This is a genomic window from Synechococcus sp. OH30 (assembly GCF_047462175.1).
Classification (GTDB): Bacteria; Cyanobacteriota; Cyanobacteriia; order Thermostichales; family Thermostichaceae; genus Thermostichus.
Map to the genome: position 1 here is coordinate 109917 of NZ_JANSIP010000003.1, position 55921 is coordinate 165837.

The 55921-nt window shown below is 59.8% G+C and carries 50 protein-coding genes and 1 tRNA gene (1 of these 51 running past the window's edge); 23 read left to right on the forward strand and 28 right to left on the reverse strand.

Translation table 11 applies throughout. The features are described 5' to 3' along the window. The 4 genes from ispD to NW830_RS04825 all read right to left on the reverse strand — a co-directional run. Positions 1 to 631, reverse strand: the 5' portion of a protein-coding gene (gene ispD, locus NW830_RS04810; protein WP_414404573.1) for a 2-C-methyl-D-erythritol 4-phosphate cytidylyltransferase. Its footprint begins 77 nt before the window's first position; the window shows 631 of its 708 coding nt (coding positions 1-631); its start codon is at positions 629 to 631; its stop codon lies off the left edge, out of view. Between the two features lie 96 nt (positions 632 to 727). Continuing rightward, the gene (locus tag NW830_RS04815; protein WP_414403964.1) at positions 728 to 2134 is read right to left on the reverse strand and encodes an ammonium transporter; all 1407 of its coding nucleotides are present in this window, start codon (positions 2132 to 2134) and stop codon (positions 728 to 730) included. A gap of 129 nt (positions 2135 to 2263) precedes the next feature. Then, on the reverse strand, positions 2264 to 2602 hold the full coding sequence (locus NW830_RS04820) for a P-II family nitrogen regulator (protein WP_414360465.1): 339 nt from the start codon (positions 2600 to 2602) through the stop codon (positions 2264 to 2266). 107 nt (positions 2603 to 2709) lie between these two features. Then, positions 2710 to 4086, reverse strand: a complete 1377-nt coding sequence (locus NW830_RS04825) for an IctB family putative bicarbonate transporter (protein ID WP_414404574.1) — start codon at positions 4084 to 4086, stop codon at positions 2710 to 2712. Positions 4087 to 4729: 643 nt separating this feature from the next. Between NW830_RS04825 and holA the strand changes: the two genes are divergently transcribed. Further along, on the forward strand, positions 4730 to 5707 hold the full coding sequence (gene holA / locus NW830_RS04830) for a DNA polymerase III subunit delta (RefSeq protein WP_414360460.1): 978 nt from the start codon (positions 4730 to 4732) through the stop codon (positions 5705 to 5707). A 100-nt stretch (positions 5708 to 5807) separates the two neighbouring features. Here holA and NW830_RS04835 read toward each other — a convergent pair whose 3' ends face one another. The 3 genes from NW830_RS04835 to NW830_RS04845 all read right to left on the reverse strand — a co-directional run bounded on the left by NW830_RS04835 (position 5808) and on the right by NW830_RS04845 (position 9280). Continuing rightward, on the reverse strand, positions 5808 to 6419 hold the full coding sequence (locus NW830_RS04835) for a cytochrome c oxidase subunit 3 (protein ID WP_414360457.1): 612 nt from the start codon (positions 6417 to 6419) through the stop codon (positions 5808 to 5810). 96 nt (positions 6420 to 6515) lie between these two features. Beyond that, on the reverse strand, positions 6516 to 8222 hold the full coding sequence (gene ctaD / locus NW830_RS04840; protein WP_414360455.1) for a cytochrome c oxidase subunit I: 1707 nt from the start codon (positions 8220 to 8222) through the stop codon (positions 6516 to 6518). Between the two features lie 56 nt (positions 8223 to 8278). Beyond that, positions 8279 to 9280 carry a cytochrome c oxidase subunit II gene (locus NW830_RS04845; RefSeq protein ID WP_414360452.1) on the reverse strand — a complete coding sequence of 334 codons (1002 nt, stop codon included), beginning with the start codon at positions 9278 to 9280 and terminating at the stop codon, positions 8279 to 8281. Positions 9281 to 9669: 389 nt separating this feature from the next. Here NW830_RS04845 and NW830_RS04850 point away from each other — a divergent pair, with 389 nt between their 5' ends. The 3 genes from NW830_RS04850 (at position 9670) to NW830_RS04860 (ending at position 13304) form a co-directional block, all read left to right on the forward strand. Next, positions 9670 to 10662, forward strand: a complete 993-nt coding sequence (locus NW830_RS04850; protein WP_414360449.1) for a COX15/CtaA family protein — start codon at positions 9670 to 9672, stop codon at positions 10660 to 10662. Between the two features lie 52 nt (positions 10663 to 10714). Next, positions 10715 to 11707 (forward strand): heme o synthase, encoded by a 993-nt coding sequence (locus NW830_RS04855; RefSeq protein WP_414360806.1) that lies wholly within the window; start codon positions 10715 to 10717, stop codon positions 11705 to 11707. Positions 11708 to 11828: 121 nt separating this feature from the next. Beyond that, entirely contained in the window at positions 11829 to 13304 is a 1476-nt protein-coding gene (locus tag NW830_RS04860) for a TolC family protein (protein ID WP_414404575.1), read from the forward strand. Between the two features lie 39 nt (positions 13305 to 13343). On the opposite strand, the gene rpsD is transcribed toward NW830_RS04860, so the two are convergent. The 3 genes from rpsD to NW830_RS04875 all read right to left on the reverse strand — a co-directional run bounded on the left by rpsD (position 13344) and on the right by NW830_RS04875 (position 16673). Beyond that, entirely contained in the window at positions 13344 to 13955 is a 612-nt protein-coding gene (gene rpsD, locus NW830_RS04865) for a 30S ribosomal protein S4 (RefSeq protein WP_414360444.1), read from the reverse strand. A gap of 110 nt (positions 13956 to 14065) precedes the next feature. Further along, a complete protein-coding gene (gene gmd, locus NW830_RS04870) occupies positions 14066 to 15202 on the reverse strand; it encodes a GDP-mannose 4,6-dehydratase (protein WP_414360442.1) in 1137 nt (378 codons plus the stop codon). A 109-nt stretch (positions 15203 to 15311) separates the two neighbouring features. After that, entirely contained in the window at positions 15312 to 16673 is a 1362-nt protein-coding gene (locus tag NW830_RS04875; RefSeq protein ID WP_414360439.1) for a nicotinate phosphoribosyltransferase, read from the reverse strand. A gap of 146 nt (positions 16674 to 16819) precedes the next feature. On the opposite strand from NW830_RS04875, the gene NW830_RS04880 reads away from it, so the two are divergent. Next, the gene (locus NW830_RS04880) at positions 16820 to 17905 is read left to right on the forward strand and encodes an isochorismatase (protein ID WP_414404576.1); all 1086 of its coding nucleotides are present in this window, start codon (positions 16820 to 16822) and stop codon (positions 17903 to 17905) included. Positions 17906 to 17958: 53 nt separating this feature from the next. Beyond that, positions 17959 to 19188 carry an ATP phosphoribosyltransferase regulatory subunit gene (locus NW830_RS04885; RefSeq protein WP_414404577.1) on the forward strand — a complete coding sequence of 410 codons (1230 nt, stop codon included), beginning with the start codon at positions 17959 to 17961 and terminating at the stop codon, positions 19186 to 19188. 6 nt (positions 19189 to 19194) lie between these two features. Here the strand turns inward: NW830_RS04885 and gyrB are convergent, their stop codons facing one another. The 3 genes from gyrB to NW830_RS04900 all read right to left on the reverse strand — a co-directional run bounded on the left by gyrB (position 19195) and on the right by NW830_RS04900 (position 22830). After that, positions 19195 to 21123, reverse strand: a complete 1929-nt coding sequence (gyrB, locus tag NW830_RS04890; RefSeq protein ID WP_414403952.1) for a DNA topoisomerase (ATP-hydrolyzing) subunit B — start codon at positions 21121 to 21123, stop codon at positions 19195 to 19197. A 175-nt stretch (positions 21124 to 21298) separates the two neighbouring features. Then, the gene (gene rimM / locus NW830_RS04895; RefSeq protein ID WP_414360432.1) at positions 21299 to 21844 is read right to left on the reverse strand and encodes a ribosome maturation factor RimM; all 546 of its coding nucleotides are present in this window, start codon (positions 21842 to 21844) and stop codon (positions 21299 to 21301) included. A gap of 11 nt (positions 21845 to 21855) precedes the next feature. Next, the gene (locus tag NW830_RS04900; RefSeq protein WP_414404578.1) at positions 21856 to 22830 is read right to left on the reverse strand and encodes an SPFH domain-containing protein; all 975 of its coding nucleotides are present in this window, start codon (positions 22828 to 22830) and stop codon (positions 21856 to 21858) included. Positions 22831 to 23016: 186 nt separating this feature from the next. Here NW830_RS04900 and NW830_RS04905 point away from each other — a divergent pair, with 186 nt between their 5' ends. The 3 genes from NW830_RS04905 (at position 23017) to NW830_RS04915 (ending at position 25907) form a co-directional block, all read left to right on the forward strand. Next, entirely contained in the window at positions 23017 to 24009 is a 993-nt protein-coding gene (locus NW830_RS04905) for an NAD(P)/FAD-dependent oxidoreductase (RefSeq protein WP_414360428.1), read from the forward strand. 78 nt (positions 24010 to 24087) lie between these two features. Next, positions 24088 to 25176, forward strand: a complete 1089-nt coding sequence (locus NW830_RS04910; RefSeq protein ID WP_414404579.1) for a polysaccharide deacetylase family protein — start codon at positions 24088 to 24090, stop codon at positions 25174 to 25176. 113 nt (positions 25177 to 25289) lie between these two features. Further along, positions 25290 to 25907, forward strand: a complete 618-nt coding sequence (locus NW830_RS04915) for a hypothetical protein (protein ID WP_414360424.1) — start codon at positions 25290 to 25292, stop codon at positions 25905 to 25907. Positions 25908 to 26242: 335 nt separating this feature from the next. On the opposite strand, the gene NW830_RS04920 is transcribed toward NW830_RS04915, so the two are convergent. Next, on the reverse strand, positions 26243 to 27091 hold the full coding sequence (locus NW830_RS04920; RefSeq protein ID WP_414404580.1) for a M23 family metallopeptidase: 849 nt from the start codon (positions 27089 to 27091) through the stop codon (positions 26243 to 26245). 214 nt (positions 27092 to 27305) lie between these two features. Between NW830_RS04920 and NW830_RS04925 the strand changes: the two genes are divergently transcribed. Further along, positions 27306 to 28271, forward strand: coding sequence for a carotenoid biosynthesis protein (locus NW830_RS04925; RefSeq protein WP_414404581.1), 966 nt, complete (start codon positions 27306 to 27308; stop codon positions 28269 to 28271). Between the two features lie 9 nt (positions 28272 to 28280). On the opposite strand, the gene lspA is transcribed toward NW830_RS04925, so the two are convergent. The 3 genes from lspA to cysC form a co-directional block, all read right to left on the reverse strand. Next, on the reverse strand, positions 28281 to 28751 hold the full coding sequence (gene lspA / locus NW830_RS04930; RefSeq protein ID WP_414404582.1) for a signal peptidase II: 471 nt from the start codon (positions 28749 to 28751) through the stop codon (positions 28281 to 28283). A 136-nt stretch (positions 28752 to 28887) separates the two neighbouring features. Continuing rightward, positions 28888 to 29112, reverse strand: coding sequence for a hypothetical protein (locus NW830_RS04935; RefSeq protein ID WP_414404583.1), 225 nt, complete (start codon positions 29110 to 29112; stop codon positions 28888 to 28890). 97 nt (positions 29113 to 29209) lie between these two features. After that, a complete protein-coding gene (gene cysC, locus NW830_RS04940; RefSeq protein WP_414404584.1) occupies positions 29210 to 29740 on the reverse strand; it encodes an adenylyl-sulfate kinase in 531 nt (176 codons plus the stop codon). Positions 29741 to 29817: 77 nt separating this feature from the next. Between cysC and NW830_RS04945 the strand changes: the two genes are divergently transcribed. Continuing rightward, a complete protein-coding gene (locus NW830_RS04945; protein WP_414403947.1) occupies positions 29818 to 31080 on the forward strand; it encodes an aspartate aminotransferase family protein in 1263 nt (420 codons plus the stop codon). On the opposite strand, the gene NW830_RS04950 is transcribed toward NW830_RS04945, so the two are convergent. Continuing rightward, positions 31077 to 31487 carry a hypothetical protein gene (locus tag NW830_RS04950; RefSeq protein WP_414360408.1) on the reverse strand — a complete coding sequence of 137 codons (411 nt, stop codon included), beginning with the start codon at positions 31485 to 31487 and terminating at the stop codon, positions 31077 to 31079. The two genes, NW830_RS04945 and NW830_RS04950, sit on opposite strands and share 4 nt — an antisense overlap. A gap of 141 nt (positions 31488 to 31628) precedes the next feature. Between NW830_RS04950 and NW830_RS04955 the strand changes: the two genes are divergently transcribed. Both NW830_RS04955 and NW830_RS04960 read left to right on the forward strand, forming a co-directional pair. Further along, entirely contained in the window at positions 31629 to 32453 is an 825-nt protein-coding gene (locus tag NW830_RS04955) for a creatininase family protein (protein ID WP_414360801.1), read from the forward strand. Positions 32454 to 32584: 131 nt separating this feature from the next. Beyond that, complete coding sequence (locus NW830_RS04960) at positions 32585 to 33247, forward strand: Uma2 family endonuclease (protein ID WP_414404585.1); 663 nt, start codon at positions 32585 to 32587, stop codon at positions 33245 to 33247. 5 nt (positions 33248 to 33252) lie between these two features. On the opposite strand, the gene NW830_RS04965 is transcribed toward NW830_RS04960, so the two are convergent. Further along, a complete protein-coding gene (locus NW830_RS04965; RefSeq protein ID WP_414404586.1) occupies positions 33253 to 33882 on the reverse strand; it encodes a Crp/Fnr family transcriptional regulator in 630 nt (209 codons plus the stop codon). 243 nt (positions 33883 to 34125) lie between these two features. Between NW830_RS04965 and atpC the strand changes: the two genes are divergently transcribed. The 3 genes from atpC (at position 34126) to fni (ending at position 36826) form a co-directional block, all read left to right on the forward strand. Next, a complete protein-coding gene (gene atpC / locus NW830_RS04970) occupies positions 34126 to 34533 on the forward strand; it encodes an ATP synthase F1 subunit epsilon (protein ID WP_414360402.1) in 408 nt (135 codons plus the stop codon). A 101-nt stretch (positions 34534 to 34634) separates the two neighbouring features. Continuing rightward, positions 34635 to 35654 (forward strand): thiamine-phosphate kinase, encoded by a 1020-nt coding sequence (gene thiL / locus NW830_RS04975; protein ID WP_414404587.1) that lies wholly within the window; start codon positions 34635 to 34637, stop codon positions 35652 to 35654. Positions 35655 to 35746: 92 nt separating this feature from the next. Continuing rightward, entirely contained in the window at positions 35747 to 36826 is a 1080-nt protein-coding gene (fni, locus tag NW830_RS04980) for a type 2 isopentenyl-diphosphate Delta-isomerase (RefSeq protein WP_414404588.1), read from the forward strand. A gap of 204 nt (positions 36827 to 37030) precedes the next feature. On the opposite strand, the gene NW830_RS04985 is transcribed toward fni, so the two are convergent. The 3 genes from NW830_RS04985 to NW830_RS04995 all read right to left on the reverse strand — a co-directional run bounded on the left by NW830_RS04985 (position 37031) and on the right by NW830_RS04995 (position 39793). After that, a complete protein-coding gene (locus tag NW830_RS04985; protein WP_414360395.1) occupies positions 37031 to 38644 on the reverse strand; it encodes a DUF6930 domain-containing protein in 1614 nt (537 codons plus the stop codon). 168 nt (positions 38645 to 38812) lie between these two features. Then, positions 38813 to 38885, reverse strand: a tRNA-Thr gene (locus tag NW830_RS04990). A gap of 95 nt (positions 38886 to 38980) precedes the next feature. After that, complete coding sequence (locus NW830_RS04995) at positions 38981 to 39793, reverse strand: TPM domain-containing protein (protein ID WP_414360394.1); 813 nt, start codon at positions 39791 to 39793, stop codon at positions 38981 to 38983. A gap of 219 nt (positions 39794 to 40012) precedes the next feature. Between NW830_RS04995 and NW830_RS05000 the strand changes: the two genes are divergently transcribed. Together NW830_RS05000 and NW830_RS05005 are read left to right on the forward strand one after the other, a co-directional pair. Further along, positions 40013 to 41869 carry a S8 family serine peptidase gene (locus tag NW830_RS05000; RefSeq protein WP_414360392.1) on the forward strand — a complete coding sequence of 619 codons (1857 nt, stop codon included), beginning with the start codon at positions 40013 to 40015 and terminating at the stop codon, positions 41867 to 41869. After that, the gene (locus NW830_RS05005) at positions 41869 to 42090 is read left to right on the forward strand and encodes a hypothetical protein (protein WP_414360390.1); all 222 of its coding nucleotides are present in this window, start codon (positions 41869 to 41871) and stop codon (positions 42088 to 42090) included. Before NW830_RS05000 ends, NW830_RS05005 begins: the two co-directional genes overlap by 1 nt. Positions 42091 to 42325: 235 nt before the next feature. Here NW830_RS05005 and NW830_RS05010 read toward each other — a convergent pair whose 3' ends face one another. Next, positions 42326 to 43336 carry an FHA domain-containing protein gene (locus NW830_RS05010; RefSeq protein ID WP_414360387.1) on the reverse strand — a complete coding sequence of 337 codons (1011 nt, stop codon included), beginning with the start codon at positions 43334 to 43336 and terminating at the stop codon, positions 42326 to 42328. 132 nt (positions 43337 to 43468) lie between these two features. Here NW830_RS05010 and NW830_RS05015 point away from each other — a divergent pair, with 132 nt between their 5' ends. Both NW830_RS05015 and NW830_RS05020 read left to right on the forward strand, forming a co-directional pair. Continuing rightward, positions 43469 to 43954, forward strand: coding sequence for a CGLD27 family protein (locus tag NW830_RS05015; RefSeq protein WP_414360385.1), 486 nt, complete (start codon positions 43469 to 43471; stop codon positions 43952 to 43954). Between the two features lie 20 nt (positions 43955 to 43974). Next, positions 43975 to 44907: a bifunctional riboflavin kinase/FAD synthetase gene (locus tag NW830_RS05020; protein ID WP_414360383.1), complete on the forward strand. Its 933-nt coding sequence runs from the start codon at positions 43975 to 43977 to the stop codon at positions 44905 to 44907. 31 nt (positions 44908 to 44938) lie between these two features. Here the strand turns inward: NW830_RS05020 and cobS are convergent, their stop codons facing one another. Beyond that, on the reverse strand, positions 44939 to 45712 hold the full coding sequence (gene cobS / locus NW830_RS05025; RefSeq protein ID WP_414360381.1) for an adenosylcobinamide-GDP ribazoletransferase: 774 nt from the start codon (positions 45710 to 45712) through the stop codon (positions 44939 to 44941). Between the two features lie 64 nt (positions 45713 to 45776). Beyond that, positions 45777 to 46982 carry an RNA polymerase sigma factor RpoD gene (gene rpoD, locus NW830_RS05030; protein WP_414360378.1) on the reverse strand — a complete coding sequence of 402 codons (1206 nt, stop codon included), beginning with the start codon at positions 46980 to 46982 and terminating at the stop codon, positions 45777 to 45779. A 648-nt stretch (positions 46983 to 47630) separates the two neighbouring features. Between rpoD and metH the strand changes: the two genes are divergently transcribed. Then, positions 47631 to 51212 (forward strand): methionine synthase, encoded by a 3582-nt coding sequence (gene metH / locus NW830_RS05035; RefSeq protein WP_414404605.1) that lies wholly within the window; start codon positions 47631 to 47633, stop codon positions 51210 to 51212. A 3-nt stretch (positions 51213 to 51215) separates the two neighbouring features. On the opposite strand, the gene NW830_RS05040 is transcribed toward metH, so the two are convergent. The 3 genes from NW830_RS05040 to NW830_RS05050 all read right to left on the reverse strand — a co-directional run bounded on the left by NW830_RS05040 (position 51216) and on the right by NW830_RS05050 (position 53807). Then, positions 51216 to 53051, reverse strand: coding sequence for an NAD(P)H-quinone oxidoreductase subunit F (locus tag NW830_RS05040; protein WP_414360373.1), 1836 nt, complete (start codon positions 53049 to 53051; stop codon positions 51216 to 51218). 273 nt (positions 53052 to 53324) lie between these two features. After that, the gene (gene psbM, locus NW830_RS05045) at positions 53325 to 53432 is read right to left on the reverse strand and encodes a photosystem II reaction center protein PsbM (RefSeq protein ID WP_414360370.1); all 108 of its coding nucleotides are present in this window, start codon (positions 53430 to 53432) and stop codon (positions 53325 to 53327) included. Between the two features lie 78 nt (positions 53433 to 53510). Beyond that, positions 53511 to 53807 (reverse strand): 2Fe-2S iron-sulfur cluster-binding protein, encoded by a 297-nt coding sequence (locus tag NW830_RS05050; protein ID WP_414360368.1) that lies wholly within the window; start codon positions 53805 to 53807, stop codon positions 53511 to 53513. Between the two features lie 357 nt (positions 53808 to 54164). On the opposite strand from NW830_RS05050, the gene psbB reads away from it, so the two are divergent. Both psbB and NW830_RS05060 read left to right on the forward strand, forming a co-directional pair. Next, entirely contained in the window at positions 54165 to 55697 is a 1533-nt protein-coding gene (gene psbB / locus NW830_RS05055) for a photosystem II chlorophyll-binding protein CP47 (protein ID WP_414360366.1), read from the forward strand. A gap of 95 nt (positions 55698 to 55792) precedes the next feature. Beyond that, complete coding sequence (locus tag NW830_RS05060; protein ID WP_414360364.1) at positions 55793 to 55891, forward strand: photosystem II reaction center protein T; 99 nt, start codon at positions 55793 to 55795, stop codon at positions 55889 to 55891. Positions 55892 to 55921 lie beyond the last annotated feature (30 nt).

Below are 55921 nucleotides of genomic sequence, written 5' to 3' on the forward strand. Positions count from 1 at the left end.
TAGACTCCTCCCCTTCCACGATGTAAACCGGCCAACCTAGCTTCTCAAATAGAGCTGCATCGTCAGTAACCTGCCACCCCTTGGCCAGCGCCTCTCGATGGGCTTGCCACAGCAGCGATAGGCGAAACCCCTGCGGCGTTTGGGCTGCCCACAGCTGGCTGCGCTCCGGTGTCGTTTGGACTTGAATGCCGCTGGGGCCAGTCTCGGCCACTTTAATCGTGTCTTTGACAGGGATCGCCGCCACCAAGCCATCCACCTGCTGCAAGGCAGCGCTGCAGCGATCGAACAAGTTTGGCGTGGCCAGGCAGCGGGCTCCATCGTGGATCAGCACCCGTTCTACTGTCCCTAGGCTATAGAGATACTCAACTCCTCTGTAAACCGACTCCTGCCGCGTTGCCCCCCCCGGCAAAAGCTGAACCGGCTTGGCTGGAGCAGTTGTTGCCACAATTTCCTCAATGGCCGGCCAGTCATGGGGCTGGGCCAGAATCCCAATCCACTCGATGGAACAAGCCCGAGCTGCAGCTTCCAGCGTCCAAGCCAAAATTGGCCGGCCTAAGAGTGGCAACAGCAGCTTGTTGACCGCCGCCCCCATCCGCTTGCCGCTGCCCGCTGCTGGGATCAACAGGTGCATAGATTGACAAGAACCTCCAGCCGCATTCTAGTTGACAAGTAAGCTAGGGGGGCCGAGCCTGGCCCCCTTTAGGTTTGCCAGCGCAGTTCGACAGGCTCAAGGTTGCTCCAATTCGGCGGCAGCAGTTACAAAGTCAGGGTAAGCCACGTTACCGTGCTCGCCCACATCCAAGCCGGCCATCTCCTCTTCGGCACTGGTGCGCAGGCCAACGGTTACCTTGAGGAGCAAAAACAGGATCAAGCAGGTGAGGAAAGGCCAGAAGAAATAGGCTAGAGCGCCCACAACTTGTACCCCAAATTGCGCCCAGGTCACCCCTGAGTTGGCGTGGGCAAACCAAGGGATCCCTGCTGCCAACACCCCCCAGATACCGCAGGTGCCGTGTACCGAAATCGCCCCCACCGGATCGTCAATCTTCAGCACCGTATCCAAAATCACCGCCGAGATGACCACCAGGATCCCGGCCACCGAACCGATGATCAAAGCTCCCACAGGGTGGACAGTGTTGCAAGGAGCAGTGATCCCTACCAAGCCGGCCAGCACCCCGTTGGCGGCAAAGGTCATATCCGGCTTGCCAAAATGCACCCAGCAGGTAACCATTGCCCCAATGGCCCCTGCCGAAGCGGCTAGCAGCGTGTTCATGGCAATCCAGCCGATATCGGGGCTGGCGGCTGTGGTCGAGCCGGCGTTGAACCCAATCCAACCCAAGGTGAGGATGAACACCCCCAACATCCCTAGAGGCAGGTTGTGGCCGGGAATCGCCCGTGGCTCCCCATTGGGGCCGTACTTGCCGATGCGAGGGCCAAGCACCATGGCCCCGGCCAAGGCGGAAGCGCCCCCCACCAAGTGCACCACGCCCGAACCGGCAAAGTCGATGAAGCCCAGATCTTCCAGCCAGCCGCTGGTGCCACCGTTGTAGTCGCCAAACAGCCCATTCCAAGCCCAGCCCCCCGAGATGGGGTAGATCAGTCCAGAGATGACGACAGAGTAGATGAGGTAGGCCACGAACTTGGTGCGCTCCGCCATGGCCCCGGAAACAATAGTGGCAGCGGTGGCGGCAAACACCATCTGGAAGACGAAGAACGTAAAAGGCCAGTCCCCTGCTTCGTGGGCTTGCTGCCAACTGAAAGCAAACCAGCTCCTACCAAAGAAGCCAGCATTTTCTCCAAACATCAGACCAAACCCGATGAACCAAAAGGCGCAACAGCCCATGCAGAAGTCCATCAAGTTCTTCATCATGATGTTGGCGGCATTCTTGGCGCGGGTAAAGCCCGTCTCCACCATGGCAAACCCCGCCTGCATGAAGAACACCAAGGCTGCCCCCACCAGCGTCCAGACGGTGTCAGCATGTTTCTGCACGACTTCCGCGTCCTGGGCGCAGGCGCTCTCCTGACCCAATAGGAAAACTAGTGAAATCGTCAGAGCAGCAGTTAAGCCCCCCTGAGTGGGTCGGCAGAGCCACTGCAGTACTTGGCCTTTGAGTCTTTGGATCATGGTTGTCGACATGCTTTTCCGCTCAACTAGAGAGACGCTACTTTTGGCAATGCCAAAAAATGAAACAGAATCCAGCTTCCCCCTCAACAAGCCAGGATGAGGCTGAGGAGAGAGGCAACCTAGGCCCCAAAAACAACTTTTTTACAAAGCATCTCGGTTGACTTCACCAGTGCGGATGCGAATGGTTTTCTCGACAGGGCTGATGAAAATCTTGCCGTCCCCGATTTCGCCAGTGCGAGCGGCTGCAATCAGCTTCTCCACCACCGTATCCACCAGCTCATCTTCAACCACGATCTCCACCTTCAGCTTTTGCAGGAACTCGACTGTGTACTCGGATCCCCGATAGCGCTCAGTTTGCCCTTTCTGCCGGCCAAACCCCCGCACCTCCGTTACGGTCATGCCAACAATTCCGGCATTCACTAGGGCTACCTTCACCTCATCAAGCTTGAAGGGCCGAATGATAGCTTCAATCTTTTTCATTGGCTGTCTCTGCCCCAGAGAGCTCCGCTCACTTCTAGCATCGCTGCCACCTGCAAGTTGTAACTCCAGATACAGTTTTGAGCCGAGGGGCCAACCCCGAGAACATATTACAGGGAAAGCTGCTTCGAGGAAGCCAAGTTGGCTGTGATGAGAGCCACGGCCAGCCACCACAGCATTTGCACCTGGGGACGGTACCAGATGGTGTCCACCAGGCCGTGGGCCATCATGCCGGTGCAGGCTGCTAAACCTGCCGCCACCCACAGGCCCTGGGGATCCCGGCAGGCAAGTAAACGTTTCCAGCCTCTCCAGCCGTGATCCCAGAGCACCAGGAGGAACCAAGCAAAAGCCAGGGATCCGACTAAGCCCGTCTCCAAGGTAATCTGGAGCGGCACCGAGTAGGCCGCCAGAGCGCTGAAGTTGCCCCGCTGGTAGAGGGGATAGACGCGGCTGAAGGCGACATTGCCAGGGCCGATCCCCAAGATGGGAAAGTCGCGGATCATCTCCAGCACTGCCGCCCAGACGTTGAGGCGAAAATTGTTGCTGGTATCTAGCCGTCCCCAAAAAAGGCTCTGAGCCCGCAGCCGCAAGGGGCGTACCGTCAAGATGGCAAGCAGCAGCGCGGCTGCGCCCCCTCCCAAGAGAGCCGGCACCGTCCAACGCTGCCAACGGGCCGGCAGGCGGGGGGTGTACCATTGGGCCAGCAGCAGGGCCATCATCCCCAGCGCTGCCAGCCCCCCAATCCAGGCACCGCGGCTGTAGGTCAGCACCAGACAGACAAGGTTGACGGCGGTTGTAAACCCCACCAGAAGCTTGATCCCCCAACCCGGCCAGAGGCAAATGCCAGCCAGCCCCAAGGGGAGGAGAGGAACCAGGTAGCCCCCATACAGGTTAGGGTTGCGCAGATAGCTGTACACCCGCGTCAGGCCCGCCAAGCCCGATTCTGGATCCACCCAGGTGGCCAGTTCGGCCGCCCCGTAGAAGTACTGCCGCAGGCCGTAGATCCCTATCCCCAGGCTGACCAAGAGCAGGGATCCAACAATCCCATCTCGGAATCGGGGTTGGCGCAGCAGACGATGCAAAAGCAGATAGCCCGCCAGGTAAAGCGTCAGCTTCAGCCAGCCATCCCGCGCTGCGTAGGAAACCGGCGAGAGGAGCGTTGCCAGGGTGGCAATTCCCCAGAAAAGGCCCAGGGGCAGATGGACAGGTAGCCCAGTCGGGGTTTCCACCAGCCAGCCCAAGACCACAAGCGCCGCCATGGCCAGCAAAATCAGACCGAGGATGCCGGTGGAGCTTTGGGAGGAAAAGACCCAGTAGAGCAGCACCAGGCCCAGGCCAATCCCGTCCAAGGCTTGGACGAGTAAGCTACCTTGGCCCCAGTTTTTCAGGGATCCCGACAGGCGGCCCAAAAAGCTGCTCTGCCACCAGGAATCGATAGGAAAATCCTGCAGCAGCAGAGCTTGCCACAGTTGCCTTGCTTGTTCCATTGCCGCTTTCCAGCCCGCTTGCCTCCGCTCATCTTCCGAGTTTATCTCCCCAGCGGCCAAGGGCAGGGACGTCAGGGCAGGCGGGATCCCTCCCTCTGGAAGTGGAGGACTCTAGCTGCTTCGGGAGCACGTTAGGTCGAGAGTTGGCTCCTAGCCTTGCCACGACCAACCTCAAAGTGCCCTTTAGGCAACCGAGGCTAGCGGCTGGAGCTGGGAGCTCTTAACCTCTTCAGAGCTGGAAGGGGGAACTCCTGCTGCCGACTGATCTGCTTTGAAAAGCGGGGAATTGCAATAATGAATTTGCACACGAGTAGGCCGGCCCAAGCCCAAAGCGGATCCCAGGCAGCGCGCTAAAACCTGCACTTTGAACTCCAGTTCGCTAATGGTGTCCATCTACTTGCGGCCCTCCCTCCGACCCCATCTCTAAGCCCAGCTTAGGAGAAGATTGAGGATAGTTCTTCAGTGGGAATACAGAATTTGCCAAGCTAGATCATGCAAAGCTGGCACTCTTTTTAGAGAGAAAAAAAGCTGAAACTCGGCCAGGCTTTCTCCGGAAGATCCCGGACAAGTTGATTAACATAAGTAAATGCCTAGAGAAACTAGGGAAAAAAGCTGGAGACCAAGCTGAAGCGACGTGGGGAGTATGCCCGTCTACCTTTACTGGGGAGATGATAGCTATCGCCTCCTGCAGGCGGTGCAAGAGCTGCGCGATCAGGTGCTGGATCCTGAGTGGGCCGCCTTTAACTACGATCGCCTGCCACCGGAATCCACCCTGGCCGGACTGAACCTGGCCATGACGCCGCCTCTGGGATCCAATGCCCGCCTCGTTTGGCTGGAGGAAACAACGCTCACCCAGCAGTGTTCGGAAGAGTTAGTAAGAGAACTGGAGCGGACGTTAGCTTCTTTACCCCCCACAACCCATCTGGTCTTGACCGCCAGCAGCAAGCCGGATGAACGTCTCAAATCCACCAAACTCCTCAAGCAAAGGGCCATTGTCCGCGAGTTTTCCCAACTGCCCCCCTGGGACGAAGAGGGCATTCTTAAGCAGGTACACCGCGAGGCCCGACAGCGGGATCTCAAGCTCAGCCCAGAGGCAGCGCAGAAGTTGGCGGAAGCCGTGGGCAACGATTCCCGCCGTTTGGCCATGGAACTGGAAAAGCTGGCCCTCTTTACGGCAGGCCAGCGGGATCCCATCTCCCCTGAGCAAATCGAGGCTCTGGTTCCTGCCAGCGCCTACAACAGCTTGCAACTGGCCGCCTCTCTGCGCCAGGGCAACTTGGATCGCTCCCTGCAGATCCTGAACCATCTGCTGGATCACAACGAGCCGCCCCTTAAGATCCTGGCAGTGTTGGTGGGCCAATTCCGCACCTGGCTGTGGGTAAAGCTATTGCTGGAAGAGGGGGAACGGGATCCCAAGGTCATTGCCCAAAAAGCAGAGATTGCCAACCCCAACCGGGTTTATTTCTTACAAAAAGAGGTGGGATCCCTAAAAAGCTCAGCACTGCTGAAGGTGATGCAGCAACTTCTACAACTGGAATATCAGCTCAAGCAAGGTCAGCCGGAGCGAGAAGTGTTTCCAGAGGCTCTGATCCAGACCGTGGCCATTCTCCAACAGTCCTGAGCCTTTCTGTCCTTGTTACTCCGCCCAGAGCCCATTTAACGGACAGCGTGCTCGACCGGCATCCCCTTCAGCCTTGGGGAGAGGGATCCCTCTTCGCGACTCAGAGTAAGTAGAGCAGGATAAACAACACAATCCAAACCCCATCCACAAAGTGCCAGTAGATCTCAGCAGCCTCGACGCCAAAATGACGTTGGGCGCTGTAGTGGCCTGGCTTCAGGGATCGCCAGAGCACCGCCAAAATAAACAGCAACCCCGCCGCCACGTGCAGCCCGTGGAACCCCGTCAAGACATAGAAGGCACTGGCAAACAAGTTGGTGGTGAGGCCAAACTCCAGGTGGCTGTACTCGTAGAGCTGCCCGGCCAGGAAGATGGCCCCCATCAGGGCAGTGAGGGCAAACCACAGCCGCAATCCCTTGACATTATTGGCCTGGATGGCAGGCTTGGCCTGGTGGATAACCCAGCTGCTGGAGAGGAGGATTGCCGTGTTGATCCCAGGCAAGAGCAGTTCCCGCTCTGGCGTCCCTTCCGGCGGCCAAACTGGGGCCGTGAGGCGGTAGGCCAAATAGGCCATGAACAGGCCCAAGAACAGACAGCCTTCCGCTACCAGGAACATCAGCAGACCAAAAACGCGATGATCTGGATGCTCAGCATGAGCGGCATGGGCCTGGCTAGGGCCAACTCTAAGAGCATCGGAGGCGAGGGATCCTTGCATAGGTCTATGGCTCGAATTGCAAGACTTCTTGAGGTTGAGGACAAGACCGACATGGCTGGGGAGCAGAGGATGGATACCCAGCGGGCAAGTCCCCTGCTAAGAAGAAGTAGGCTCCGCCTCAGCCAGCGCCAGCTCCCGCAAGCTCTGCAACTGGGCGGCCAAGTAATCCAAGGTCTCCTTGCTGTGCAGGCCGTAGTCGTAGGGGCCAGTTAGCAGGATGGGATCCCCGTAGAAGTTGTGGGCAGGCGGTGGGGAAGAAGTTGTCCACTCCAGAGTTAGGGCCTGCCAGGGGTTGTCTCCGGCCTTGGGCCCAGCTACCCAGGAGTAGATGGCGTTCACCAAGAAGGGCAGCGTAGAAATGGCCAGAATGAAAGCCCCCACCGAGCTAATCCAGTTGAGGTCGGCAAATTGCGGGTCGTACTGAGCCACGCGGCGGGGCATGCCCATTAGACCCAGCTTGTGCATCGGCAAAAAGCACATGTTGAAGCCAACAAAGGTTAGCGCAAAATGCACCCGTCCCAAGAACTCGTTCAGCAGCCGGCCGGTCATCTTGGGGAACCAGTGGTAGAGGCCAGCATAGATGCCGAACACGCTGCCGCCAAACAACACGTAGTGCAGGTGGGCCACCACAAAGTAGGTGTCGTGGACGTGGATATCCAACGGCACCGAGGCAAGGATGATCCCGCTCAAGCCGCCGATGACAAACATGGAGATAAAGCCCATGGCAAACAACATGGCTGTCCGGTAGTGGATCTTGCCGCCCCAGAGAGTGGCCAGCCAGCTAAACACCTTGATTCCCGTGGGAACGGCAATGGCCATGGTGGCGATCATGAAGAACACCCGCATCCAGTCGGGGGTACCGCTGGTAAACATGTGGTGAACCCAGACGATCAAGCCCAAGAAGCAGATGGCCAAGCTGGAGTAGGCAATGGCTTTGTAGGCAAAGATGGGCTTGCGGGCATGCACCGGCAAAATCTCCGAGATCATGCCGAACACCGGCAGAACCATGATGTACACCGCCGGGTGGGAGTAAAACCAGAACATGTGCTGGTACACCACCGGATCCCCGCCGCCGCTGGGGTTGAAGAAAGCCGTGCCCGCCAACAGGTCAAAGCTAAGCAGGATCAGCGCCCCAGCCAGAACCGGCGTTGCAATGAGGGTAATGATGGAAGCAGCTAGCATCGCCCAGCAGAACAGAGGCATATCCTCCATCTTCATGCCGGGCATGCGCAGCTTGAGGATGGTGGTAATAAAGTTCACGGCCCCCAGAATGGAAGAGGTTCCGCCCAACAAAATGCTTAGGATCCAGAGTTCTTCTCCCACCTTCCCACTGATGAGGCTCAGCGGCGGATACGAGGTCCAGCCAGCTGAGGGGGCCTCGAGGAAGAGGCTGGCCAGCAGCAAAAGGCCGCTGGGTGGAATTAGCCAAAAGGCGACGGCGTTTAGCCTGGGAAAAGCCATGTCCCGCGCTCCAATCATCAGCGGCACCAGGTAGTTGCCAAAGCCCCCCATCAAAGCCGGCACAATCCACAAAAAGATCATGATTGTGGCGTGGAGGGTAAAGGCACCGTTGTAGCGCTCAAAGCCGAGAAAGTCGGCTTCGGGGGTGGCCAGCTCGGCCCGCACGGCTGTAGCCAGCGCTCCTCCCACCAAGTAGAAGAAAAAGCCAGTTACCAAATACTGGATCCCGATCACCTTGTGGTCGGTGGAGAAGGTAAAAAAGCGCCACCAGGGCTCGGCGGTAGGCTCCAGGCTGGCTTTGGGGGCAGCGGCAAAGGTGGGATTGTCCTGTAGCTGGGTCATGGCAAAAGGCTCCTCCTGGCGTCACCAGAACGTCCGTCAAGGGGAAAGGGATCTCTCTAGCCCGCTGAGGGAAGGGATCCCGTTCGCGTCAGCGGGACGGAGTCCTTGGGCAATTTGAGAGAGGTTAGATCAGCAGGCGAGAGGCCCAAACGCTGCTGGTGAACTTGGACAAAGGCAGATTCCGAGGGAGAGGGGTGAAGGTCTCCCGCCCAGGCCAGCGCGTTGTTCTCGCCCCGAGCAGCCACCAGTTGCTCCTGCTGCCAGCGCTCGAACTCTTCCGGCGTCTCCACTACCAGTTGTGCCACCATCACTCCATGGTAAGGGCCACATAGCTCGGCACAAATGATGGGATAGGTTCCTAGCTGCGTGGGCACAAACTCTAGGTGAGTCTCTCGGCCTGGGATGAGATCTTGCTTTAGGCGAAATTGCGGCACCCAGAAAGCGTGGTTGACATCCATAGCCGTCATGTTCAAGCGCACCCGCTTGTTAAGAGGCAGGTGCAGCTCGCCGGCCACCAAACCCGATTCCGGATAGGTAAACATCCAGGCATACTGCATGCCCTGAACTTGGACAATCAGATCCGGCTGACCCCTCTCCTTTCCCGGCAGCACCGCGGGAGTGTAAGCATAGCCCGGATCCCCTGCTTCCATCTCCTGGGAAGACCCCATCGCCATAGCCGCGTGGACGTGACCGCCCACATCGGCGCCTCCATACACCGCCTGATAGACATCGAGGCTGGCCAGGCCCAACCAGAGGATGATCACCGCCGGCACCGCCGTCCAGACGATCTCCAGCAGCACGTTGCCGTGGTTGGGATCCCCATCTCCTCGATCGCCTCGCCGCTTGCGGTAGCGAAAGGCACAGTAGAGGAGCACTCCCTCCACCACCAAAAAAATTCCAGTGGCGAGGGTGATTGTGCTGTTGAAGAGGCTATCGAACAAGGGAGCCGAGTTGGCAGCCGCTTCCGGAAGCAGATGGTGGTTCTGGCCGTACCAGAGACTGGCCAGGGTCAACAGCACCCCGATTCCCACCAAAAAGATATTCTTGAGCGCGCTCACAGCTGCTTTTCCCCGCTGCTACCACCACGACGTGCCTGCCCTAGCAGATTCTGGGAACAGAACCAGAGCAGGCTTAGACTCATCTCCATTCAAGTCCCAGGAGCCGGCGAGAATTGGCCATCTTAGGGATCTCTTCGGGATCTTCGGCCGGAGCGTTGGCGACGTCTACTGAGGAAGGGCAGCTTGGCCCAAAGAAATCCTTAAAAACCTTCGCCAGTTGCAAAGCTGCATTTAGGATTCGTTGCAAGCGAGTCTCCCCTCTGCCTCTAGAGAAGCACCACCCAGGATAGGAAGGGGTTAGAGGGATCGAGTTATTAACTGTTGCTTCCGCGCATTTTTGAGTGCCAATTGTGGACTGCTCTCCCTAGATTTCGATTCTTCAAACTGCAATGGACTCCTCAATTTCTCCATCTCACGTCCCCTCTTCGGCTTCGGATCCCGTGCCGCCTGGGGAGCTTTCCCTGCGCATGGGGCGAGCCCTGCTGGGCCTAGCGGCGGCTACTTGGCTGTTGATGGGGCTAGGCAGTGCCACTCGAGTCATGAATGCTGGACTTGCCTGTCCCGACTGGCCCCTCTGCTATGGAGAGCTGGTGCCGACGCAGCAGATGAACCTGCAGGTGTTTCTAGAGTGGTTTCACCGCCTGGTGGCTGCCGGGGTGGGCTTGGCCACCCTGGTGCTAGTGGGGTTTGCCTGGCGGAAGCGGCAGGCTTTGCCCGCTTGGCTGCCCTGGGGTCTGAGCTGGGCTTTTGTCTTGGTCGTGGCCCAAGGGATCCTGGGCGGGCTGACGGTAACGGAGTTGTTGCGCTTTGACATTGTGACGGCCCACCTGGGCACGGGCCTGCTGTTTTTTGCCACGCTACTCACCTTGGGATGGCTGGCCTTGCCAAGCGTCGCTCCCTTTGAGGAGGGGAGAGCTTCTGTTGGCTACTTGCCTTGGCTCGGCTTGGGGGCAGTGCTGCTGGTGTACGTCCAGAGCCTTCTCGGGGCTTTGGTGGCTTCCCAATGGGCGTTACACCAGTGCTTTGCTTCGGGTGAACTGTGCGGAGTGATGAACAGTCACTTGCTAGGGGTGGCTCCGGCCACGCTGGCGGTGTTGCTGGTGGCGGTGGCTACGAGTTGGCGGCGGCAGCAGATCCCAAGAATTCTCAAGCGGCTGGGCCATGGATCCGTAGTCCTTTTGCTGGCGCAAGTGGGGGTTGGCATTCTCACCTATCGCTACCGGCTGCAGGTGGAGCCCTTGACGGTAGCCCACCAGATGATCGGGGCAGCTTTGCTGGCGTGCTTGCTGGGCTTTACGGTGCTGGCCTGGCGGATGAGCAACAGCCTTGGGGGAAGGATCCCTCGGGGGGTAGCCGCAGCCACAGAAATGAACGGCGAGTAGTTCCATGGCAGATATCCTTCCAACCTACCGTCCAGATCCTTGTCAGAACACGGTGACAGGGATCCCTTTTGGCCATCGCCAAAGTCTGGCGCAGGTTTTGCGCAGCTATAGCCAGTTGGTGAAGCCGAAGATCATCGCCCTCTTGCTGATGACCACGGCTGGAGCGATGTGGATGGCGGGCAATACGGATCCCTTCAAGTTTGGTGTCACCCTCTCGGGGGGAGGGATGGCGGCGGCCGCAGCCAATGTCATCAACATGGTGTACGACGCCGATATTGATCGGATGATGGAGCGAACCCGCCACCGTCCTCTGCCTTCCGGTCGCATTCGGGCCCGACATGCCCTGATGTTTGCCGGGATCCTGGCTGTGATGTCCTTTGGTGTGCTGGCCTGCTTTACCAATTGGCTGGCTGCTGGCTTAGCCATGGCAGGGATCCTGGTGTATGTAGGGGTCTATACCCACTGGCTGAAGCGTTCCAGCCCCCAGAACATTGTTATCGGCGGAGCAGCAGGGGCAATCCCACCTTTGGTGGGCTGGGCAGCGGCTACGGGCAAGCTGAGCTGGGCTGCTTGGGTGATGTTTGCCATTATTTTTTTGTGGACCCCGCCCCACTTCTGGGCCTTGGCGATTTTAAAGCAAGAGGACTATGCCCGCGCCGGGGTGCCGATGCTGCCGGTGGTGGCAGGAGAAAGGCCAACTGCCGCCCAGATTCTCCTCTACGCCCTGCTAATGGTGCCAGTCAGTCTACTGCTGGTTTACCCTTTGCACGTGCTGGGCTCCTTTTACTTGAGTGTGGCAACCCTGCTGGGATCCCTTCTCATTTGGAAAGCGGTGCAGTTGCTCCAGGAACCGCACAACCGGCAGCGGGCAGCCTCCCTCTTCACCTTTGCTAACCTCTACTTGCTGCTGTTGTGCGGCGCCATGGGGTTGGACAGATGGTCGCTAACCCAAGCCCTTTGGGAGCAAGCTCTTGCCTCCCTGCAGGGGATCTATACCAGCCTAGTAGCGCTGGCCAGCCACCCGGCAGAGGTGGGATCCCTCTAGCCGGCAATCTTTGCTCCTCCCTTCTGCAATACTGCTATGGGTACGTTGAGAACAGCACGAGAGTATGCAGCATCTCGCCAAGGGCTGGCTTCAGTGCCAGGCCAGCGCGGCAGGATCCCGGTTGTCCCTTGCTTGGTTTGCCCCCTGCAGCCTCCTGTTTAGCCTGCTCTGGGCTGGGTCTACCTTTGCCCAAGCGGAGGCGCCTAACTCTGCCACCTCGCTCCTCCCGGATAGCCGGGTAATTCGTACCCCTGACCCGCCTCCCACCCTGTCCGCTCCTCCTGGAGCCCGCCCTGCCCCTCCCTCCTCGCTTCTGCAGGGAGCTTCTAGGGCTGAAGACCTGGTGGTGCCTCAATCTCCTTTGGAAGTGCGCATCGAGCGGACGGAGGGCTTGTCTTTACAAGAGGCCCTCGAGATTGCCGTTGCCCAAAACCCGACGGTGCAGCAGGCAAGGCTGGCTGTGGAAAGGGCTAAAGCGGGTGTAGCCCTGGCCCAAGCAGCTTTTGCTCCCACCCTTTCCAGCCGCGCCAACTACCAGTACAGCGAGCCCCCTGCTCCCGGCGGCACTCCCAGCCGCCAATCCCACACTCTCTCCGCTAGCGTGGTGCGGCTAGACTACACGGCCTTCGACAGCGGGGTTAGGGCGCAAAACCTGCAGCTGGCTGAGGAAGCTCTGCGCCTTGCCCAACTGCAGCTGGAGCAAACCCTGCAGACAGTGAAACAAGCGGTAGCCAATGCTTACTATGACCTCCAAAGCGCCGATGCCCGAGTGGCCATTAGCCAAGCTGCGGTTGCCAGTTCTGAGGCCACCCTGCGGGATGCCCAAGCCCGAGAGCGGGCTGGGGTAGGTACTCGCTTTGAGATTCTCCAGGCGGAGACGGAATTGGCCAACAACCGCCAAGCCTTGCTGGCAGCCCAAAACGCCCAGCAACTCAGCCGTCGTCGTCTGGCTGAGCTCCTGAACTTTCCCCGCCCCACCGATGTGCTAGCTGAAGAGCCTATTGAGCCGATGGGAGAGTGGGATCTCAGCTTGGAGGAGACCATTGTTGCTGCCTTGGCCAAGCGCCAAGAGCTGGAGCGCCAACGCCGAGAGCTGGAGCAAGCTCAAGCGCGCCTGCGCCTAGCCCAAGCTAGCAACGGTCCCCAAATTAGTTTGTTTGCTAGTCTCGACGCGGTAAATGACTTTAAGGCCAACCGCAACAGTTTTGATGTCGGCTACTCAGTTGGGGCCAATTTTAACTTGACCTGGTTTGACGGAGGAAAGGCGGAGGCCCAGGCTCGCCAAGCCGAGATCGATGGCCAGGTAGCTGTGAGTAGTTTCATTAGCACCCGGAATGAAATTCAACGCAGCGTAGAAGAGGCCTTCCTTACCCTCAGCTCTAGCCGGGAACAGATTGACGCGGCCAAAGTAGCAATTGCCTCAGCAGAAGAAAGCCTGCGGCTAGCACGGCTGCGCCTGCAGGCGGGTGTGGGCACCCAGACAGAGGTAATCAACGCCGAGGCTGCCCTCACTACTGCTCGGGGCAATCTTGCCAACGCAGTAATTGCCTATAACCGTGCTCTAACGCAACTGCGGCGAGCCATCGGCAGCCTCTAACTCACTCCCCCTCCCTCTGGGAGAAGGGGGCTGGGATCCCTAGATCTTGCGGGAGTAGTACTCAACTACCAGCAGCTCGTTGACTGGGGCACAGATTTGCTCGCGCGAAGGCAGATCCTTAATGCGGCCGCGCAGCTTCTCTTTGTCAAACTCTAGGTAATCCGGCAGAAACAGTCCTGGATACTCGGCGTAGGCAGCCACCAGCCGGCGAGAGGACTCCTTGTTCCTAACTGTAATCACATCGCCCACCTTGCACTCGTAGCTGGGAATGGTTACCTTGCGACCATTAACTTCAATGTGGCCATGGGTCACCAGCTGCCGTGCCGCTGGAATGGTTGGGGCCATGCCAAGGCGAAACACAATGCAGTCTAAACGCATCTCCAGAAGCTGGAGCAGAGCTAGCCCCGTGGATCCCTTGGAGCGCCGCGCCTTGCGCATGTAGCGGATCATCTGCCGCTCGCTCACCCCGTAGTTAAAGCGGACTTTTTGCTTTTCCTCTAGGCGAATGGCATATTCAGACTTTTTCTTGCGCTCCGCCCCATGCATACCAGGGGGGTTGGTGTTTTTGGGGCGCTTGCGAGTCAGGCCGGGCAGGTCAAGCCCCCCAAAACGGCGAATGATCCTCAAGCGGGGCCCTGTATAGCGAGACATGCAGGCGTTTCTCCAAAAGCAGCAGAAAAAATAAAGGGAAAAGAATTGGCGATCTCCTATATTAAGCTCTCAGCACCTTTTTTGGGCAAGGGGTAAAAGAGCCGCGGCCGTTAGTCACGGCGAAGCTGCAACTGGGTACGGATGAAGGCGCGATCCTCACTGAGTAGGCCGTTGAGGGTGCGCCGTTCCCCCAAGATAGGATCTGGATCCAAGCCAATGGCCTCCAGGTCGGCTAGTACCATCAGTTCCACCAGTTGGGCAAAGGTTACTTTGGGCTGCCACCCCAGCACCCGCTTGGCCTTGGAGGCGTCCCCCAACAGCAGATCCACCTCTGTGGGGCGGTAGTAGCGGGGATCGATCTCAATCAGCACGCGATCCTTGTAGACTCCCTGTTCTTCCAGTCCGGATCCCCGCCAGGTAATGGGCATGCCCACCAAAGCAAAAGCGCGTTCGGCAAACTCCCGCACGCTGTGGGTTTCGCCAGTAGCTAGTACGTAGTCGTCCGGCTGGGGCTGCTGCAGCATCATCCACATCCCCTCGACGTAGTCCTTGGCATAGCCCCAGTCCCGCTTGGCATCCAGGTTGCCTAGGTAAAGCTTGTCCTGCTTGCCGGCCACAATACGGCTGACGGCGCGAGTAATCTTGCGGGTAACGAAGGTCTCGCCCCGCCGTGGGCTTTCGTGGTTAAACAAAATGCCGTTGCAGGCAAAGAGGTTGTAGGCTTCGCGGTAGTTGACCGTCTGCCAGTAGGCGTACACCTTAGCGCAGGCGTAGGGGCTGCGGGGATAGAAGGGGGTGGTCTCCTTTTGCGGGATCTCCTGCACCAGCCCAAACATCTCCGAGGAGCCCGCCTGGTAAAACTTCACCCGGAGCCCCGTGCGTTGTTGGTAGTCGCGGATGGCCTCCAGGAGGCGTAGGGTGCCCATGGCTACTGCATCGACGGTGTATTCCGGGTTATCGAAACTTACCCGCACGTGGGATTGGGCCCCTAGGTTGTACACCTCCGTCGGCTGCACCTGCTCCAAAATCCTGCGCAGAGTGGTGCCATCGGTGAGATCCCCATAGTGGAGAAACAGCTTGGCGCTGGGGTCGTGGGCATCCACGTAGAGGTGGTCAATGCGGTCAGTATTGAAGGTGCTGGCGCGGCGGATGATGCCGTGGACTTCGTAGCCTTTTTGCAACAACAGCTCAGCCAGGTAGGAGCCATCCTGGCCGGTAATGCCGGTAATCAAGGCACGTTGGGTCATGGGGTTGCGCCCGTAGGAACTTTCACCTTCAGCCCCTTGCTCCCCTCAAGACCTGGGAGCTGTAACTCCAAAATTATAGGGCACGTCTTCTCTGCAGGAACTGACCGCATTAGACAGAGCCGAGGTAACGCTCCTTAACCTGCTGCAGGGCTGGGGTCAGGGCCATCGGCCAGGGATCTGGCTGACGCAGTTGCCGCACCTCCTTTGGTAAGCGCAGCACCGAGGCACGACTGCGGCGGGCGATGGTTTCCAGGTCGGGCAAGGGTTCCAGGAGCACGCCCCTGTGCATGACCTGGCGCAGCAGCGGCTCGTAGCCAGGGGGCGGGGTCTCGTCAGCCTGACCCAGCAAGTCCCCTGTGGGGCCGCGAAAGATTTGCTTGCGCCCTGGCAGGGTGGCTTTGGCAAAGGAGGCCTTGGCCACGGGGATCCCATTGATCTCCACCAATTTGTACACTCCGTTCACCCCCTCGCCGGTAACCAGGCGGGTGCCAACACCGTAGCCGCTGATGGGCGCTTGGGAGTGGTGCAACCGCTCAATCTCGTACTCGTCCAAATCACCGCTAACAAACACCGGCGCCCCCTGCGGCAGGATGGCCTTGACCTGGCGGGAGAGGGCCTCCAGATCCCCCGAGTCGATGCGCACGCCGCCAATTTCCCCCCGGGATCCCAGTTGATCTGGCGGGGTGGCAGCAAAGAGCTGGGCTGCGGTGCGCGCTCCCTGGAGGGGATCGTAGGTGTCGATGAGCAAAACCGCTTGGGGAAAGTAGCGCCGGAAAGCTTGAAAGGCCCGGGTCTCATCGCCAGAGAGGGTGGCAATGGCCATCACGAGGGAATGGGCCATGGTGCCCGCCGGCTTGCGCCCCAACTTGAGAGCTGCCAAGACATTGGAGGTGGCATTGAACCCCGCCGCCAGCGCTGCCCGCGCTGCCCAGAGGCCCGCCTGGGGACTAAAGGCTCGCCGCGTGCCGAACTCCAACAAAATGGCCTCGTCCCCTGCCGCATCACGCATGCGGGCTGCCTTAGTGGCAATCAGGGTTTGGTAGTTGAAGGTGGTCAGCAAGTAGGTTTCCACCAGCTGGGCTTGCCACAGAGGAGCCTCCACCCGCAGCAGCGGCTCGTTGGCAAAAACGGCCGTCCCCTCCGGTACTGCCCACACATCCCCCTCGAAACGGCAGCTAGCCAGCAGCTCCCAGAAGCGCGGCGGTGCCTCGGCAAAAATGCCCGTTTCCCGCAGTGCCTGCAAGGCTTCTGGCGGAAAGTGCAACTGCTGCAGGTATTCCACTGCTTGGGCCAGCCCCATGGCAATGAGGTAGCCATAGTCGCTAGGCAAGCGCCGCACAAACAGCTCAAAGGCCGCCGGCTGATTCTCCAGCCCCTCCCCCACATAGCAGGCAGCCATTGTGAACTGGTAGAGATCGGTTAGTAAGCCGTAGTCTTGGGGTTGCAGGGAGGAAAAGCTTGGGTCTACCATGGAACCCTCAAGTAAGCCAGAGAGGCAACGCCCGTGGGGAAAGGCAGAGAAGCCGTTGCCCCAGTTGGAGCTACCATGGTAGCAAGTCCAGCCTGCCAGGGATCCCTACCCTGCAAGGCAGCAAAAGCTTGGCTATGGGAAGTGCCATGGACACCCCCGCTCCACCCTTGACACCGCCAGTGCTGTCAACTCTGCCTGTGCCCTCCCACTTTGCTCCTGAGCGGGTGGGGGAGATTTGGCGGGTGCCCTACCAGCAGCGGGCCCCAGAGGCAGAGCGCTGGGCCCAGGAGCACCACATTCCCCCGGCGGAATTCGATCGGGTACGGGTGGGCCTGTTGCTGATTGATGTGCAAAACACCTTCTGCATTCCTGGCTTCGAGCTGTTTGTGGGCGGCCCCAGCGGCTTGGGGGCGGTGGAGGACAACTGCCGCCTGTGCCAATTCATCTACCGCAACCTTGCCCACATCACCCAGATCGTGGCTACTCTGGACACCCACACGGCGATGCAGATCTTCCACCCCATCTTCTGGGTAGACGCCCAGGGATCCCATCCCGAGCCGGCTACCGCCATCTCGGCAGCCGAGATTCGCTCAGGACGTTGGCGGGTCAACCCTGCCATGGCCGCCAACCTCACCCAGGGGGATCTGACGCGGCTGCAGGCCTATGCCCTCCACTATGCCGAGCAACTGGAGAAAGGGGGGAAATATCCCCTCATTGTCTGGCCCTACCATTCCATGCTAGGGGGGATTGGCCATGCCCTGGTACCGGCAGTGGAGGAGGCGATCTTCTTCCACGCCATTGCCCGCGGCAGCCAGCCTAGCTTCCAGCTCAAGGGGGCCAGCCCCCTGACGGAAAATTACTCTGCCCTCAGCCCGGAGGTCTTGACAGGGCCGGAGGGGGATCCCGTCGGCGAGAAAAATGAATCCCTTATCCGCCACCTCCTGGAATTTGATGCCCTCATTGTAGCTGGCCAAGCCAAAAGCCACTGCGTTGCCTGGACGGTGAGCGACCTACTGCAGGAGATTCAGGCCAGAGATCCCAGCCTAGCCAGGAGGGTCTACCTTCTGGAAGACTGCACCTCGCCGGTAGTGATCCCCGGCGTGGTTGACTTTAGCGAGCAGGCGGAGGCGGCCTTTGCCCGCTTTGCGGCAGCGGGGATGCACCGGGTGCGTTCCACCGATCCCCTCTGGACGTGGCCTGACTTTCCCCGGCCTCTTGCGGAGGAGACTTAATCTGCTCTACTCCAGTGGTAGGATGCGGCAGGACAGCCTGTCGGAGTTGGCCTGTGTACGACTGCCCCGGCGGTGCAGAGTGGCTGCGGGACCTTCGCCCTGAAGCCAGTTCCCTACGCCCCCCCAGTGGCGTCCGCGACTTCTTGCCGCGGGAAGTCCAGCGGCGAGAAAGGCTGGAGGCGCAACTAACCGAGGTTTTTCGCCGCTACGGCTACCAACGCATCATCACCCCCACCTTAGAGCGGTTAGAGACCCTGCTGGCGGGGGGATCCATCCGCGGCGAAGCCGTGCTGCAACTGCGGGATGGGGAAGGGACAATGCTGGGGCTGCGTCCCGAGTTTACTGCCTCCATTGTGCGGGCAGCGGCTACCCGGCTGGCGGGCGGGCCTCTGCCCCTGCGGCTTTATTACCACGGCAGTGTCTTCCGCAACAGCCAGCGGGAGGAGGGATCCTACAGCAGCCAGGAGTTTTTCCAGTCGGGGGTGGAGCTCATTGGCGCGGGAGGATGGTTGGCCGACGCTGAGATCTTGCTGCTTTTGGCCGATTGCGTGCGCGCTGTTGGCATCCGCAGCTGGACGCTGCTATTGGGAGATGTGGGCCTGACCGAGAGCCTGCTCAACGCCGTGGCTCCCAAGGCCCAGGCAGCAGTGCGCCGCGCCATTGCCCAGCTTGACTACGTTTACCTGGAATCGGCTCCTCTGCCAGAGGCGGCCCGCCAGATTGGCTTGCAGATTCTGGGATTGCGCGGCCAGCCTGAGCAGGTCCTACCTCAGCTTGCCCAGCTTCCTGTGCCCCCGGAGCGGTTGCGGGATCTGCGGCAGTTGTGCCAGATCCTGGAAGCCCAGCAGGTGCGGGTGGTGCTGGATCTAAGCTTGCTGCAAACTCTGGCCTACTACACCGGCGTTGTCTTCCAGGCAGTGGTGGGGGGAGAGGTCATTGCTCTAGGCGGGCGCTACGACCAGCTCTATGCCCTCTACAGTCCGCAGCAAGTTGAGCAGCCAGGGATCGGCTTTACCCTCCTGCCGGATACCCTGCTGCGGCTTTTGCCCCCTGATCCCCAGCCTGAGGCAACCGCCTGTAGGCGCTTAGTGGTGCCGCTGGTGCCGGCAGGGATCCCGGCAGCGCTGGCCTTGGCCGCCCGCTGGCGGGAGTCAGAGGCGGTGGAGCTGGAGCTGCTGGATCGCTCCCCCGAAGAAATCGAGGCCTATGCCCGCCAGTGCCGGATCCCGGAGATTGCCTGGGTGCAGGCCGATGGCAGCTACCACATCTCCTCCGTGGACTAATCCCAATCAAATATCCAGAGCCGCCAGCTCCAACTGGCCGCTGTGGGCCTCGATGAACTCCCGCCGGGGGCCAACGGCATCCCCCATGAGGATGGTGAAAATGCGATCCGCCTCTGCGGCGTCTTCGATGGTAATCTGCTTGAGGACGCGCGTTGCCGGGTTCATGGTGGTTTCCCAGAGCTGCTCTGGCATCATTTCCCCCAAGCCCTTGAAGCGCTGGATGGTGTACTTGGTGTTGGCCGGCAGGCTGCGCAGGACTTGCTCTTTCTCGGCCTCGTTGTAGCAGTAGCGCACGTTGTTGCGGCCCCACTCAATCTTATAGAGGGGCGGGCAGGCAATGTAGACGTAGCCCTGCTCCAAGAGCGCCTTCTGATAGCGGTAAAAGAAGGTAAGCAGCAGAGTGCGGATGTGACTGCCATCCACATCGGCGTCGGTCATGAGGATGATGCGGTGGTAGCGCAGTTGGCTGGGATCGAACTCCTCGCCCTTGACCCCCAGGCCCAGCGCTGTAATCAGGGCCTGAATCTCGGCGTTTTTGTAGATCTTGGCGGGATCCGCCTTCTCGATGTTGAGGATCTTGCCCCGCAAAGGCAGCACCGCCTGAAACTGGCGATCCCGTCCCTGCTTGGCGCTGCCCCCTGCCGAGTCGCCCTCCACCAAGTACACCTCTGACTCCGCCGGATCCCGGCAACTGCAGTCAGCCAGTTTCCCCGGCAGTGTGGAAGATTCCAGAGCCGACTTGCGGCGTACCAGCTCCCGGGCCCGGCGGGCAGCTTCGGCCGCGTTGAAGGACTGGATGGCCTTATCGACGATCCCCCTCGCCACGTTGGGGTTGAACTCCAGATATTCCGCGAGGGCCTCCGAGACAAGGGTTTGGACAATGCCCCGCACCTCGGTGTTGCCCAGCTTGGTTTTGGTTTGCCCCTCAAACTCAGGGTTGGGCACCTTGACCGAGAGGATGGCCGTCAGGCCCTCCCGCACGTTTTCTCCCGCCAGGTTGCTGTCGGACTCTTTGAGCTTGTTCAGCTTGCGGGCTTGGCTGTTGATGGTAAGGGTAAGGGCAGTCTTCAATCCCTCCAAGTGGGTGCCCCCTTCGGTGGTACGGATGTTGTTGGCAAAGCCAATTACCGTGTCGGTGTAGACATCCGCACACCACTGCAAGGCTGCTTCCACCTCAACGCCATCCCGCTCCCCGCGCACATAGATGATCTCGGGGTGGATGGGGGTCTTTTCTTGGTTGATAAAGGCCACATATTCCCGGATGCCGCCCGCAAATTGATAGACTTCCCGCTGAGGCGGATCCCGCCGCAGATCGCTAAAGATGATTTTCAAGCCGGCATTGAGATAGGCCAGCTCCCGCAGACGAGCAGCCAGCACGGCATAGTCAAACTCCCGCTCCGGGAAGATAAGCTCATCCGGCTTAAAGCGCACCTCGGTACCCCGCCGCTGGGCCCCTGCCGGCTGCGGCTCGGACTTGAGGGATCCCACCGCCGCCCCCCGCTCAAAGCGCTGGAAGTAAACCCTGCCCTCCCGCCAGACTCTGGCCTCCAACCACTCCGAGAGGGCATTCACCACCGACACCCCAACGCCGTGCAGTCCACCGGAGACCTTGTAGCCGCCTCCTCCAAACTTCCCGCCGGCGTGCAGTACGGTCATGACAGTTACCAACGCCGACTGACCGGTTTTGGGGTGGATATCTACTGGGATGCCGCGGCCATTGTCCAGCACCGACACCGAGCCATCGGGGTAGAGGGTAACCTGAATCTCGTCGCAGTAGCCGGCCAGGGCCTCATCGACGGAGTTGTCCACCACCTCGTACACCAGGTGGTGCAATCCCTTCGGCCCAGTAGAGCCAATGTACATACCAGGCCGCCTGCGCACAGCCTCCAAGCCTTCTAGAACTTGGATCTGCTCTGCACCGTAGTTTTCTGTCATTTTCAACCCCAGTGGAAAAGCAACCGCAGCCCCGCTAACACGAGTCCGGAAAAATTGACCTCTAAGGCCAGAGTGGGGCCAGTACCCCCAAAATACGCTGCCATGATAGCACAAAAGCCTAGAAGGGCAAAAGAGCGGCCTCTGAGGGCCGACTTGGCTAGGGGATGCAGGAGAGTTATCTGTTTTGGCCAAGGAAGCTCTCCAGCAAGCCCGGCGGCGGCTGCACCTGCAGCTCACCTTTTTCCAGGTCCACAACCGGCACCAGAGCTTTGACGAAGGGGATCAACACCTGCCGCTGGTCGGGGGTGGAGATCTCCAGCACATCTTGGCCGACAGCCCAGATTGCCGAGACATGCCCCAGCAGGTGCCCCTGATGGTAGACGGCCAGGCCGATGAGATCGCGGTAGTGGTACTCCTCCGGTCCCAGGGACGGGCGCTGGGAAGCTGGCACCAGCACCTTAGCTCCCACCCAAGCCTCTGCCGCCGTCCGATTGGAAATCCCTTCTAGCCGCACTAGGTAGAGGCCCTTGCCAGGAAAAAACTGCCCCTCAACTAGGGAATGCAGCAGCGGCTCAGGGTCTGTGGCTCGCTGCAGCCAGCGGGGCCCTGGCTGGGTGAGGCGCTCCGGAAAATCCGACCAACACTTGACCCGCAGCCAGCCCCGCAGGCCATGAGCGGCCACCACCTGTCCCACCAACAACCAAGCGGGATCTACAGACATGGCGTTGACTTTCAAGAATCAAGCGAAGGGATCTCAAGGTTAGACGAGGGCGCCGCCGAAGTACGCAATTGCGGGACCTCGGAAGTTGGGGAGCTGGATCCCTGGCTAACTTTGGAGATGTCCACCATCGAAAGCAACCCTTGCAGGGTGCCGGGGATGGAATTGGGATCGATAAAGATTACCTTGGCGCTGGGGCTGCTGCCCACCTTGAGGCCCATATCGATGTAGTTTTGGGCCATCAGGTATTGCAAGGCGTTGGCCGCCTGGGGGTGCTCTTGCAAGGCAGCGGCGATGGTTCTGATGGCCTCAGCAGTACCCTCGGCCAAGAGCAGTCGCTGCCGTTTTTCGGCTTCTGCCCGCAGGAGTTGGGCTTTGGCAGCCCCTGCCGCTTGGTTAATGCTGGCCTGCTGCTCCCCTTCCGACCTGAGGATGGCGGCCCGCTTCTCCCGCTCGGCAGCCATCTGCTTTTCCATTGAATCCTGCACCGTCTTGGAGGGTTGAATATCCCTAACTTCCACGCGGGTGATCTTGATCCCCCAGGGATCCGTGGCCTCATCCAGCTCTGCCAGAAGGCGGGCGTTGATCTCGGCGCGGGAGGAAAAGGTCTGATCCAAGTCCATGCGGCCAATCTCCGCCCGCAGCGCCGTTAGCACCAAGTTCACCAAAGCCCGCTGCACATCCTCTACGGCGTAGCGGGCCTTGATCATATCCGTGATACGCCAGTAAACCACCGCATCCGCCATCAGGGAAACGTTGTCGCTGGTGATGCACTGCTGCGGCGGCACGTCCAGCACCTTCTCGCGGATAGTTTCCTTGAACACAATCCTGTCGATGGGAGGAAAAATGATGTGCAACCCGGGTGTCAGCTTGCGGTGAAACCTCCCCAAACGCTCTACCAGTGCTTCATAGCCTTGGCTGATGATCTTGACCGAGTTGAACAGGTAGCCGATAAAGATGAGGGCAAGGGCGGCTAAGATGCCAGGCATAGGGCTCTTCTCCTAACAGAGGGTTCAGCCCCCATTCTAGGACGGCTGCTGGGACTGCTCCCTTCACCCTTCGACACGCCTCAGCCTCAATAGAGAGGGGAGGCGTGAACAGGATAGTTAGAGCTGCGGATTTCTTGTTGGGGCCGCAATCTTATCCGGTAGAAAGCTTGGGGGGGGATCCCGTCTATGAAACTGGACAGCAGGAACCTAGAAGTTGGCCTGAACAAAATCTACGACGTTATTGTTGCCGGTGGTGGCGCAGGGGGGCTGTCGGCAGCCATTTACCTGGCCCGCTACGGCTTAAGCTGCCTGGTGGTGGAAAAGGGCAGAGGCCGCTCTTTCTGGATGCAGGATTTGCGCAACTATCTGGGCCTGCCGCCAAACACGCCGGGACGAGAGCTGTTGCGACAGGGAAGGGAGCACGCCCTCAGCTTGGGGGTGGACTATCTAGGGGGCTTTGTGGAAGATGTCACAGATGAGGGAGACCTTTTTGCTGTCAAGGTCAAAGTGGGAAAAGTCAACAGTATCTACCCTGTTTTTCGCAGCAAATATTTGATTGCAGCAACGGGCATTATCGATTATTTGCCCCAATTGCCTGATATGCAAAATGTCTACGAATATGCAGGCTACTCGCTTCATGTCTGCATGATCTGCGATGGTTACGAAATGCGGGATCAGAAGGCAGTTTTGATTGTCAATTCAGAAGATCGAATTAATACGGCTTTTGTCCTCAACTGGTTTACGCCCTATATCTCGGTGTTGACCCACGGCCTGTGCTCGGTTGGCCCTGAGATGCGCAAAAAACTGGCGGAGCACGGCTATCCCCTTTACGAATCTCCCATTCGCCGCTTTCTGGGCGAGAACCACCAGCTGCGGGGTGTAGAGCTCGAGGATGGCACCTACATCGAGGCAACCACCGGCCTGGTGGCCATGGGAGCCAAATCCCACAACGACTATTTGAAAGGGATCCCCAATTTGCGCTGGCAGGGCGAAAACCTCGTGACCGACGAGTGGTGCCGCACCACCCATCCACGGCTCTTCGCGGTAGGGGATTTGAAGCAGGGCCTCAATCAGGTGGCGATTGCCGTTGCCGACGGGGCGCTGGCTGCAACCGCCATTTGGCGGGACATCCGCCGGGCCTCGCCCGCTCGTAAATGGGAAGAGCGCCTGCGCTCTTAGCTTGGGCTCATTCCACCCTCTTGAGGGTTTGGGATGGTCTTCTGCCCTATAATTGTTGCGAAGCCCCGAGCAATTCCCATGCATTCTCTGAAAGCGGCGATCTTTTTTTTGGTTTTCCTATTAGTAGGGCTGCATTACTACGCGGTAGAGGCCCAGTCTTTTTTTCATCTGAACCTGACTCTAACCTCAGAATACGATCCTATTCTCCCGATCGAGAGCGTTCGCGTTGTGCGCGGCAGCAATCCCCAAGACCTGCTGGTTTATCTATCGGCTCCTTCTGCTGCTTGGGTTCACCAAGAGCGGGTGAACGGGCATTATTTAATTGATATTCCCTATGCAGTCATCACCCGCTCGACAACGGTTGAAGTTGCTGCGGGGCTGCCCTATCGGCTGAGCTGGGGCAACCGAGACGAACAGACTGGGCGCCTGCTGATCACCCCTGCACCTGCCCAGGTAGAGGTCCTTTTGCAGCATGGCTGGACAGCGGATCCCACTTTGCTCGATCCGCTGGAAAATAGCCGGCCTTTGCAACTGCCTTTGGAAGAGGCGCTGGGGCCTTTGTTGGAAGTGCCACCTCGCTCTGCCTTTCTCACCATTGACGATGGACCTTGGCCTCAGTCCACACCTCGCCTTTTGCAAGTTTTGGATCAGCTACAAGTGCCGGCTACATTCTTTCTCATCGGCAATCACGTTTCTCGCTTTCCAGAGCTGGCCAAAGCTATTCAAACCCACCACCACACGATAGCCAACCACACGTTTACTCACGACTATCGACGCCTCTACAGCAGCGACGAGATATTCTATGCCGAAGTGGATCAGACAACCCAACTGCTCAAGAGGTTGGGCTTGGATCCCCAACTAGTGGTTCGCCCACCGGGCGGTTTTCGCCTAGACTCTGCTTTACGTCACGCTTTGGAACAGGCAGGGTATCGGGTTCTCTACTGGAACCTCAGTCCCGAGGATGCCTATGCTGGCCAAACAGCAGACCAGCTTTTGGAGCGGGTTCGATCCCAGTTGTCGGTGATGAAAGCCTCTGAACAACCCCTGGTTTTGCTGCTGCACGACCGCTGGCCCCATACTGCAGAAGCTTTGCCAGATATCGTTGCTGCGGTTGAAGAGGCAGGCTATCGCTTTTTGCCCTGGCCCAGTTCTAGAGATCCTGCTTGAGGAAACCGCCAACTGTCTCTTAGAAGAACCGGGCAATCTCTCTTAGGGTCGAGGAGTGGGGAAGTATGCGAAAGCCCTTGGATTGCTGGGCTCGGATAAGTTGGGGAGCGGCCTTGGCTCTGGCGCTACCACTTGCTGTTCACTCTGCCTACCCCCAGCCGCTGCTTCCGCTGTTGCCGGCTGTTTCTGAGGGGGGCAGCGCGCGCGAAGGAGTTGTTGCCCTCTTTCGTCAATCCATCTGGTGGGAGTTCATCCGCGGCAATCGCGGCGAAAACCTGCGCCTGTTTGCGGCCAGCCTCACCGCTTCCGATCGTCAGGATGTGGTGGCCGTGTTTGAAATCCAGCGGCAGCCGACAGTGGAGCCGGTGGTGCGCGTCCTCAGCTTCAGACATCAGGGAGGATACGATTTTCGCCTGCTCCACACGGCTGAGCCGATCCCAGGGCGGCTGATTGAGGCTCAGCTGCGCACCGATATTACCCCTAGCCCTCAGCCTAAGTTGGTGCTCCTCACCGAGCGAGGGGGTATTAGCCTGCTGCGGTCGGTCTTGATCCTGGAACACCGCCCTGAAGGGCTGGTGCCACTGCTGAGTGTAACGGATCTAGCCAACGCCAGCCTGCGGGTCACTCCCCAAGGGATCCTGATTCTCTCCAGTGTTGCGGGAGCTAGCCGCGACTTGCGGGCTACGCTCTACCAGTGGGAGAGAGATGGCTTCGTCCGCCGCGATCTTTAGCCTCCCTCCTTCTAAGACCCCCAGGCCAAATTGCCGCAAGGCTGTCCCCTGGCTCTTCTCCCTCAGGGAGAGAGATCAGGGTTGACACTCCCACCAACTAATCGCGAAGCGGGACGTAGTCCTTAGTTGGGGGATGCAGTCCGCAGATGAACTCGTAAAGGCTTATCAAGACGCCCCTAGACAGTTCCTTAAGACAGAGCCCAAGGTTCTGCTTACTTTTTGACTTCCAGCACTGTCCGGGTTTTTCACCAGGGTAGGTGCTGCTTTTCCGCCCCGCCCTCATCGCGCCAGCGGGACGGAGTCCTTTCGCGCCAGCGGGACGGATGGTTACCAAGCTACTCCGCTGGGTCTCCAGACGGGGGAGGATGACCAGGGAGCTGTTGAAGCGGCCAACAGGATCCCAGGCTGGGGGCTTGGCCCACCTGCCAAAGAAAGGGGCTCTCGGCTCCCAGGGGATGGATGCTCCAGGGATCGAGGTCAGACCCAAACCAGCCGTAGGGATCGACGGGGGCGGGCTCGCCGGAATTGGTTTGGTCAAGGCGGCGCACCTCAAAGTGGAGATGGGGCCCACTGGCACAGCCACTTTCCCCTGACAGGCCAATCTCCTCTCCAGCTGCCACCCTCTGCCCCTCGTGTACCCAGATTTGGCTAAGGTGAGCGTAGAGGGTTTCCAGGCGGATCCCGCCAGGGGATCCCCCTTCGTGCAGGATGCGCACCCGCAGCCCCCTGACGGGACGGCTTAGGCTGGGGCAGAAAAACTCTGGCTCTGGGCGCGCCACGGTAACCCGCCCGGCAGCAGCGGCCAGGATGGGAGTGCCTACCGGCATGGCCCAGTCGTAGCCGGCGTGGCCATCGCTTTTGCCGCAGGGGTGCTGGGGACTGGGGGTCCAAACCTGGCCCTGTCCGCTGACAAACCGCCCATTGCCGTCTCCCTCCCTCAGAGGCACATCGTGGTCGAAGAGGTTGGTAACCGGAAACTCCCCGACAAAGGGCTTGTGCAAAAGCGGCCACTGGAGTGGTGGCGGATCCCCCTGAGCACGATGATAGCTCTCCAACTGCCCCCGATAGCTCTCCAGATCCTGACGTAGAGCGGGATCCTGCAACTGCTTCAGCAAAAGATCCACTAATCGCAAGGCTTGCGCCCAGTCCCGGCGCTCCACAGCCCGGCTCAACTGGGCGTACACTCCCCCTAGGGGTTCCCCTGCCCAGGAGGAAGGGAAGGGAAAACCAGGCAGGATGTTTACAAATTGATACAACAGGCAGCAAAATATCAACAGGAATACCCTGGGCAGGCCAGGCGGTTTGCTTTGGGTACTGCGTTCTGCTTTTCTCCTCAGCCGCTGCCCAAGCTTAGGGGAGGCGAGGCAGCTCTGACCAACCACCCTGCGGGAGCTTCTCATGCGTTGGCTGTTATCCTCTTCCTCTAGTGTCCTTGTTAGCCTGCCTTTCCAGTTTTCTCACCGGCGAGGTGTTCTCCTTGGGTCGGGAGCAATCTGGCGGTGGTTGGAAGCCCTAGCGCTAGGCTTGCACCTTCTCTCCTTGCTCTTCGGGCTGGTGGGCCTACTGTGGGTAGTACCGCATCCTGAGTGGGTGGCCAGTTTGCCCCCTATTGGTCTACAGGCCTTCTCCTGGAGCATGGGCAATGGCGGCGTTGCCTACATGGTGTGCGGGGCGCTGGCAGCAGCTCTGATGGGATCCCGCCTCCTTGGGGTGCGACGCTTGCTGATGTTTTTGCTCCCGGCGGTGGGCATCTCCCTCGCTAGCGAGCTGCTGGGCACCAGCACGGGGATCCCCTTTGGCAACTACGGCTACCTCAGCGGCCTGGGCTACAAGATTGCCGGCTTGGTTCCTTTTACGATCCCCTTGTCCTGGTTCTATGTGGGGTTATCGGCCTACCTGTTGGCACGGGTGGCGCTGCGGGCAGGGCGTCACTGGCTAATTCACTTCGAGGCCATCCTGTTGGGGGCGCTGTTGCTCACTGCCTGGGACTTTGTGCTAGATCCGGCCATGACCCGCGGCCCCATTCCCTTCTGGATGTGGCTTCAACCGGGGCCTTTCTTCGGCATGCCGCTGCAAAACTTCGGCGGTTGGATGCTGACAGGGGCGGCCTTCATGACTGTAGCCAACCTCCTCTGGGGAAAAGATCAGCCTGTCCTCAACCGCCGCCAGTTGCTGGGGCCACTGGTGCTCTATGGAGCCAATTTTGCCTTTGCCCTGCTGATGAGCTTGGGATCAGGTATTGTCGCGCCGGCGGGGTTGGGTCTGCTCCTGGGATTGGGGCCAGCTCTGGGGTTGTGGTGGAGTGCACCGCCAGCTCCCCCCTCCCCTTCCCAGGCTGAGGGAAAGACCGTTGGGTGGGGGTAAATAGGCAGCTTAGTCGGATTTGCGCAGGGATTTCTTTGGGCCGCCCTGCCATAGACCGACAACTAGGCAGGCCACCCCGAGGTTGATGCACACGTCAGCGAGATTAAACACGGGGAAGCCAATCCAGACGAAATTGAAAAAATCCACTACGTAGCCGTTGAGAAAGCGGTCGATACCGTTCCCCACTGCTCCTGCCCAGACTAGACCATAGCCTGCCTGCTCCCAAAGGCTAAGGCTGCTGCGCAGGGCTAGAAGCGCCAGGGCTACTGCCACCCCCAGCGAGACCCATTTGAGAAGCTGCGCCGAGTCGGCAAACAGGCTCCAGGCAGCGCCGGTGTTTTCTACGTAGGTGAGGTGAAATACCCCCGGCCATAGCTGGATTTCCGGGCCCGGCAGCAGCCGCTCCGCCGCCCAGCGCTTGGTCACCTGATCCAGGGTTACCCCCAGGATCCCGACCAGCCAAAAGCCTTTGTTCTGCATGTTGCTTGCACCCCCCCCAAGATTGGCTGGTTATTCTTCCCCGTGGCTAAGGAGCTGCAGAGCCTGAAGTCAAAGAGCAGAAACAAAAGCGCCCGGCCAGGTTAGCCGGACGGGGATCCCTAGCTTAGGGAGATGGCTACCGTCCCCGTTGCTCTAGGGATTGACGCAACTCGATGGCCATCTGCAGAAACTCTTGGGGGCTGCCTGCTTTGCCGTAGGAGGAGCGATCTTGAACCTTTTTGCCACTGCCTTGGCGGGTGCGGAGGTTGATTAGAGAGCTGGCCATTTCCAGAAACTTGGCAGGGTTTCCTTCGCTACTGCCCCGCAGCACAGAGGTTCGTCCGCCACGAATAACTGCCATAGCTACCTTGCTTCTTAGCAACGAAATGCTTGTTTACATCTTCCCACAAGGGATCCCCGATCCGCCAGGTTCACGCTTGCCCCAAGAAGCGAGAGCTCTAAGGGAGATAGCCGCGGCTTTTTAGGCTGTGCATCACCAGCTCAATACACTCAGAGATGCTTTGCTCAGCGGTTTTGCACACCACCTCCGGGTATTCCGGCGGCTCGTAGGGATCGTCGATGCCGGTAAAGTGCTGGATGAGCCCTGCCCGCGCTTTGCGGTAGAGGCCCTTGACATCGCGCTGCTCGCACACCTCCAGGGGGGCATCTACAAAGACCTCGATGAAGTTGCCGATGCGCTGCCGCACCTCTTGCCGGGTGGCCCGGTAGGGGGAGATGGCTGACACCAGCACGATTACCCCCTGGCGGGTCAGCATCTCGGCCACAAAGCCAATGCGGCGAACGTTCTCATCCCGATCTTCTTTGCTAAACCCCAGCCCTTTGGTGAGGTGTTGCCGCACCAGGTCGCCGTCGAGCACTTCCACCGGCAGCCCCAGAGCCTGCAACTGCTGGGCCACGCCGCAGCTGAGGGTGGTTTTGCCTGCCCCACTTAGCCCCGTAAACCAGACTGTTACCCCCCGTCGCCCCATGGGTGTGGATCTCCTTGCCAGAGTATCATCCCCGACCAGAGTGATACACTCAAAGCACTGCCTATTGTCCCTCTGCCATGCCGCCGCTAAGCGTTGATGCCACCTTGGGATCCGCGACAACCGCCGAGCTGTTCAATCGGCATGTGATGTCCACCTATGCTCGCTACCCTTTGACCTTGGTGCGGGGGGAAGGCTGCCGGGTTTGGGATGAGGAGGGACGGGAGTACCTGGATTTTGTGGCAGGCATTGCTACCTGCACCCTGGGACATGCCCACCCCGCTTGGATTCAGGCCCTCACCCAGCAGGCACAGCAGTTGCACCATGTTTCCAACCTCTACTACAACCGACCCCAGGCGCAACTGGCCCAATGGCTGACCCAGCACTCCTGTGCTGACAAGGTGTTTTTCTGCAACTCGGGGGCAGAAGCCAATGAAGGCGCCATCAAGCTGGCCCGCAAATACGCCCATACGGTACGCGGGATCCAAGATCCGGTGATCCTCACCGCCCAGGCCAGCTTTCATGGACGCACCCTGGCTGCCCTCACGGCCACCGGCCAGCCCAAGTACCAGAAAGACTTTGCTCCCTTGGTGCCCGGCTTTGATTACGTTCCCTACAACGATATCGAGGGTACGGCGGCGGTGCTGGAGCGCTGGGGCGAGCGGGTGTGTGCCGTGCTCCTGGAGCCGCTGCAGGGGGAGGGAGGGGTTGTGCCAGGGGATCCCGCCTACTTCCAGTGGCTGCGCCGGGTCTGCAGTGAGCGGGGCATTCTGCTGATGTTGGATGAGGTGCAGGTGGGGATGGGCCGCACCGGCAGGCTCTGGGGCTACTGCAACCTGGGAATCGAGCCGGATGTGTTTACCCTGGCCAAGGGCTTGGCGGGTGGGATCCCGATTGGCGCCCTCTTGGCCAAAGAGTTTTGTGCCGTGTTTCAGCCGGGGGATCACGCCAGCACCTTTGGCGGCAATCCTTTAGCCTGTGCGGTGGGCTTGGCGGTTTGCCACACCCTAATGGCGGAGAGCTTGGTGTGGAATGCCCAGCAGACGGGGGACTATCTGCGCCAGGGTCTATCCCGCTTGGCGGAGCAGTTCCCCCAGCTTGTGCAAGAGGTGCGCGGCTGGGGCCTGATCCAGGGCCTGGTCCTGCGGATCCCGGCGGCTGAGGTGGTCAGGGCGGCCCTGGAGCAGGGACTACTGCTGGTGCCAGCAGGATCCCAGGTGGTGCGCTTTGTGCCCCCCTTGATCGTCACGCCAAAGGAGATTGACGAGGCGCTGGTGCGGTTGGAATCGGCTCTGCAGAGCTTAGCCGTTGGCGACAGCGGAACGGAGTCCCTGAAAGCCTAGCTCTGCCAGACCTGCTGCAAGAAGATCTGCAGCCACTGGCGGGCCTCATGGGGCGAGGGATCCCTGGCCTGCTCGAGCAGGGGCAGTACCTCCTCGGCGTAGGCCGCAACAAAGCCGTCAGCCGGCCAGAGCAAGTCCGAGGTGGATCGCAGGTTCCACACTTGGGATCCCTGCTGGAGCAATAGGGGCCGTACCCAGAGGAGGGCTGGGGATCCCGCCTCAAGAGGGTGAAGAGAAACCTGAATCAGCTCCCCATAGAGCGTGGCTTGCGGCCCCGGCAGAGCTAGAAGGCGGCGGGGCGAGGTGGGGGCACTCTCTACTTCTGTCCCAGCCGGCAGAGGACGTCCTCTAAGGGGGGGCTCCTCACTGGAGCCACATTGAGCAGGCAGACAGGGCCATAGCGTCATGGGACGGCAGGCTTTCCCTGAGGAACGAACGAGACAAACTCCACCGGATCTTACGTCTTCTCGGGTTCTGCGAGGGGATCGCCAATCTTGTGGCATGGTGGCAGGTAGCTTCTTTAGCAGACTTGGACGGATCCCGCCATGATGCACACCTTTATCCCGCCCCACCGCTTTTTTCCCTACCTGACCTGGACGGAGATCCAGGCCATGCCCAACAAAGAGAAGGTGGTGATCATCCAGCCCGTAGCCTCGATCGAGCAGCATGGGCCCCACCTGCCCTTGGTGGTAGATGCCTGCATCGGCACGGCAATCATCGGGCGGGCTATGGAAAAACTGGAGCCGGAGATCCCCGCTTACGTTCTGCCTACCCAGTGCTATGGCAAGGCCAACGAGCACTGGCATTTCCCAGGCACCATCACCCTCTCAGCCCAAACCCTGATGGCCCTGCTAACCGAAGTGGCTGAAAGCATTTACCGGGCCGGGTTTCGCAAGCTGGTGTTCCTCAACTCCCACGGTGGCCAACCTGAGGTGCTGCAGATTGTGGCCCGCGACCTGCACCAGAAGTACGAAGACTTCCTGCTTTTCCCCATCTCCGTCTGGCGCGTTCCCCACCAAGGCCAGGAGCTGATGACGGAAAAAGAGCGGGAATTGGGCATTCACGCTGGCGATGGCGAGACCAGCATGCTGATGTACCTGTTGCCCGAGACAGTGCGAACTGACCGCTTGGTCTGCGAGTACCCTCAGGATCTGCCGGAAGACAGCCTGATTAGTCTGGAAGGGCGGATCTCTTTTGCCTGGACAACTCGCGACCTCAGCCGGAGTGGTGTCCTGGGGGATGCCACGGCCGCCACGCCGGAAAAAGGCAAACTTTTGGTGGAGTCCATGGCCGATGGCTGGGTGCGGCTGATCCGGGATCTGTACAAGTTCCAACAGCCCCAGGCTTGGCGCAAAGACCCGCTGCCAAGGTAGGGATCCCAGCTGATGTCTCCTTGTGAGGCTTCTGGCCAGCCCAGCCTGCTTCTCAGGAGCGGAAGCAGCGACTTTGCCAGGACGGGTGATAGGCTTGAGGGGAAGTTCCCCTACCCTGTGAGGGGAGAGCGATGGTTCTTGCCTCAAAGCCAGCCACCCCCCCTATCCTCGAGCGGCACGACGCCACTTGGCAGGACTACCTGACCATTTGCAACCATCCCACCCTGGACTGGCAGAAGATTTCTTTTTACCAGGGCTGGCTGTGGGTCAACATGGGCAAAGAAGGGCCAGAGCACGCCTCCGTCAGCGATTTCATCACCATCATTTTTGGGTTTTGGGCCTTTCTCCACCCGGATGTGCCCCTGCAGTCCTACGGTCGCTGTCTGATTGAGTACCCAGAAACCCATGCCTGTGCCCCTGACCTAGTGCTCTACAAAGGGGAGAACATCCCCAGGTACCAAGCTGGCGAGCTGCGGCGGATTGATTTGCGTTTCCAAAGACCCCCTGATCTGGTGGGCGAGATTGCCGACACTACCCTTGCTCTCGACCTGGACGAGCAGAAGCAGCTTTATGCCAGTCTGGGCATTCCTGAGTACTGGGTCATTGACGTCAAGGGGCGGCGTGTTTTTGCCTTTGCCCTGGCCGAGGATGGGCGCTATCGAGCCATTGCCCAGTCACAGGTGCTGGCAGGCTTGCCGATAGCCCTGCTTGAACAGGCTCTAGAACGCCTGGCCAGCCAGACCAACACTGCTGCCGCCAACTGGCTCCTGCAACAGCTCCAACGCCAGGCTTAAAGCCATCAGGGTGTTTGGGCCAGCTTGATGATGAGATGACGGTTTTTGTCCACCGCGATCCAGCCCTGCTGGCGGAAACGGTTCAAAAGACGGGTGATGGTAACGCGGGTAGTGCCGATGGTGTTGGCCAAGTCTTGGTGGGTAAGGCGCACCTGCAGGCGCACCCCTGTTGAAAGCGGCGATCCCAACTCCACCGCCAGCAGAACCAGCAACTGGCGCAGCCGCTCCTCCACCCGCCGCCGCCCAGCCAGAGCCAGCAGCGCTTCGGTTTGGCGCAGTCGCCGCACCAACTGCTTGAGCAGCCCCTGACTCAGGGTTTCTGAGGCTTCCACCTCGGCTGACGACAGCCGCAAGACATCGACTGCAGTCAAGGCCTTGGCCTGGTAGGGATCCAACCTCGTCAGCGGGGATCCCAGGGGCATGGAGGGGCCAGCAAAGCCCAAAATGGCCTCACTTCCATTGGCATAGACAGTACTCAGCTGCACCACCCCTCGACACACAATCACCCACTCTTCGGGCGGCAGAGGAATGATTTGGCGAGGGCTGTAGGAAGAGAGGCTGCGGCCTCGGTAGAGGTCTTCCAGAAGCTGACGCTCTTGTTTGACCCAGGGGTTGGGCGTCGTTTCAGGTCTCATGGGCTAGCCTCGCTGCTGCTAGGGCAAACTCTGACTTTGGCTAGCGGCCTTTCCCCTGCTGAGGGAGGGCAAGAGGTTGGTCTTAGAGCCAATCCGTGTTCTCGACTACACTTTACTGCTTGCCTTTCCAGATGAAGTAAAGAGGAGGTTATGCTTGGGTTAAGTCTTGCGCTCGGCTAAGAGCAGAGCTGGGTGCAACCGCAATCCAGTAGGATGGGAACAGCTAGCTGCAGGAGACTTGCCGTGACGCTGATGGTTCGCGTGATCACTCCCGACCGCATTGTCTGGGATGCCCCCGCTGAGGAAGTGATCCTCCCTGCCACCTCAGGCCAACTGGGTATTCTGACCAACCACGCTCCCCTGCTAACAGCCATCGGCAACGGCGTGATGCGGATTAAGGCCGACGGCAGGTGGGTGGCCATTGCTGTGATGGGTGGCTTTGCAGAAGTGGAAAACAATGAGGTAACGGTTCTGGTCAACCGGGCCGAGCGGGGAGAACAAGTCGACAAGGCTGCGGCCCAAGCTCTTTTGGAGAAGGCCAACCAAGTTTTGAACACTAGCACTGACAAGCAGGAGCTCCTGCAGGCTAAGTTGGAGCAGCAACGGGCCAGGGCTTTACTCCAAGCTGCCGAAATGGGTCACAAAAGCTAGGGGATGGCGCCGAAAAGCTACCCCTTGGCGAGAGTTGGCTTTCAGTAAAGCCGCCTGTCTGGATGTCTGCAAAGTAGGGTCTTCAAGACTCTTCCAGCTAAGTGTATCCGCAAAGGCTTGATTCCCCTGAGGAGTTTCCCCGTCCCTCTCCCCTTCCAATCTCAGCCATTGGCGAAGCGGGGCTATTGCAGGTGGTGCAGCGCTACTGTCCCGAGCAAGTGGTGGGGGACGATGCAGCAGTGTTGGCTTTTCCCAAAGGCCAGTTGGTGGTAACCACCGATGTCTTGGTGGAAGGAGTTCACTTCAGCAACTTGACCACCCCGCCCCATGCCGTGGGCTGGCGCTCGGTAACCGCCAATTTGTCGGACTTAGCGGCGATGGGAGCTCGCCCCCACGCGTTGGTTGTAGGCCTGGGCTTGCCAGGCTCTACACCCGTGGCCTGGGTGGAGGAGCTCTACCAGGGGATACAGGCTTGTTGCGCCTCCTGGGGATGCCAAGTGGTGGGAGGGGATTTGTGCCGCTCCCCCCAGCGGTTTGTGGCCATTACGGCGCTGGGCTCGGTGCAGCCAGGGCGGGCTGTTGAGCGCAAGCGGGCTCAGCCGGGCGATTGGCTTATCGTCACCGGGCCCCATGGCGATGCACGGGCTGGCCTGGAGTTGCTGCTTCACCCTGAGCAGGGATCCGCAGCCCCGGCAGCCCAGCGGCAGCAGTTGATTGAGGCCCACCAATACCCCCGCCCCCGCCTGGACCTGTTGCCAGTTCTAGAAGCGATCCCTGACCCTATGCGCATTGCCGGCATGGACACTAGCGATGGCTTAGCCGATGCTCTAGTGCAGGTGTGTCAGGCCAGTGGGGTAGCGGCGAGGATCGAGGCGGAGCGGATCCCCATTTCAGAGGCTCTGCGGCAGGCCTTTCCGGCCCAAGCCCTAGAGTGGGCCCTCTACGGTGGGGAAGACTTCCAGCTGCTCCTCAGCGCCGAGCCCTCCCTAGCTCAGTACCTGCTGGAAAAGTTGCCAGGGGCAGCCTGGATTGGGGAAGTCACCGGCTGGGATCCGCAGGGGACGGTGTGGCTAGATAACGGCCAGATCCTCGGCCGCCAGCAGGCCTTCCAGCATTTTTGAGTGGGTCGGAGAAGTTGCAAGCTGGCGCAGCTGGGCCGCTCTGCGTTCACAATCAACAAGTAAACCAGCTGCGTCAGTAGGGATTTTCAACCATGAGCGAGGCTTCCCTTTCCATCTCTGAGCGTAAGCAGGATCACCTGGACATTGTCTTGCGGCAGGATGTAACGGCCAAAGGGATCCGCACCGGATTTGAGCGGTTTTTCTTCGAGCACGTGGCCCTGCCGGAGCTGCTGCTGCCGGAGATCGATCTCAGTTGCCAATTTCTGGGGAAGCGCCTCCAGGCCCCGCTGCTCATTAGCAGCATGACCGGGGGGACAGATACTGCCCGGGAGCTGAACCTATACCTGGCGGCTGCCGCTCAAGAGCTGGGCATTGCCATGGGGGTGGGATCCCAGCGGGCAGCCTTGGAACACCCAGAGCTGGCCCGGACTTACCAGGTGCGCCAGGTGGCCCCGGATATTCTGCTGCTAGCCAACCTAGGCGCTGTGCAGCTGAATTACGGCTATGGTCTGGAGCAGGCCCGCCGGGCTGTGGAGATGATTGAGGCAGATGGGCTTATTTTGCACCTCAACCCGCTCCAGGAAGCAGTCCAGCCTCAGGGGGATCCCGACTGGCGCAATCTCTACCGCCGCATCGAGCAGTTGGTGGCCCAATTGCCGGTGCCGGTGCTGGTCAAGGAAGTTGGCAATGGCCTCAGTGCCCAAGTAGCGCAACGGCTGGCCGAGTGTGGCGTGGCCGCTTTGGACGTAGCGGGGGCAGGCGGCACCAGTTGGAGCGAAGTGGAGGCTTATCGCCAGACTGATCCCTTTAAGAAACGCATTGCTCACAGCTTTCGGGACTGGGGGATCCCCACCGCCTTGGCCCTGCTGGAGATCCGCCGCCTTCTCCCCAACTTGCCTCTGGTGGCCAGCGGCGGCATCCGTACTGGCATCGAGGTGGCCAAGGCCATCCGCCTAGGCGCCGATGTGGTAGGCATAGGCGCCCCTGCCCTGCAGGCTGTCTCCCAAGGGCAAGCACGGGCGGTGGTGGAGAGTTTCCGCGCCGTGATTGAAGAGCTGAGGATTGCTGCTTTTTGCACTGGCTCCGCCAACTTGGCCCAGCTCCGAAAAGCCCCCCTCCGCCGGCAGGATACCTGGGATCTGCTGCCCCCGATAAGCCAAGCAACTCCCTAACTCCTCCCGCTGCCAAGCGTTTCTTAGTCCACGGACGGACTCGCAAGGGCGCTTCCTAGAGGCAAAGCCTTGAGGTTCCGCTTACTTGTTCCTTACAGCCCTGTCCGAGTCTTTACCAGGGTAGGTGCTTGCTTAGTAACCAAGCAACTCAAGTCGCTCGAAGGCTTTTCTGCCCCGCACTGCTCGCGCTAGCGGGACGGAGGGCTACCAAGCTACTCCGCTGTGTCGGCTAACGCGCACCATTGGACCTAGTCCTAACCGCTTGGGGCTGAGGACCTGCATCTCAAACAGGGCCAAAATGTGGTGCACTGGCAGCTCTGCCTGCTGGGAATTGGCCCCCATGGCTATCACCAGCCCGCAGCAACCTCCCGTATCGCGGCAACGCCGCTCCCAGCGCTTGCGAGCCATCGAGTGGGCGGGATCGTCTTCGGGAAATTCACCAAACAAGTGCAGGTCGCAGTTGCCTGTTTGGACAATTTCCAGCTCGTAGCGATGGCCATCGAAGGGATCCACTCCCGTATTGAAACACACCCCCTGGGGGCCCCCCTCACTACGCAGATTTTCAATCAATTGCTTGGCCTTGGAGCGGGAGGTGCGCACAATCACTACCGGCAGCCCTTCCCCCCTCTGCACCAGCTTGCTCTGCGGCAAGGGATGCACTTGCCCTGCGCGGCGCAATACCTCCACCGTGGCCCATGGCAGCAGCCCCAGACCCAGCTGTGCTCCCTCAGGCAACAAATCATCTCGGAGCAGGGCTTGGGTGGGTTTCTCGTCCTCCGCTTCTAGCGCCAGCAGCTCTGCCGCTACGTCGGGTAGGGTGCGCACCTGCACGGGCAGGGTTTCCTCCTCCCTTTGGGGATTGGGAAGGCAATACTGCCCCTGACACGGCTGAAAGCCCTTTTCCAGCTTGCGGCGGTACTGCTTTAAAAAGCGATGCAAGGCTTCCAGGGCCACCGCCAAGGTCGCTGCCTCCTCTTCCTGTAAAATAACGCGCAAGCCCTCTAGCGGGTGAATAGTGCCGAAATTCGGCTCAATTTCCTCGGGATCCAGTTCTGCCAAGTCCAAGTCTGGCAGGTCTTCTAGTTCGGGATGGCGAGGTTGAAAGGTGACGTAGAGACAGTCCTGCCTCAGAAAGGCTTCCTCCATCTCAGGAGTGGGCACTTGGCCGGCCTGCTGGCGAAACTGTTTGAGGGAGGACAGGGAGCGATAAAAAAGCACTCCATACTCCCTTCCTGAGCGCCCCAAGACCGAGACGTAGAGGGTTTCGATGTCCCAGTGATGCAGCTCGATGGCCAGAATTTGGTGATCCTCTAGATACTCCCAGGGAGCATCCTGCCAGATGGCAAGGGCTTTGCCAGCCACGAGTTCTGCGTAGTCTTCTGGAAGAGGTGGTGGGATCTGCCCCTGAGCCTCAGCAAAACTCTGCAGGATCTCCTCGATCAGCGGCAGTTCTGGCTGGTATTCCACTTTGATATTCAGCTCGTGCAGAATGCCGCGCAGGAAAAACTGCACCTCGCGGTCGCGCACGACGATTTTCTGGGGACGAGCCGGCAAGGCCCCATTGGGCCGCTCCATGGCCGCGATCAAGGCCCGCACCATGGGTTCCATGCCAGAGCCGGCAGGCACCACCTCCATAGCTCTCACCACCCCCTGGACGCCGTCCACCCAGAGAATGCATTCCCCCTCGGCCAAGCTGGAAAAAGTCTGGGAGCCAACGACTAGCGAGCCTGGCAGGCGGTGGCGATCCCCTTCCCACACGGAAGGAATCTGGGGTAGCTTTTGCAATCGACGAACCGTAGCAGCTGGCAGACCCGACATAGACCTCCCGAGACAACAACAACCCAAAGGCTAGGTGGCTGCCCTGGGTGGGGCTGACCCTCTCCTTCGACAGGGGTACCCCTCCAGCCAATCTAACCGACCCTAGAGAGGCCGGGCTCCCCCTAGAGAGAGGGGCCGAACAGACTTGGGTAAAGAGCAGAAATTCCAAGCTGATGGTCAGATTCGAACTGACGACCGCTCGATTACAAGTCGAGTGCTCTACCAACTGAGCTACATCAGCAAGCTTCAGTTACCCATAGTAGCACTTTTCTGGCAGATTGCCCCCTGCCTGCCAGCAGGGGGGATTTAGCGGAGAGCAGGAAGAGGGAAGGGAAGTTACTGGCGATCTGGCGCCGGCTGGGCAAGGGGAGCTAGGTAAATGACCAAAGCTCCTGCCAGGAAGCCCAAGATATTGCGCACCACCGGCAGCCAATCCCGAGTGCGGGTAACCACGGGGCCGAGGCCAAAGGCCCCAAACAAAATAAACCAGAGGGGAGAAATCAGCAAAGCCCAACGCCAGTTAAACACCTCCTCCGCGTGGCGGGGCTTGCCGGCGAACCCAAAGACGATCCCACCCAGGATAGAGGTAATCAGCGTCAGGATCCACTGCTCCTGCGGCAGCCCAGGCACTACCCGGCAACCGCCTTGGCGAAAACAGCGCTCCAAAACATCAACCGCTTCCAGAATGGCCTGCTGGGCGCCGTGCTCCTGCACATAGAACTGGTTGCCGAAGCGAGACTGCAGCTCGATCCAAAAGGTGCGCGGCAGGATCTCCCGCACCGCATCCCCCACGTTAAAGGCCAGCAAGTTGCCTCCCCTGGGATCGGCCACCATCAAAACGCTGCGCTCATTTAGGCCCCAGTACTCCTTCACTTGGCGGCCTGGGGTTTGGTCAAACTGGGTTAGCACGCGCAGCTTCCAGCCGGTTTCCTTCTCCAGCTGGTTTAGATGCTCGGCCAATTGGGCCTCCTGACTGCTGGTCAACTGATCCGCCAAATCCAAGACCGGCACAGGCGGCTGAGGCAACTCCATCGGCACTACTGCCGGGGCAGGCTGGGCCCAGAGCGGGGATCCCCCACCCAGCCCAATCCACAGCCCCAGGCAAAAGCTCACGCCGATGCAAAGGATCCTTTGCCACTGGATGTTCATGCTGCTCCCTCTCTTTACAAATGCCGAGATCCTGAAAACTGATATTAAGAAGTGTTTCAAGCTCTTGCAGATCCATCATGCCCTGGAAGCCAACATTCAGCCAGAGGGAGGTCTTTCTGGGCAGCTGCAGGGAAGAGGATCAGCAGGCGCCTTCCTGGTCAATTGCCCACCTAGAGGGCATACTGGTGGCAACAACTTTTTTGGATCCCGAGGGCGTGCATGATGAAACTTAGACGCTGGTTGGGTCTCTGCTGCGCTGGCCTCATGGCCCTGCTGTTGACGGCCTGCGGCGAGGGATCCCCTCCCTACGACAGCATCGTGATTAATTTTGTCAACACAGCCACTCCCAGTGAGATTGCTGCCCTTGCCAAGGCGTACAACTTAACGCTGCAACCCAGCAGCAACAGTGCCTTTGCCCGCCAAGAGGTTATCTACCTAGCCAATGGGGATGCCACTCACCCCAGAGCTACACGACAGCTAATCCAGCGGCTTCAGCGGGAAGCCCTGGTTGAGTATGCCCACCCCAACTACCAGTTCCAGGCCGCTTTTGTGCCCAACGATCCCCTCTATTCCCAGCAGTGGAACCTGCGGGCCATCCGCATGCCCGCAGCCTGGGACGTTTCCCAGGGAGAAGGGGTGACGGTAGCCGTGGTGGATACCGGGGTAACACGGGTGCCAGATCTGGCCCAAACCGAATTTGTGAAGGGCTACGACTTTGTGGATGACGATGAGGATCCCAGCGACCTCAATGGCCACGGCACTCACGTGGCGGGCACCATCGCCCAATCCACCAACAACGCCCTAGGCGTGGCCGGGGTCGCCTTCAAGGCCAAGATCATGCCGGTGCGGGTGCTGGATGCCAACGGCTTTGGCTCCCTCTCGGATGTGGTGGAAGGGATCCGCTATGCGGTTGACCATGGCGCTACCGTCATCAACCTCAGCTTGGGTAGTCGTGCCTCCGCCCAACTGATGGAAGAGGCGGTAGCTTACGCCCACAGCAAGGGAGTGACCCTAGTTGCAGCTGCTGGTAACGAAAACTCCAACCAGGTAAGCTACCCGGCTCGCTATCCCCATGTCATTGCCGTCTCCGCCACCGGCCCTGATGGCAGCAAAGCTCCCTACTCCAACTACGGGGTTGGCGTGGATATTGCCGCTCCTGGTGGGGCTAAGACTCCCGAGCACCCTGAGTACGGCATCCTGCAGCAGACCATCAACCGCCGCAACCCCGACGAGCCCATCTTTGCCTACTTCCAAGGCACCAGCATGGCTGCCCCCCATGTGGCTGGCGTAGCGGCCCTGATCCAGGCGCAGGGCATTAAAGACCCGGACAAGGTGGAGGCCATCCTCAAGATGTCGGCTGCCCCCGTGCCCGGTGACAAACAGAACTTCTACGGCGCTGGCCTTCTGGACGCAGCCAGAGCCCTGGCCCGAGCCAGGGGTCAGCAGGAGGAAAACCCCCTGGTGCTGTGGCTAAAAGACTTCCTCCAGTACCTAAACAACAATGGCTACCTCAACCCGCGCTTCTGGTTTGACGGCGGCCCCATTGCCTTGGTGCCTAAGCTGGTGATGGTGGTGGGCGGCTACATCATCCTAGTGCTGATTCGCTGGTGGCTGGCTCCCAAGCCTGTACCGGCGACGGTGCCGCTGGTAGCAGGGATCCTCCTGGGCAGCGCTGGCCTCTTCCCCCTGCAAGGGTTGGCCATCGTCGGTTTCCCCCGCTGGCCCTTACAACTGCTGGGCAGCTCCCTGCCAGAGCTGGGCACCGCCTTGGCCCAGACCAACGCCCTGAACCCCTTGTTTGCCAGCGTGGTGATCCCTGGCCTGTTGATGGTGCTCCTCCTGGGACATCGGCGCTGGCGCTGGGCAGTCGTCGGCCTCTCCATTGGCATGGCTTCCCATCTGCTCCTGTCCAGCTCCCTGTTCTATGAGGGGGTACTATGGCTTGGATCCTCTGCCTGGTTGGGGCGCTCCTTCTTGCTCCTCAATGGTTTGCTCTGCCTGGGCTTGGCCTATTTGGGAGCGCAAGCCATCCTGGAGTCGCAGCCCAGCAGCAGCGGTTTGGCCCTGAGGAAGTGATGCAAGAGTACAGCGGTACCATCCAGTTCCTGGATATCGAAGGAGGGGTGTGGGTGCTGACACTCCCTTCCGGCCAGCATTACGCTCTCTTCCGCGCCCCCAAGGAGCTGCTGCAGGAAGGACTGCAGGTCACCATTCAAGGGCAGGTTAAGGAGGAGGTGGTGACGCTGGCCCAGGTGGGGCCGGTCCTGGAGGTAAAGAGCTTCCGGACCCAGCCTTAGCCATTACAGCCCCGAGCAAATGTCCCAGGGATCCCCCGCAAGGCAGCCTCTGCCTTTGAGTTACTGGGCGGCTCCCTCCAGGCTGGCCCCCTGCCAATTGGAGTAAGGCGACGGGCCTGCCCTTCAGATCCTGCGCTGCCGAATTTTCCTAGCGGCCCTCTCCAGACCGGTAGCTAGTTAGCTCCGCGCTCAGGAGCTTGACAGCGGCTTTCCCCCTATCGACAAAAGAAGAGGTCTAGGAAGCAAGAAGCGCTTGCAGAGAGCGGACATCACAGCAGTACACCTGATGCGGGTGGGCATACCCTTTTAGCTCCACTACCTCCTGGGAAAAGCAAGTGGCCACCTGAGCCAGCTGTTGGGTCAAGTAGGCATAAGTGTTCTGGCTGATGGCCAGGTCAGTGTTGAGGGTGCGGGTGGCACTTTCCAGACGAAAGGCCAGGTTGACGGTATCGCCCAAAGCCGTGTACTCCTGGCGACTGGTGTTGCCTACCTGGCGCACGATGGCTGGGCCGGTGTTGACCCCTGCTCCCAGACGCAGGGGAGAGGGCAGGGGGAACTCGCTGTTCAGTTGTTCGGTCATCTGGAACAGCTTCACCAGGGCCTGCAAGACCGACTTCACGTCGAGCTTGAGCTCCACCTGGTCAGCTGGCAAGGGATCCGCATGGGGTGCATGGAACCAGACAGCCATGATGGCGTCGCCAATGTATTTATCGACGCTACCTCCATGCTGCTGGATAATGTCGCCGCCCTGCCGGAACCACTCGCCCATCACCTGGGAAAGTAGCCGCTCGTCCAGTTGCTGGGTTAGTTGTCCGTAACCGCGCACGTCAACTACGGCCACCGAAATTAGCCAGCGGGTCTGCAGCACCAGGGTGTCGGAGGGCTTGCCAGCAGTGCCGGGTTCTGGGCTGGCCAGGGATCCGCTGTGAAACTCAAGCTGGGATTGGCCCAGGGTCAGGCGATCCCCGTCTTGCAGCAGCGTGGGAATGCTGATGCGGCGATTGTTGACAAACGAGCCATTGCGGCTGCCCAGATCGATGAGATAAATGCTGTGGTCATCTAAGTACTGCAGCAGGGCATGCTGGCGAGAGACACTGGGATCGTTAAGGACAATGGCGTTGCCTTCATCGCGGCCCAGCGTCCAAGCTGTGGCTCCGGCAAGGATGTACTTCCTCTGACTGCCGTCTGGCTCTCTTAGGATCACATAGGGAGCAGAGGTAGCAGCAGGTTCGCCTGGGAGGCTCATGGTAGGAGAGGCAAGAGAGGCAACCACACTCTAATACGATACTCCTTTCCCCTGCGGCTAAACCGCAGCCAGGCTGGGCTTGGCGGGCCTCAGGCCGAGGAGTATCATGTTGTGTAGATACGTTAAGGCCCTATGGCGGCTCCTTCCCATCCCATTCCTGCTGAGCAGCAGCCCCTGCGGCAATATGTCGAGCTGAGGGAAGCTGTTCTTTTTCGTTGGCCAACCCTGGCCTGGCTCCCTTACTTGCAGCGGCTCCTAGCAGTGTGGGGAGCGCTGGCAGTAGGGGTTGGGCCCCTGGTTTGGGGCAGCTTTGCAGGCGATTGGAGCCACTTCACCTTGGCAGGGGTGCTGGGAGCTAATGCCTTGCTGGGCCTACTGCTGCTCCACCTCTACTTGGGCTGGGCGTACGTGCGGCGGCGCTTGGCGCAGGCGCGGATCCCTTACGAAGAAAGCGGCTGGTACGACGGGGCAATGTACGTCAAATCGGAAGAGGAGCTAGCTCAGCACCGGCTAATCGTCCACTATCAAATTGAGCCGGTGCTGCAGCGCCTACGACGCAGCTTGTGGAGTGTGGTTGGGCTAAGTGGACTGGCGGCCTTGCTTTGGCCACTCTGGTAGGAAGAGCCAGGGGGAGCCCGGTGCATGTAACTTCTGATTTGGCTCAAACCTTGCGGCCCACGGCCGTTGCTATTGGGAACTTCGATGGCTTGCACCTGGGCCATCAAAGGGTACTGCAGCCAATTCAAGCGTCCCGACGGGGGGTGCGCACCGTCCTTACCTTTCATCCTCACCCCCAAGAGGTGCTGACAGGCCGAAAGCACCTACTACTCACGCCGCCGGCGGAGAAGCTGGCTCTATTGGCCCAGATGGGCTTTGAGCAGGTGGTGTTGCTTCCCTTCACCCCTGCCTTGGCTCGCCAGACTCCCGCCGACTTCATCCAGACAATTCTTGAACAAGGGTTGCACGTTCGCCACCTCAGCGTGGGCTGGGACTTTTGCTTTGGCCACCGCCGCGCCGGCAACGCCCAAACTCTGCAGGCCTGGGGATCCAAGTGCTGTATTCCAGTAGAGGTGATCCCGGAGGTGCAACTCAACGGGGAGCGGGTAAGCAGCTCCCGCATTCGTGCTGCCCTGGCTACAGGGGAAGTGGCAGCCGCTGCAGAACTCTTGGGTCGCCCCTATCAGCTCATTGGAGAGGTGGTGCCAGGGGATCGCCGGGGGCGAGAGCTGGGTTTTCCCACCGCCAATCTGCGCTTGCCACCCGAGAAGTTCTTGCCCCGCAACGGCGTGTACAGCGTTTGGGTGAAGGTGCCCGCTGCCGCAGGAGACCTGCCGGGAGTGATGAACATTGGCTATCGTCCCACCTTTGGGGGGTGGCGGCACACGGTTGAGGTGCATCTGTTGGATTGGACGGGCGATCTCTACGGGCAGGAGGTGCGGGTGGCGCTGCGGGGCTTTATCCGTCCAGAGCAGCGCTTCCCCAGTGTGGCGGACTTGATCCACCAAATCCAGCAGGATTGCCAAGTGGCCCGCCAACAATTGGGCTTGGCTGAGCAGGTGGGTCTGCTCTAAGGCCTTCCCCCCGGCCCCAAAGAAAGGGGGACTAGGAGGGCGGGAGCAGGGATCCCCACAGCAGGGCTATTGTCTCCGACCACTCCACGGTGGCCCCGTAGGTATCCCCCGTGTGTCCCCCCAATTGGCGGTAGAGCCAATGGCCCACCGCCAGGGCTCCCAGAGCAGAGCCCAGGGTCCAGAGGAGGAGGGGCCGCCAGGCCAAGATCCCAGTTCCCCCCAGAGCTGCCGTAGTAACCAAGAGGAGGAGGGTGCCTGGCCAGAGGGATCGCGGCCAAGAGGTGGAGTCCTTAAGGAAGCGGGCGGATCCCTGCTCCCGCAAATAGGGGTAGAAAGCGATGGCCAGTAACTGGCCCCAGCGACCCCAGGCTGGCACCACGAGTAGGAGGGGCCAGACTTGCAGGCTGCTTAGGGCAGCAAACTTCAGGAGCAGCACCAGCCCCAGAGCCAGCACTCCGTAGGCTCCTGTGTGGCTGTCGCTCATTACCTGTAGGCGGTGGGCATTGCGGGTGAACTGCTCTGGGTTGGCCGAGCTTTTGTGGATATTGACCGCCAAGCCATCGGCGGTATCAGCCACCCCATCTAAGTGCAGCCCCCCGGTTAGCACCACCCACAGCGCTACCAGTAAAGCTGCCCGTACCCCAGGCGGAAACACCTGGAGCAGGAGGGAGGCCAACAAGAGGATCCCACCCAGGAGCAAACCCACCGCCGGCAGCCAGGCGGCAATGCCCTCAAACTGGAGCTCCCCTGTCTGTCCCAGGGGCAAGGCGGTGTAGAAAAGGAGAGCTGCCCAGAAGCGCCGCACTGGCTTGTCCTTAGTGAAGTTTAGCCTCCGAGGATTTTCGGGAAAGCAGTTCCAGTAGACCCAGCTAGCGGATGTACTCCCTCAATACACTGTTGCGATTGGGATGGCGCAGCTTGCGCAGAGCCTTGGCCTCAATCTGCCGGATTCGCTCCCGGGTGACGTTAAAGATTTGGCCAATCTCCTCCAGGGTTTTCATGCGGCCATCATCCAGCCCATAGCGCAGCCTCAACACATCCCGCTCACGAGGGGTGAGGGTTGCCAAGACGCTTTCTAGATCTTCCCGCAATAACATCTTGGCCACCCGCTCCTCAGGAGTTTCTCCCTCGGACTCGATAAAGTCTCCCAGCCGCGAGTCCTCCTCTTTGCCAATAGGCGTCTCCAAGGAAATAGGCAGCTGAGCCGACTTCGCAATGAAGCGCAGCTTCTCGATGGTGATTTCCATGCGAGTGGCAATCTCCTCTTCGGTAGGCTTGCGGCCCAACTCCTGGGAAAGCTGCTTGGTAACCTTCTTGATGCGCGAGATGGTCTCGTAGAGGTGGACCGGCAGGCGAATGGTGCGGGATTGATCAGCAATGGCGCGGGTGATGGCCTGGCGGATCCACCAGGTGGCGTAGGTGGAAAACTTGTAGCCCTTTTCGTGATCAAACTTCTCGGCTGCCCGGATCAGGCCTAGGGATCCCTCTTGGATCAGGTCCTGAAAGGACAGGCCCCGGTTCATGTATTTTTTGGCAATGGAAACTACCAGCCGCAGGTTGGACTGCACCATCTTTTCTTTAGCCCGCCGCCCCTGGTGGAGGCGCCGCCGAAATTCTGGCAAGGACATTTTGACTTCCTCTGCCCACAGGGTCTCCGGCACCTCCTCGGGGCTGGACCAGAGGCCCATCCGCTCGAAAACCGCTTCCCGGGCCCGCTCTAACTCCAGCAGATCGGCAATTTTTCGCGCTAGCTCAATTTCTTCGTCGGGCCGCAGTAGGCGAATGCGCCCAATCTCTTGCAAATAGACGCGAACCGAGTCGTCGGTGTAGAGCTTTTTCTTGCTGGCCGATCTGCGTCTTGCGTGGCCCTTGGCAGCAATAGCTTCATCCTCTTCTTCGAGGGATTCTTCGTCGCCCTCCTCCTCATCAAAAGCCTCAGGGTCACTGGCATCCAGTTCAAACTCGAGGGGATCTGCTCCATTGTCTGCATCCAGAGGGATGGAAGCAGAGCTTTCCAGATCCGGGTCGAGAAGAGCCGTCTGACCAGACTTCACCAACTCCTTTGCTTGAACCATGCTGAGTTCCTCGTGACGCTAACCACAGACCAGTGGAGGCGACTAAGAGATTCTAGACGCCAAGGCAAAAGGTCCCCGCTCCTCTGCAGCCCAAGACGCCAGGTCAAGGGCGTCGAGTTCCGCCGCCCTAGGCCCCGCTTGCCCTAGGCAAGCTGGCCCGCTTCTAGACAGCCGAGGGCTTGGGTCACGCTCGCAGCAGCTGGGGCTCATGGGGTCTAACGAAACTGGCGCAAAACTCCCTGAATAGGCGGCCGCCTCGAAATGGGGGAGGCGTGCTTTTGCTCTTCCTGGCGCAGGGCAGGGTACTTCCTGAGAGGGCGAGAGCCCTCCCAACGCCTAGAGGAAGGAGCCTTCTACAGCAGCCGGCAAGGGACCTTGCTGGCAGTCCCTGCAGGCAACTGTAGCCGTTCACACCAAAATGTCTTCCCTAAATTAGCCCGCCCTTGGGGAAACAGCAACGGGGCAGGTGAAGAAAATCTAAACTTTGTCCCGCCGCTTCCAAAGGGATCCCTGCTAGTCCAGGGAAGTGGCTCAATGCTACCTTAAATCAGGCTTTAATCCACCTTGATCCCTGGCTAAGCCGTGAGGCCTATGACCCATCCCTTCCTACAGCACCTCCAGGAACGCGTGATTGTCTTCGACGGGGCGATGGGGTCCTCCCTGCAGGCCCAGAACCTGACGGCAGCCGATTTTGGCGGGCCGGAGCTAGAGGGCTGTAACGAGATCCTGGTGCTGAGCAAGCCGGAGGCGGTGGAGCATGTCCACCGGAGCTTTCTAGAGGTGGGGGCTGACGTCATCGAAACCAATACCTTTGGCGCCACCTCGATTGTCTTGGCCGAGTACGGGATCCCGGAAAAAGCCTACGAGCTCAACGTGGCGGCAGCGCGGCTGGCCAAGCGGGTAGCCACCGAGTTCTCGACGCCGGAAAAGCCTCGCTTTGTGGCCGGCTCCATTGGCCCCACCACCAAGCTGCCCACCTTGGGGCACATTAGCTTTGACGAGATGCGGGCTGCCTACAAGGAGCAGGTGCGGGGGCTCCTCGACGGCGGGGTGGATCTGCTCATCATCGAGACCTGTCAAGACATTCTGCAGACCAAGGCGGCGCTGGTGGCCGCGGGTCAGGGGTTTGCCCGGCGCGGGATCCGCCTGCCGGTGGTGGTGTCCCTGACCTTTGAGGTGCAGGGGACGATGTTGGTGGGCACCGAGATTGGGGCAGCGCTGGCCATCCTGGAGCCCTACCCCATCGATGTGCTGGGCCTCAACTGCGCCACCGGGCCGGACAAAATGGCCGAGCACATCCGCTACCTCTCCCGCCATTCCCCCTTTCCCATCTCCTGCATCCCCAACGCTGGCCTGCCGGAAAACATCGGCGGCAAGGCCCACTACAAGCTAACGCCGGAGCAGCTGCGCTTCCACCTGGAGCACTTTGTGCGGGATCTGGGGGTAGCGGTGGTGGGGGGCTGTTGCGGCACCCGCCCAGAGCACATTGCCGCCCTGGTGACAGCTGTTCAGGGGTTGCGGCCCAAACGCCGTGCCGTTGAGCGCCTCCCGGCTGCCGCCTCGATCTACTCGCCCCAGCCCTACCTCCAGGACAACTCGTTTTTAATCATCGGCGAGCGCCTCAATGCCAGCGGCTCCAAGAAGGTGCGGGAGTTGCTCACCGCCGAAGATTGGGAGGGCTTAGTGGCCATAGCCCGTGAGCAGGTGCGGGAGGGAGCCCACATCCTCGACGTGAACGTGGACTACGTAGGCCGGGATGGAGTGCGAGATATGCGGGAGCTGGTCTCGCGGCTGGTGACCCAGATCCCGCTTCCCCTGATGTTGGATTCCACCGACTGGCAGAAGATGGAGGCCGGCCTCAAGGTGGCCGGAGGCAAGTGCCTGCTCAACTCCACCAACTACGAGGATGGGGAAGAGCGCTTTCTCAAGGTGTTGGAGCTGGCCAAGACCTACGGCGCCGGTGTAGTGATCGGCACCATCGACGAGGAGGGCATGGCCCGCACCGCCGAGAAGAAGTTTCAGATTGCCGAGCGGGCCTATCGCCAGGCGCTTGAGTACGGGATCCCGCCCTACGAGATTTTCTTTGACCCGCTGGCCTTGCCCATTTCCACCGGGATGGAGGAGGACCGGGCCAACGGGGCAGCTACCCTGGAGGCCATCCGCCGCATCCGCCAGGCTTTCCCCGAAGCCCACATTCTCTTGGGTATCTCCAACATTTCCTTTGGGCTCTCGCCAGCAGCCCGCGTGGTCTTGAACTCTGTGTTTTTACACGAGTGCCGCCAGGCCGGGCTGGACGCTGCCATCGTCAGCGCCGCCAAGATCCTGCCCCTAAGCAAGATCCCGGAAGAACAGCAGCAGGTGTGCCGGGATCTCATTTGGGATCGGCGGCAGTTTAACGCTGAGGGCCTCTGCACCTACGATCCCCTGGCGCGGCTGACGGAGCTGTTTGCAGGGGTCTCTAGCCAGGAGCTGCACGCTGCCGGATCCCTGGCCAAGCTGCCGCTGGAAGAGCGCCTGCGGCGGCACATCATCGACGGGGAGCGCATGGGCCTGGAGGAAACGCTGGCAGAGGCGCTGCAGAAATACTCCCCGCTGGAAATCATCAACACCTTCCTGCTTGACGGCATGAAGGAGGTGGGGGAGCTTTTTGGCGCCGGCAAAATGCAACTGCCTTTTGTGCTGCAGTCGGCAGAAACCATGAAGGCGGCGGTGAAATACCTAGAGCCCTTCATGGAAAAGGTGGGCGGGGAGGTGTGCAAGGGTACCCTTTTGATTGCCACTGTCAAGGGGGATGTCCACGATATCGGCAAAAACCTAGTGGACATCATCCTCACCAACAACGGCTACAGGGTGATTAACCTGGGCATCAAGCAGCCAGTGGAAAACATCATCGAGGCCTATGAAAAGTACAAGCCTGACTGCATTGCCATGAGCGGCCTCTTGGTCAAATCAACTGCGTTCATGAAAGAAAACCTGGAAGTTTTTAACGAGCGGGGCATCACTGTGCCTGTCATTTTGGGGGGAGCTGCCCTCACCCGCCGCTTTGTGGAAGAAGACTGCCGCCAAACCTACAAGGGCCAGGTCATCTATGGCCGCGATGCCTTTACCGACTTGCACTTTATGGATCGGCTGATGCAGGCTAAGGCGGCCGGGCGCTGGGATGACCGGCTGGGTTTTCTGGATAACTTGGAGCAGCCAGTCGACGGCCAGAAAGAGGCTGCGGCGGTGGATCCCACCCCACCCCCCCCGGAGACCCCTGTGGGCGCTGCTCCTGCCCTTGCGGTCTCAGCTGGCGATGGCGGGGCAGACACCCGTCGCTCCGAGGCGGTTACCCTCGATACCGAGCGGCCCATCCCGCCTTTCTGGGGATCCAAAGTTCTTGCCTCCGACCAGATCCCTTGGCCAGAGGTCTTCTTCTATATCGACAAGCAGGCCCTGGTGGCCGGTCAGTGGCAGATCCGCAAGCCGCGCGACCAGTCAGCTGAGGAATTTGCCCAGTTTCTTGCTACCCAGGTGGAGCCGGTGATTGCCCACTGGCAGGAGCGGATCCTAAGCGAAGACCTGCTGCACCCACAGGTGGTCTATGGCTACTTCCCGGCGCAGGCGCAAGGGAATACGTTAATCCTCTTCGACCCGGCCAGCTTCCCCGAGCTGTTTGCCCTAGAGACCGACTCTACCACCTACTTCCAACTGCCAACCGTCGAGCGCCCCCAGCTTTCTCCCCAGGTACGGGAGCTGGCCCGCTTCACCTTCCCCCGCCAAAAGGGCGGCCAGCGCCTCTGCATTGCCGACTTCTTCGCCGATTGCTCCACCGGTCTGGTGGATGTTTTCCCCATGCAGGCAGTTACCCTAGGACCAGAGGCCACGGCCCACGCCCAGCGCCTTTTTGCTGAAGGCCAGTATACGGACTACCTCTACTTCCACGGCCTGACCGTCACCCTGGCAGAAGCCTTGGCAGAGTGGTGCCACGCCCGTATCCGGCGGGAGCTAGGGTTCGGCCACGAGGACAGCCCTGACATTCGCCAGATCCTCCGTCAAGGCTACCGCGGCTCTCGCTACAGCTTCGGCTATCCTGCCTGCCCCAACCTCGCCGACCAACGGGTTTTGTTGCAGCTGCTCCAGGCTGAGCGCATTGGCCTAAGGATGGACGAAAGCGAGCAGTTGGATCCCGAGCAGTCCACCACCGCCATCGTCGCCTACCACCCGGCAGCCCGCTACTTCAGTACCTAGGCCCTAGAGAACCAGCCAACTCAGCAGGGCCACCCCCACCACAATGGTCAGCACATACGCCTGCAACTGACCGGAAGTGGTGTATTTCAAGACTTGTCCGCCCGCCAGCACGGCCAAGCTGGTCAAGTTCACCAAGCCGTCTACTACGTAGCGATCGAAGAGAGCCGTGACATTAGAGATGAGGCCCACCACAAACACCACGCTGGCGCGGTAGAGCTTGGGGGTGTAGAAATCGTTGGCCAACAGATCCTGCCAATCGGCCAAGAAAGCCCAGTTCACTGGCTGCCGCTCCCGCGGTAGGTACAGCCAAGCGCCTAAGGTGATGCCCACCAAGCTGGATCCTGTCATTACTCCCACAGGGATCCCTTCTAGGGCAGGGATGAGATCCAGAGCCGCGAGGATCATGGGGATGTGGAGGGTCACTCCCATGGTGACCGTGCTGGGCAACATCATCGGCCAGTGCACCTCCGGGGAACGCTCGCTCATCTGCTGCGGCTTTCCCCCCCAAACCAGGCCAAATACCCGGGTTAGGCCCAGCGCTGTCACCGCGTTGGTAACCAGCACTACTGCTGCCCACAGGGCTTGCCCCGCTTGGGCCAACTGCTGCCACAGATCTGTCAACACCCAGAAGCAGCCAAAAGGCGGCAGGGCCACCATACCGGCCATCCCTGTCAAAAAGCACAGACCAGAAATGGGCCGCCGCGACCACAGGCCTCCCAGGTAGCGCAGATCTTGGGTAATGCTGTTCCAGATCACCATACCCAGCCCCATCACCAGCAAGGCCATTGCTGGCGCATAGGTTAGCAGCAGCTCATAGGCTTGCTGGATATGGCCAGTGCCCACTGCTACAAAGACTAGGCCCATGTAGGCGCTCACCAGGTAGGACAAGGCTCGCTTAGCGTCAATTTGGGCCAGCGCCACGAAGGCTCCGCCTACCGCTGTTAGCCCGCCGATTGCTAGCATCACTTGCAACACCCTTGGAGAAAGCTCATAGAGGGGTTGCAAGCGAATCAACACCCAAGCTCCCGTGCCCACCACCACTGCATTGCGCAAGATTGAGGCTGGGATCGGCCCCTCCATCGCCTCATCCAGCCATAGGTGCAAAGGGAACTGGGCGCATTTGCCCACAGGGCCAGCCAGCAGCCCCAGCCCCACTAGGGTAATCAGGGTCGGATCCACAGGAACAGCTCCTGCTTTCACCGCCTCTGCCCAAGCTGTTAAGTCCTTAAACTCCCAGGAACCTGTCAGGGGGTAGAGGGCAATCACCCCCATCAAAAGCAGCAGGTCGCCGATGCGCTTAGTTAAAAAAGCATCCCGAGCCCCCGTCACCACTAGCGGTTGGTTATACCAAAAGCCCACCAACAGGTAAGTAGCGAGGGTTAAAATCTCCAGAAGGACGTAGCTAAAAAATAGGGAGTCACAGAGGGCCAGGGCGCACATCCCCCCTTCAAAAAAACCCAGCAAGGAGAAAAACCGCGCCCAGCCCCAGTCCATTTCCAGGTATCCAAAGGCATAAATCTGAGCCGCCAGGTTTAGCCCTGTCACTACTACGCAAGCCCCCAGCGTTACCGACGACACCTGTAGGGGGAGCTCCAACACCAGATCCCCCACCTTCAGCCAGGGCAGCCGAATCACCTGTGCCGGCTGATCCCAAATCGCCACGAGGGCTCCCACACTGTGCAGGAAGGCCACCAGCGTCAGCAGCGCGTTGAGATACCCTGCTGGACGCGGCCCCGTACGGCGGGTAATCCCGGGGGACCAAATTAGTGCTCCTGACCACCCCAACAACCCATAAAGGGGAATTAACCATGCAGTTGTGACCAGCCCGTCCAAACTCATAGCCCTCCTTCCGGTAGGGATCTCGCCTCAACCCAGGGTTGGCTGGGCTTTGCCAAATCTTTAAAAGCATCCTAGCGGCAAACTAGGATGGATGAAAATTAAGCTTACCGATGAACTCGATAGAAAAAGACTTCCTATGAGCTTAGAAAATTCCCTGCCTCTGCCTTTGAGGACCTTTCCTAGTCGGTTGTTGTCAAGTAGCTTTTTGGGGGCTTAGTAGGCCAAGCTTACCTAGCCTCGGCTACCCCAGCCAGGTGGCCAAAGCTTGCCTGATTAGTTTTCCGACTTGCTAGAAGTCTGTACGTACAGGATCACCAGGAAGATGGAAGGTACCAAAATGAGCAAAATAGTGGCCAAGATGCCTAGGTAGTTTGTCTCCATCGCCGCGCACGCTGCAAACCCAACTGGCAGCTAGCATACCATCCTCCGGTACGCCCTGCCCAAGGGGGCCAGCTGGCTCTAGGGCTTGGTCTTTACCGCAACGTTCCCCAAGACCTTCGTCTGGCAGGCAAGGCGATAGGTCTCGGGTTTGCGCTTGAGCTTGCGCTTTTCTTCCTCTGTCCGGGGCGAGAGGTTTTCCGCCCCCTCGACAATCTCCACCACACAGGTGCCACACTGGCCGTTGCCGCCGCAGTTAAGCAGCTTGGCCACCATCTTATAGAGGTCGATCTGGTTCTCCAGCGCCTTCAGGCGGAGGTTCGACCCTTCCGCGACGACAATCTCCCGGTTCTCGTTAACAAAGCGGATCGTTGCCATAGCCTTGCCAAAAACCCCAACGCCTTCCTCAGGTTAACCGAGGCGGAGCGATGTTGCTAAGTATTGTTACATCTTAAGTCAAGTTTTTAATCTTTGGCGAGAGATCGGCGAAGATGGTGCCAAATAAAGGGGCATCCTGCCTGAGGCCCCTCGGGTTGGTTGCGTTCCGTTATACTGTTTGAACTCCAGGAGGGAAACTCCGCAAGCGATACTCTGAGTGGGTGCGCCCCTAGGGGAGTTGGGCACGGCACCCCTCAAAGTGCAAGGGACTGCTCAGGTCAGGACCCAGCTGGAGAGTTGACTTCGTTTTTGGACGGGATATCGCCCAGGTGTTGAAAACGTGGAGGAGCAAGTTTTATGGGACTACCGTGGTATCGGGTCCACACTGTTGTACTGAATGATCCAGGCCGCCTAATTGCGGTACACCTAATGCACACTGCCCTGGTAGCGGGCTGGGCGGGCTCGATGGCGCTGTACGAGACGGCCATCTTCGACCCCTCAGATCCGGTCCTGAATCCAATGTGGCGTCAGGGCATGTTCGTCATGCCGTTTATGGTGCGGCTGGGGGTGGTTAACTCGTGGGGTGGATGGAACATCTATGGCGAGAGCGTTGCCAACCCGGGCTTCTGGACATTTGAGGGAGTAGCCACTGCCCACATTGTTCTTTCCGGGTTACTCTTTTTGGCTGCCTGCTGGCACTGGGTGTACTGGGATCTGGAGCTGTTCCGGGATCCCCGTACCGGCGAGCCAGCTCTGGACTTGCCAAAAATTTTTGGGATCCACCTGCTCTTGGCCGGGATCCTCTGCTTTGGCTTTGGCGCGTTTCACTTGACGGGGGTCTTTGGCCCAGGAATGTGGGTAAGCGACCCCTATGCCACAACAGGGCATGTGCAGCCGGTGGCGCCGGAGTGGGGGCCGGCAGGGTTTAACCCCTACAACGCTGGGGGGGTAGTAGCCCACCACATTGCTGCAGGGATCGTGGGCATTATTGCCGGTCTGTTCCACATTACAGTACGCCCACCCCAACGCCTCTACAAGGCTCTGCGCATGGGGAACATTGAGAGCGTGCTCTCCAGCTCGCTGGCAGCGGTATTCTTTGCTGGCTTTGTAGTGGCGGGGACCATGTGGTACGGCAGTGCCACCACTCCTGTCGAGTTGTTTGGCCCCACCCGCTACCAATGGGATTCCGGCTACTTCAACCAGGAAATTAACCGGCGCGTCAATGCCGCCGTGGAAGCTGGGATGACCCTTAGCGAGGCCTACAACTCTCTGCCTAAGTCGCTGCTTTTCTATGACTACATAGGCAACAACCCAGCCAAGGGTGGCCTGTTCCGGGCTGGCCCCATGAACAAAGGGGATGGCATTGCCATTGCGTGGCTAGGCCATCCAGTGTTCCGGGATCGCGAGGGGCGGGAGCTGACTGTGCAGCGCATGCCCACCTTCTTCGAGACTTTCCCTGTAATCCTGCGAGATGCCGATGGTGTGGTGCGGGCCGACATTCCCTTCCGCCAGGCCGAATCGCGCTACAGCTTTGAGCAGGTGGGCGTAACTGTGGAGTTCTACGGCGGCAAGCTGGATGGCCAGGTGTTTACCGACCCGCCAACGGTTAAGAAGTACGCCCGTATGGCCCAGTTGGGTCAGCTCTTTGAGTTTGACCGAGAAACGCCTAAGGCCGACGGCACCTTCCACACCAGTCCCCGCGGGTGGTTTACCTTTGCCCATGCAGTTTTTGCCCTGCTGTTTTTCTTCGGCCACATCTGGCACGGTGCCCGCACCCTCTTCCGGGATGTGTTCGCTGGTATTGACCCGAACATGAGCGAGGAGATGGTGGAATTCGGCGTCTTCCAAAAAGTGGGGGATCCCACCACTCGCAAAGTGCAAGAAGCCTAAAGCTTTCCCAACGTAGCCGCCAGCACTCTGCTTCCCTTTGGGGAGGGGGTGCTGGCGGCTCCAAAAGAGTAGGGAGAAAGTCGCTTGGAGGCTGTATGGAGACTATCACCTACACTGCTATCCTGTTTTTGACGTTAGGCCTTCTGTTTTTTGCTGTTGCTTTCCGCGAGACCCCCAAGATCCCTAAGAAGTAAACCTGCTGGGGGGATTCCTCCAGCTTTTCC

Coding starts and splice junctions, on each gene's coding strand:
- NW830_RS04815 (WP_414403964.1), bottom strand. CDS start 2,134: ATGTCGACAACCATGATCCAAAGACTCAAAGGCCAAGTACTGCAGTGG.
- NW830_RS04820 (WP_414360465.1), bottom strand. CDS start 2,602: ATGAAAAAGATTGAAGCTATCATTCGGCCCTTCAAGCTTGATGAGGTG.
- NW830_RS04825 (WP_414404574.1), bottom strand. CDS start 4,086: ATGGAACAAGCAAGGCAACTGTGGCAAGCTCTGCTGCTGCAGGATTTT.
- holA (WP_414360460.1), top strand. CDS start 4,730: ATGCCCGTCTACCTTTACTGGGGAGATGATAGCTATCGCCTCCTGCAG.
- NW830_RS04835 (WP_414360457.1), bottom strand. CDS start 6,419: ATGCAAGGATCCCTCGCCTCCGATGCTCTTAGAGTTGGCCCTAGCCAG.
- ctaD (WP_414360455.1), bottom strand. CDS start 8,222: ATGACCCAGCTACAGGACAATCCCACCTTTGCCGCTGCCCCCAAAGCC.
- NW830_RS04850 (WP_414360449.1), top strand. CDS start 9,670: ATGGACTCCTCAATTTCTCCATCTCACGTCCCCTCTTCGGCTTCGGAT.
- rpsD (WP_414360444.1), bottom strand. CDS start 13,955: ATGTCTCGCTATACAGGGCCCCGCTTGAGGATCATTCGCCGTTTTGGG.
- gmd (WP_414360442.1), bottom strand. CDS start 15,202: ATGACCCAACGTGCCTTGATTACCGGCATTACCGGCCAGGATGGCTCC.
- NW830_RS04875 (WP_414360439.1), bottom strand. CDS start 16,673: ATGGTAGACCCAAGCTTTTCCTCCCTGCAACCCCAAGACTACGGCTTA.
- NW830_RS04880 (WP_414404576.1), top strand. CDS start 16,820: ATGGACACCCCCGCTCCACCCTTGACACCGCCAGTGCTGTCAACTCTG.
- gyrB (WP_414403952.1), bottom strand. CDS start 21,123: ATGACAGAAAACTACGGTGCAGAGCAGATCCAAGTTCTAGAAGGCTTG.
- rimM (WP_414360432.1), bottom strand. CDS start 21,844: ATGTCTGTAGATCCCGCTTGGTTGTTGGTGGGACAGGTGGTGGCCGCT.
- NW830_RS04900 (WP_414404578.1), bottom strand. CDS start 22,830: ATGCCTGGCATCTTAGCCGCCCTTGCCCTCATCTTTATCGGCTACCTG.
- NW830_RS04905 (WP_414360428.1), top strand. CDS start 23,017: ATGAAACTGGACAGCAGGAACCTAGAAGTTGGCCTGAACAAAATCTAC.
- NW830_RS04910 (WP_414404579.1), top strand. CDS start 24,088: ATGCATTCTCTGAAAGCGGCGATCTTTTTTTTGGTTTTCCTATTAGTA.
- NW830_RS04925 (WP_414404581.1), top strand. CDS start 27,306: ATGCGTTGGCTGTTATCCTCTTCCTCTAGTGTCCTTGTTAGCCTGCCT.
- lspA (WP_414404582.1), bottom strand. CDS start 28,751: ATGCAGAACAAAGGCTTTTGGCTGGTCGGGATCCTGGGGGTAACCCTG.
- NW830_RS04935 (WP_414404583.1), bottom strand. CDS start 29,112: ATGGCAGTTATTCGTGGCGGACGAACCTCTGTGCTGCGGGGCAGTAGC.
- cysC (WP_414404584.1), bottom strand. CDS start 29,740: ATGGGGCGACGGGGGGTAACAGTCTGGTTTACGGGGCTAAGTGGGGCA.
- NW830_RS04945 (WP_414403947.1), top strand. CDS start 29,818: ATGCCGCCGCTAAGCGTTGATGCCACCTTGGGATCCGCGACAACCGCC.
- NW830_RS04950 (WP_414360408.1), bottom strand. CDS start 31,487: ATGACGCTATGGCCCTGTCTGCCTGCTCAATGTGGCTCCAGTGAGGAG.
- NW830_RS04955 (WP_414360801.1), top strand. CDS start 31,629: ATGCACACCTTTATCCCGCCCCACCGCTTTTTTCCCTACCTGACCTGG.
- NW830_RS04960 (WP_414404585.1), top strand. CDS start 32,585: ATGGTTCTTGCCTCAAAGCCAGCCACCCCCCCTATCCTCGAGCGGCAC.
- NW830_RS04965 (WP_414404586.1), bottom strand. CDS start 33,882: ATGAGACCTGAAACGACGCCCAACCCCTGGGTCAAACAAGAGCGTCAG.
- fni (WP_414404588.1), top strand. CDS start 35,747: ATGAGCGAGGCTTCCCTTTCCATCTCTGAGCGTAAGCAGGATCACCTG.
- NW830_RS04985 (WP_414360395.1), bottom strand. CDS start 38,644: ATGTCGGGTCTGCCAGCTGCTACGGTTCGTCGATTGCAAAAGCTACCC.
- NW830_RS04995 (WP_414360394.1), bottom strand. CDS start 39,793: ATGAACATCCAGTGGCAAAGGATCCTTTGCATCGGCGTGAGCTTTTGC.
- NW830_RS05000 (WP_414360392.1), top strand. CDS start 40,013: ATGATGAAACTTAGACGCTGGTTGGGTCTCTGCTGCGCTGGCCTCATG.
- NW830_RS05005 (WP_414360390.1), top strand. CDS start 41,869: ATGCAAGAGTACAGCGGTACCATCCAGTTCCTGGATATCGAAGGAGGG.
- NW830_RS05010 (WP_414360387.1), bottom strand. CDS start 43,336: ATGAGCCTCCCAGGCGAACCTGCTGCTACCTCTGCTCCCTATGTGATC.
- NW830_RS05015 (WP_414360385.1), top strand. CDS start 43,469: ATGGCGGCTCCTTCCCATCCCATTCCTGCTGAGCAGCAGCCCCTGCGG.
- rpoD (WP_414360378.1), bottom strand. CDS start 46,982: ATGGTTCAAGCAAAGGAGTTGGTGAAGTCTGGTCAGACGGCTCTTCTC.
- metH (WP_414404605.1), top strand. CDS start 47,631: ATGGGGTCCTCCCTGCAGGCCCAGAACCTGACGGCAGCCGATTTTGGC.
- NW830_RS05040 (WP_414360373.1), bottom strand. CDS start 53,051: ATGAGTTTGGACGGGCTGGTCACAACTGCATGGTTAATTCCCCTTTAT.
- psbM (WP_414360370.1), bottom strand. CDS start 53,432: ATGGAGACAAACTACCTAGGCATCTTGGCCACTATTTTGCTCATTTTG.
- NW830_RS05050 (WP_414360368.1), bottom strand. CDS start 53,807: ATGGCAACGATCCGCTTTGTTAACGAGAACCGGGAGATTGTCGTCGCG.
- psbB (WP_414360366.1), top strand. CDS start 54,165: ATGGGACTACCGTGGTATCGGGTCCACACTGTTGTACTGAATGATCCA.
- NW830_RS05060 (WP_414360364.1), top strand. CDS start 55,793: ATGGAGACTATCACCTACACTGCTATCCTGTTTTTGACGTTAGGCCTT.